Source organism: Vreelandella aquamarina, from assembly GCF_020075495.1.
Classification (GTDB): domain Bacteria; phylum Pseudomonadota; class Gammaproteobacteria; order Pseudomonadales; family Halomonadaceae; genus Vreelandella; species Vreelandella aquamarina_A.
Window position 1 is genome coordinate 345,170 of sequence record NZ_JABYQT010000002.1, and the last position, 57,213, is coordinate 402,382.

At 61.4% G+C, this 57,213-nt stretch carries 52 protein-coding genes (2 of these 52 only partly in view); 36 read left to right on the forward strand and 16 right to left on the reverse strand.

What is annotated here, in order from left to right:
* The 7 genes from HW452_RS04270 to HW452_RS04300 all read left to right on the forward strand — a co-directional run.
* On the forward strand, positions 1-263 hold the 3' portion of the coding sequence (locus HW452_RS04270; RefSeq protein WP_224104855.1) for an NUDIX hydrolase. It extends 154 nt beyond the left edge of the window; only the last 263 of its 417 coding nucleotides appear in the window; its start codon lies off the left edge, out of view; it ends in the stop codon at positions 261-263.
* A 266-nt stretch (positions 264-529) separates the two neighbouring features.
* A complete protein-coding gene (locus HW452_RS04275) occupies positions 530-1,267 on the forward strand; it encodes a DUF3450 family protein (RefSeq protein WP_317986319.1) in 738 nt (245 codons plus the stop codon).
* Positions 1,264-2,622 carry a MotA/TolQ/ExbB proton channel family protein gene (locus HW452_RS04280; protein ID WP_224104857.1) on the forward strand — a complete coding sequence of 453 codons (1,359 nt, stop codon included), beginning with the start codon at positions 1,264-1,266 and terminating at the stop codon, positions 2,620-2,622. Before HW452_RS04275 ends, HW452_RS04280 begins: the two co-directional genes overlap by 4 nt.
* Position 2,623: 1 nt before the next feature.
* Entirely contained in the window at positions 2,624-3,166 is a 543-nt protein-coding gene (locus HW452_RS04285; RefSeq protein WP_224104858.1) for a MotA/TolQ/ExbB proton channel family protein, read from the forward strand.
* Positions 3,159-3,566 carry an ExbD/TolR family protein gene (locus tag HW452_RS04290; protein ID WP_224104859.1) on the forward strand — a complete coding sequence of 136 codons (408 nt, stop codon included), beginning with the start codon at positions 3,159-3,161 and terminating at the stop codon, positions 3,564-3,566. Before HW452_RS04285 ends, HW452_RS04290 begins: the two co-directional genes overlap by 8 nt.
* Positions 3,563-4,318 carry an energy transducer TonB gene (locus HW452_RS04295; RefSeq protein WP_224104860.1) on the forward strand — a complete coding sequence of 252 codons (756 nt, stop codon included), beginning with the start codon at positions 3,563-3,565 and terminating at the stop codon, positions 4,316-4,318. Before HW452_RS04290 ends, HW452_RS04295 begins: the two co-directional genes overlap by 4 nt.
* 4 nt (positions 4,319-4,322) lie before the next feature.
* Entirely contained in the window at positions 4,323-5,387 is a 1,065-nt protein-coding gene (locus tag HW452_RS04300) for a hypothetical protein (protein ID WP_224104861.1), read from the forward strand.
* A gap of 10 nt (positions 5,388-5,397) precedes the next feature.
* On the opposite strand, the gene xthA is transcribed toward HW452_RS04300, so the two are convergent.
* A complete protein-coding gene (gene xthA / locus HW452_RS04305; RefSeq protein WP_224104862.1) occupies positions 5,398-6,231 on the reverse strand; it encodes an exodeoxyribonuclease III in 834 nt (277 codons plus the stop codon).
* A complete protein-coding gene (locus HW452_RS04310) occupies positions 6,231-6,479 on the reverse strand; it encodes a hypothetical protein (protein WP_224104863.1) in 249 nt (82 codons plus the stop codon). The genes xthA and HW452_RS04310 overlap by 1 nt, the downstream gene beginning before the upstream one ends.
* Positions 6,480-6,624: 145 nt before the next feature.
* Between HW452_RS04310 and rhlB the strand changes: the two genes are divergently transcribed.
* A complete protein-coding gene (gene rhlB, locus HW452_RS04315; RefSeq protein WP_224104864.1) occupies positions 6,625-7,899 on the forward strand; it encodes an ATP-dependent RNA helicase RhlB in 1,275 nt (424 codons plus the stop codon).
* A gap of 5 nt (positions 7,900-7,904) precedes the next feature.
* Positions 7,905-10,031: an ATP-dependent DNA helicase DinG gene (gene dinG, locus HW452_RS04320; protein ID WP_224104865.1), complete on the forward strand. Its 2,127-nt coding sequence runs from the start codon at positions 7,905-7,907 to the stop codon at positions 10,029-10,031.
* 38 nt (positions 10,032-10,069) lie between these two features.
* Here dinG and HW452_RS04325 read toward each other — a convergent pair whose 3' ends face one another.
* A complete protein-coding gene (locus HW452_RS04325; protein ID WP_224104866.1) occupies positions 10,070-11,146 on the reverse strand; it encodes a 3-deoxy-7-phosphoheptulonate synthase in 1,077 nt (358 codons plus the stop codon).
* Positions 11,147-11,490: 344 nt separating this feature from the next.
* Between HW452_RS04325 and rpoE the strand changes: the two genes are divergently transcribed.
* The 12 genes from rpoE to acpS all read left to right on the forward strand — a co-directional run bounded on the left by rpoE (position 11,491) and on the right by acpS (position 22,649).
* Complete coding sequence (gene rpoE / locus HW452_RS04330; protein WP_224104867.1) at positions 11,491-12,090, forward strand: RNA polymerase sigma factor RpoE; 600 nt, start codon at positions 11,491-11,493, stop codon at positions 12,088-12,090.
* Between the two features lie 344 nt (positions 12,091-12,434).
* Positions 12,435-13,166, forward strand: a complete 732-nt coding sequence (locus tag HW452_RS04335) for a sigma-E factor negative regulatory protein (protein WP_224104868.1) — start codon at positions 12,435-12,437, stop codon at positions 13,164-13,166.
* Positions 13,167-13,215: 49 nt separating this feature from the next.
* Positions 13,216-14,178, forward strand: a complete 963-nt coding sequence (locus tag HW452_RS04340) for a MucB/RseB C-terminal domain-containing protein (protein ID WP_224104869.1) — start codon at positions 13,216-13,218, stop codon at positions 14,176-14,178.
* Between the two features lie 23 nt (positions 14,179-14,201).
* Entirely contained in the window at positions 14,202-14,681 is a 480-nt protein-coding gene (locus HW452_RS04345; RefSeq protein WP_224104870.1) for a SoxR reducing system RseC family protein, read from the forward strand.
* A gap of 116 nt (positions 14,682-14,797) precedes the next feature.
* Positions 14,798-16,210, forward strand: coding sequence for a DegQ family serine endoprotease (locus HW452_RS04350; RefSeq protein WP_224104871.1), 1,413 nt, complete (start codon positions 14,798-14,800; stop codon positions 16,208-16,210).
* Positions 16,211-16,404: 194 nt separating this feature from the next.
* Complete coding sequence (gene lepA / locus HW452_RS04355; RefSeq protein ID WP_224104872.1) at positions 16,405-18,222, forward strand: translation elongation factor 4; 1,818 nt, start codon at positions 16,405-16,407, stop codon at positions 18,220-18,222.
* 14 nt (positions 18,223-18,236) lie between these two features.
* The gene (gene lepB / locus HW452_RS04360) at positions 18,237-19,040 is read left to right on the forward strand and encodes a signal peptidase I (RefSeq protein WP_224104873.1); all 804 of its coding nucleotides are present in this window, start codon (positions 18,237-18,239) and stop codon (positions 19,038-19,040) included.
* 64 nt (positions 19,041-19,104) lie between these two features.
* Entirely contained in the window at positions 19,105-19,797 is a 693-nt protein-coding gene (gene rnc / locus HW452_RS04365) for a ribonuclease III (protein ID WP_224104874.1), read from the forward strand.
* Positions 19,794-20,693: a GTPase Era gene (era, locus tag HW452_RS04370; protein WP_224104875.1), complete on the forward strand. Its 900-nt coding sequence runs from the start codon at positions 19,794-19,796 to the stop codon at positions 20,691-20,693. The genes rnc and era overlap by 4 nt, the downstream gene beginning before the upstream one ends.
* An 8-nt stretch (positions 20,694-20,701) precedes the next feature.
* On the forward strand, positions 20,702-21,394 hold the full coding sequence (gene recO, locus HW452_RS04375) for a DNA repair protein RecO (protein WP_224104876.1): 693 nt from the start codon (positions 20,702-20,704) through the stop codon (positions 21,392-21,394).
* A gap of 55 nt (positions 21,395-21,449) precedes the next feature.
* Positions 21,450-22,262: a pyridoxine 5'-phosphate synthase gene (gene pdxJ / locus HW452_RS04380; RefSeq protein ID WP_224104877.1), complete on the forward strand. Its 813-nt coding sequence runs from the start codon at positions 21,450-21,452 to the stop codon at positions 22,260-22,262.
* A 3-nt stretch (positions 22,263-22,265) separates the two neighbouring features.
* Entirely contained in the window at positions 22,266-22,649 is a 384-nt protein-coding gene (gene acpS, locus HW452_RS04385; RefSeq protein WP_224104878.1) for a holo-ACP synthase, read from the forward strand.
* On the opposite strand, the gene HW452_RS04390 is transcribed toward acpS, so the two are convergent.
* A complete protein-coding gene (locus HW452_RS04390) occupies positions 22,646-25,366 on the reverse strand; it encodes an ATP-binding protein (protein WP_224104879.1) in 2,721 nt (906 codons plus the stop codon). The genes acpS and HW452_RS04390 overlap by 4 nt on opposite strands.
* Positions 25,367-25,457: 91 nt before the next feature.
* Here HW452_RS04390 and cysM point away from each other — a divergent pair, with 91 nt between their 5' ends.
* The 7 genes from cysM (at position 25,458) to HW452_RS04425 (ending at position 35,209) form a co-directional block, all read left to right on the forward strand.
* Positions 25,458-26,354, forward strand: coding sequence for a cysteine synthase CysM (cysM, locus tag HW452_RS04395; protein WP_224104880.1), 897 nt, complete (start codon positions 25,458-25,460; stop codon positions 26,352-26,354).
* A complete protein-coding gene (locus tag HW452_RS04400) occupies positions 26,355-27,749 on the forward strand; it encodes a methyltransferase domain-containing protein (RefSeq protein WP_224104881.1) in 1,395 nt (464 codons plus the stop codon).
* 66 nt (positions 27,750-27,815) lie between these two features.
* Entirely contained in the window at positions 27,816-30,092 is a 2,277-nt protein-coding gene (relA, locus tag HW452_RS04405) for a GTP diphosphokinase (protein ID WP_224104882.1), read from the forward strand.
* On the forward strand, positions 30,092-30,913 hold the full coding sequence (gene mazG, locus HW452_RS04410; protein WP_224104883.1) for a nucleoside triphosphate pyrophosphohydrolase: 822 nt from the start codon (positions 30,092-30,094) through the stop codon (positions 30,911-30,913). The genes relA and mazG overlap by 1 nt, the downstream gene beginning before the upstream one ends.
* Positions 30,914-30,966: 53 nt before the next feature.
* Positions 30,967-33,615 (forward strand): phosphoenolpyruvate carboxylase, encoded by a 2,649-nt coding sequence (gene ppc / locus HW452_RS04415; RefSeq protein ID WP_224104884.1) that lies wholly within the window; start codon positions 30,967-30,969, stop codon positions 33,613-33,615.
* Between the two features lie 88 nt (positions 33,616-33,703).
* Positions 33,704-34,732, forward strand: coding sequence for a 23S rRNA pseudouridine(2604) synthase RluF (rluF, locus tag HW452_RS04420; RefSeq protein WP_224104885.1), 1,029 nt, complete (start codon positions 33,704-33,706; stop codon positions 34,730-34,732).
* A gap of 165 nt (positions 34,733-34,897) precedes the next feature.
* Positions 34,898-35,209, forward strand: a complete 312-nt coding sequence (locus HW452_RS04425) for a hypothetical protein (protein ID WP_224104886.1) — start codon at positions 34,898-34,900, stop codon at positions 35,207-35,209.
* A 96-nt stretch (positions 35,210-35,305) separates the two neighbouring features.
* On the opposite strand, the gene HW452_RS04430 is transcribed toward HW452_RS04425, so the two are convergent.
* The 3 genes from HW452_RS04430 to HW452_RS04440 are packed head-to-tail and all read right to left on the reverse strand — an operon-like array spanning position 35,306 to position 37,674.
* Positions 35,306-35,968, reverse strand: a complete 663-nt coding sequence (locus tag HW452_RS04430) for an anthranilate synthase component II (RefSeq protein ID WP_224104887.1) — start codon at positions 35,966-35,968, stop codon at positions 35,306-35,308.
* Positions 35,965-37,383 (reverse strand): anthranilate synthase component I family protein, encoded by a 1,419-nt coding sequence (locus HW452_RS04435; protein ID WP_224104888.1) that lies wholly within the window; start codon positions 37,381-37,383, stop codon positions 35,965-35,967. Before HW452_RS04435 ends, HW452_RS04430 begins: the two co-directional genes overlap by 4 nt.
* A 3-nt stretch (positions 37,384-37,386) precedes the next feature.
* A complete protein-coding gene (locus HW452_RS04440) occupies positions 37,387-37,674 on the reverse strand; it encodes a Trp family transcriptional regulator (RefSeq protein ID WP_224104889.1) in 288 nt (95 codons plus the stop codon).
* A gap of 131 nt (positions 37,675-37,805) precedes the next feature.
* On the opposite strand from HW452_RS04440, the gene HW452_RS04445 reads away from it, so the two are divergent.
* The gene (locus HW452_RS04445) at positions 37,806-39,692 is read left to right on the forward strand and encodes a monovalent cation:proton antiporter-2 (CPA2) family protein (RefSeq protein ID WP_224104890.1); all 1,887 of its coding nucleotides are present in this window, start codon (positions 37,806-37,808) and stop codon (positions 39,690-39,692) included.
* 18 nt (positions 39,693-39,710) lie between these two features.
* Here the strand turns inward: HW452_RS04445 and HW452_RS04450 are convergent, their stop codons facing one another.
* The 9 genes from HW452_RS04450 to HW452_RS04490 all read right to left on the reverse strand — a co-directional run bounded on the left by HW452_RS04450 (position 39,711) and on the right by HW452_RS04490 (position 49,986).
* Positions 39,711-40,280, reverse strand: a complete 570-nt coding sequence (locus tag HW452_RS04450) for a hypothetical protein (protein WP_224104891.1) — start codon at positions 40,278-40,280, stop codon at positions 39,711-39,713.
* Positions 40,281-40,322: 42 nt separating this feature from the next.
* Complete coding sequence (locus tag HW452_RS04455) at positions 40,323-41,141, reverse strand: class I SAM-dependent methyltransferase (RefSeq protein WP_224104892.1); 819 nt, start codon at positions 41,139-41,141, stop codon at positions 40,323-40,325.
* On the reverse strand, positions 41,138-42,856 hold the full coding sequence (locus HW452_RS04460; protein ID WP_224104893.1) for an AMP-binding protein: 1,719 nt from the start codon (positions 42,854-42,856) through the stop codon (positions 41,138-41,140). Before HW452_RS04460 ends, HW452_RS04455 begins: the two co-directional genes overlap by 4 nt.
* A 65-nt stretch (positions 42,857-42,921) precedes the next feature.
* The gene (locus HW452_RS04465) at positions 42,922-43,830 is read right to left on the reverse strand and encodes a hydroxymethylglutaryl-CoA lyase (RefSeq protein WP_224104894.1); all 909 of its coding nucleotides are present in this window, start codon (positions 43,828-43,830) and stop codon (positions 42,922-42,924) included.
* Positions 43,827-45,869 carry an acetyl-CoA carboxylase biotin carboxylase subunit gene (locus HW452_RS04470; RefSeq protein WP_224104895.1) on the reverse strand — a complete coding sequence of 681 codons (2,043 nt, stop codon included), beginning with the start codon at positions 45,867-45,869 and terminating at the stop codon, positions 43,827-43,829. Before HW452_RS04470 ends, HW452_RS04465 begins: the two co-directional genes overlap by 4 nt.
* 14 nt (positions 45,870-45,883) lie before the next feature.
* Entirely contained in the window at positions 45,884-46,690 is an 807-nt protein-coding gene (locus tag HW452_RS04475) for an enoyl-CoA hydratase-related protein (protein ID WP_224104896.1), read from the reverse strand.
* Between the two features lie 10 nt (positions 46,691-46,700).
* A complete protein-coding gene (locus HW452_RS04480; protein ID WP_224104897.1) occupies positions 46,701-48,308 on the reverse strand; it encodes a carboxyl transferase domain-containing protein in 1,608 nt (535 codons plus the stop codon).
* 9 nt (positions 48,309-48,317) lie between these two features.
* Complete coding sequence (locus tag HW452_RS04485) at positions 48,318-49,487, reverse strand: isovaleryl-CoA dehydrogenase (RefSeq protein ID WP_224104898.1); 1,170 nt, start codon at positions 49,485-49,487, stop codon at positions 48,318-48,320.
* Positions 49,488-49,557: 70 nt separating this feature from the next.
* Complete coding sequence (locus HW452_RS04490; RefSeq protein WP_106374221.1) at positions 49,558-49,986, reverse strand: MerR family transcriptional regulator; 429 nt, start codon at positions 49,984-49,986, stop codon at positions 49,558-49,560.
* Between the two features lie 361 nt (positions 49,987-50,347).
* On the opposite strand from HW452_RS04490, the gene HW452_RS04495 reads away from it, so the two are divergent.
* The 7 genes from HW452_RS04495 to HW452_RS04525 all read left to right on the forward strand — a co-directional run.
* On the forward strand, positions 50,348-51,151 hold the full coding sequence (locus HW452_RS04495; RefSeq protein ID WP_224104899.1) for an ABC transporter ATP-binding protein: 804 nt from the start codon (positions 50,348-50,350) through the stop codon (positions 51,149-51,151).
* A 32-nt stretch (positions 51,152-51,183) separates the two neighbouring features.
* Entirely contained in the window at positions 51,184-51,906 is a 723-nt protein-coding gene (locus HW452_RS04500) for an ABC transporter ATP-binding protein (protein WP_224104900.1), read from the forward strand.
* A 75-nt stretch (positions 51,907-51,981) separates the two neighbouring features.
* A complete protein-coding gene (locus HW452_RS04505) occupies positions 51,982-53,205 on the forward strand; it encodes an ABC transporter substrate-binding protein (protein WP_224104901.1) in 1,224 nt (407 codons plus the stop codon).
* 73 nt (positions 53,206-53,278) lie between these two features.
* A complete protein-coding gene (locus tag HW452_RS04510; RefSeq protein ID WP_224104902.1) occupies positions 53,279-54,166 on the forward strand; it encodes a branched-chain amino acid ABC transporter permease in 888 nt (295 codons plus the stop codon).
* 2 nt (positions 54,167-54,168) lie between these two features.
* Positions 54,169-55,161, forward strand: coding sequence for a branched-chain amino acid ABC transporter permease (locus tag HW452_RS04515; RefSeq protein ID WP_224104903.1), 993 nt, complete (start codon positions 54,169-54,171; stop codon positions 55,159-55,161).
* 219 nt (positions 55,162-55,380) lie between these two features.
* Positions 55,381-56,535 carry an acyl-CoA dehydrogenase family protein gene (locus HW452_RS04520; protein ID WP_224104904.1) on the forward strand — a complete coding sequence of 385 codons (1,155 nt, stop codon included), beginning with the start codon at positions 55,381-55,383 and terminating at the stop codon, positions 56,533-56,535.
* A 70-nt stretch (positions 56,536-56,605) separates the two neighbouring features.
* Positions 56,606-57,213: the 5' portion of an enoyl-CoA hydratase/isomerase family protein gene (locus tag HW452_RS04525; RefSeq protein ID WP_224104905.1), read on the forward strand. 514 nt of this gene lie beyond the right edge of the window; 608 of the gene's 1,122 nt are visible here — the first part of the coding sequence; its start codon is at positions 56,606-56,608; the stop codon falls past the right edge of the window.

Below are 57,213 nucleotides of genomic sequence, written 5' to 3' on the forward strand. Positions count from 1 at the left end.
CTTTGTGTCGGGAGCTCAAGGAAGAGCTTGGTCTGCAGGTGGCTCAGGACCTGCTCCTGCCGCTGGGTGTGCAGACAGCACCGGCGGCCAATGAGCCTGGCATGACCATCGAAGCACATCTTTATGCGCTGGTGATTGATGAGCCCGTAGAAGCGGCGGCTGAAATTGCCGAGGCGGTATGGGTAAGCCGGGAGGAGGCCAGCCAGCTGCGCCTGGCGCCCCTGACGCGAGATTACGTCATGCTGCGGGTCGGCGAATATTGACACCCTGGACAAGCATCGAAAACCTGAAAGGCGCCTGCGGGCGCCTTTTTTTGTGTCTGTCCTCTGGATAAACGGCCTTGATGTTAATGATAAATATTGTCATTTATTGTGACAGTGGTAGGCTATGGCCAGTTTAAATTAAACGCAAATCGTTCTTATACCTAATTAGTTTCTGGCGCTGCCGTTCGTGGCGCGCCGGGTAGTAACGGAGAGTCGACGTGCTGAACAGGCCTTACGTTGTGTTGCGCGGATGCTGCCTAGCCGGTGTGCTAGTCAGCGGTACGCTAATGGCAAGCGAAGAAACAGCGGGTCAGGCGGCCCAGAGTGTAGACGCCCAGCAAGCCCAGGCGGCCCTTCAGCAGCAGATCGATGCCGCCGACGACGACACGCGTGAGGCCCTTGAGGAGCTGCGCCGCCTGGAGCGCGAGACCCGGCAGATGGAAGCTTCCAACGCCGCCTTGAGTGCGCGCCTGGCTGAAGAGGCCGAGCGCCAGCAGCAGCTGGGAACGGCGCTGGATACCCTGGAGGAAACCCGCGCCGCGTTGCCGCTGATCGAGCAGGACATGACCGCGCAGCTGACTCGCTGGATCGAGCAGGATCTACCGTTTCTACGCGACGAGCGTCTGGCTCGGGTGGTCCAGTCCGATGCCCAGGCCGGTGCCGACAGCATCGAGCGCATCAACGGCCTGCTGGAAACCTGGCGTGTCGAGCTGGACTATGGCCGCGAAATCGATCACTGGCGTGGCCGGTTGCAAGATGCAGAAGGCAGCACGCGCGAGGTCGACTACCTGCGCGTCGGGCGCATTGGTTACTACTACCTGACGCCAGATGAGCGGGAAGGAGGCGTGTGGGACGCCGAGGGTAGTGAATGGTTGCCGCTTGATGAGCGGGCGCGCCGCGAGGTACGCAACGCCCTGCGCATCGCCGACGATCAGCGCACCCCGGACCTGCTGAAACTGCCGCTTTCGATTACTGCCATCAACCAGCAGGGAGGCCAGCCATGAGCCTGAAACGTTTACCTCGCCTTGGCGGCGTTTGTCTGCTGTTGGGAATGATCGCTGTGAACCCTTCTGTTTTCGCACAGAGCGACAGCGTTTCATCGCTGCGCGAAGCGCGTCAGGCCGCCGAAGCGCGCGACCAGCAGCGCCTGGAAAGTTTTCTAAGCGACCAGCAGGCCCTGAACGAGGCGTTGGATGAAGCCCGCGCCGAGCATCAGGCAATTGAAGAGCAGCGCGAGGCGCTACAGGCGCAGCAACAGGCCCAGTCCGAGCAGGCAGGTGAACTTGCCGAGCGCCAGAGCGAACAGGGGGAAGCGCTCACTCAGCTATTAAGTAACCTCGCTCGCCACAGCAGCGAAGTGCGTAACGCGCTGGGGGAAGATAGCTGGCTGACCCTGCATGACGATGCACTGCCGCCACGCCTGGAAAATGCAGAAGTACTCGAGCGAAGCCAGCTTGAAGACGTGGTGGACAGTCTGGCCGCCTTGACCGCGCAGACCGCTCGGGCCGAACGATTGACGCTGCCCGTGGCGGACACCAGTGGAAGCATCGAGCCGCGGGAGATAATTCGCCTGGGTGATTTTGCAGCGTTTACCGATTCGGCACTGCTGCGCCAGGACGAAGGAGGTGGCCAACTGGCCGAGATGCCGCGTACGCCGGCAGAGATTCAGAATGTCCTGCAGGCGTATCATCAAGGAGAGAGCCGTGAGTTCGTCATCGACCCCACCCAGGGCCGCGTTCTTCAGGCACTGGCGCAGCGCCCCAGCCTCTGGGAGCGTTTCGAGCAGGGCGGATACGTCGGTTACGTGATCGTGGCGCTGGGCGTGCTGGGGCTGCTGGTGGCGCTGGTTCAGTATGGCTACCTGAGCGTGGTCAGTGCACGTGTGCGTCGACAGCGTCGGTCGCCGGACCAACTGCATACCAATAACCCGCTGGGCCGTGTATTGCTGCGTTTCAAGGACATGGACAAGCATCAGACGCCGGAAGCGCTCGAAGCCCGGCTGGACGAAGCCGTACTCGCGGAACTGCCGCGAATCGAGCGTGGCCAGCCGATCGTCAAGCTGCTGGCAGCCATTGCGCCACTTCTTGGCCTGCTGGGTACGGTAACCGGCATGATCGTCACCTTCCAGGCGATTACCGTATTTGGTACCGGTGATCCGCAACTGATGGCGGGCGGTATCAGCCAGGCATTGGTGACCACCGTGCTGGGGCTTATCACCGCCGTGCCGCTGCTGTTTGCCCAGACGCTGCTGTCCAGCCAGAGCCGCCACTTGAGTCAGGTCATCGAAGGCGAGGCAAGTGCCACGCTGGCCGATCATCTCGAGGCACAATCCACGGCCCATGCGGCAACGGTGAGCTGATATGCCCACGCTACCTTTCTGGCTAGAGCCGGTCGAACGGCTGGTGGAGGCCGGTGGCGCGGTACTGGTAGTGCTGGCGCTGGTGGCCGTGCTGGTGTTCGGTATGGCCATCGAGCGCTGGTGGTACTACCGCATTACCTGGCGTCAGGCCCGCCGACAGCTGGTTCGCCGCTGGGCAGAGCGCCCGGACCACCGCAGCTGGAGCGCGCGTACCCTGCGCCATGTCTGGAGCGAGGCATTGGTGGCCAGACTGCGCCGTCCACTGCCCTGGCTGAAGTTGCTGGTCGCGCTCTGCCCGCTGCTTGGGCTGCTGGGCACCGTGACCGGCATGATTACCGTCTTTGACAGCCTCTCGATGAGTGAAACGCATCAGGCCCGTGCCATGGCCGACGGCGTGGCGCGGGCTACGCTGCCGACCTTGACCGGTATGGCGATTGCTGTCGTGGGACTTTTGTTTATCAGTCGTTTAGAGCACGTGATTCGTCGCGAAGATCAACGCTTGCACGATCGCCTGGCGCGTGCCTTGGAGGAGAATGATGCGTAGACGCCGTTCGATGGACGCAAGTGCCGACGCCAACGAGGTCAACCTGACGCCGATGCTGGATGTGGTGTTCATCATGCTGATCTTCTTTATCGTCACGACCAGTTTTATCAAGGAGAGCGGTATCGAGATCGAGCGCCCGGAGTCGAGCGCGGCGAGCCCGCGTCCGGAGGCGCAGGTGCTGGTGGCGATCACGCCTGAAGGCGCGATCTGGGTGGATGGCAAGCCGGTGGATGTCCATCAGGTAGGTCAGGAGGTTGCCGGCATGCTGACCGAGCAGGGCTCGGCAGTTATTCAGGCCGACCGTGATTCCACCACGGGGCTTTTGATCGAAGTCATGGATCGTCTCAAGCAGGCCGGCGTGGAACAGGTCGCCGTAGCGGCGAACCGGAGTGCGCCATGATGCGTCATGCGCTGTCGCTGCTGGTAGGTGCCACGCTTGCGGTAGGTCTGTTCTGGCTGCTGGCGCTACTGGTGGCACCGCCTGAGCGGGAGCCTGACGTGCCGGAAATGACCATGACCATGAGCATGGTCGAGGCGCCCGCCGTGGCGCCGGAGCCAGAGGTGGCAACGCCGCCTCCCGCCGAGGCGATGCCGCAGCAGGCGCCACCGCCCATGCCAACCCCCGAACCGCCGCCGGTTACCGATAGCGCCATCAGCCTGCCCGAGGTCGAGTTGCCTGATGCACCCATCGAGCCGGTAGAGATGGATAGCGAACTGCCAGAGCTCACGGAAATCAGGCCGGAGCCGACGCCAGTACCTGCACCGCCCGCGCCTGCTCCACCGTCAGCTCCCGAGCCATCTCCTCAGCAGGCTCCTGTGGAAACGCCTGCCCCGGCAGAGCAATCGGCCGCGCCGGTGGCCGAAGCGCCGCCTTCCAACGAGCCAGTCAGCGTCGGCCAGCTGGCGCCGGCCAACCGGGTCGATCCGACGTATCCCCCGCGTGCTCAGCGCCGGGGCATGGAAGGCTACGTCGAGGTGGAGTTCATCGTTCGTCGAGATGGCAGCGTCGATCGCTCCTCCATACGAGTGATCAATGCCCAGCCACGGCGCGTGTTTGAAAGTGCCGCTGAAGAAGCCATCGCGAAATGGCAGTTTTCCGGTAGCCAGCAGGTGCGCCTGGTCACGCAGCGCATCGAGTTTCAGTTGAGGTAGCGGTATGCAGCGTCTAGGAGGAGTTTTACTGTTCAGCCTGTGGGCCTCGCTGGCGCACGCCAATGCGCCGCTGCCCGGTGATATCATCGAGGACCTGAGAGGCCTGCAGGCGCAGTTGGCTGAAGGCGACTTTGATAGCGTGGCCGAGCGCGGCGCTGTCCAGGCCGAACGGCTGGCGAGCGGTAATGCATCGGACCGCTGGGCAAGTGCCCTCTATCACCAGCTGGCTGCCGGGGCGCTTGCCCGAATGGAACAGCCAGCCAGGGCGGCAGACCATCTTGCCGAAGCGCGCCAGACCCGCGGTGTGGAAGCCGAGCAGGCAGCCCGCTGGCTCAGAGAAGAGGCATCGCTGCGCCATGCGGCGGGGCAGGATGATCAATCCATCCGTTTGTTGAGTGAATGGCTGGATAGCGAGCAGGACGCCGCTGCGCTATGGCAGCTGGTGCGACTGATGGCCCAGGAGGCGCAGTGGGAGGCGGCGGCCGAGCGCCTGGAGCAGGCCATCGCGCAGACTGATCGCCTCGATGAGGATCAGCAGGCCCTGGCACTTGCTGTGCTGCGCCGAACGGGGCAGGGAGGGCAGGCGCTTAGCTGGCTGGTGGAAGGTCTGGACCTGGACAGTGATGCTGACGCCTGGCGTCAGGCCGCGGGTCTTGCCCAGCAGGCGGGACAGCCAGGGATGGCCGCTGGCCTGTGGGATACGGCCTGGCAGCTTGGCAAGTTGGACGAGGCGGAAGACTTCTGGCTGCTGATCGAGTTGCACCGGGCCGGCGGTACGCCTGCCAGGGCCGCCGAGCGCCTGGAGCAGGCGCTCGAGCGTGGCGATATCGAGCGCGATGAGCGCACGCTTCGGCTTCTGGCTACCTCCTGGCAGCAGGCGCGGGATATACGTCACGCGTTAAGCGCCTGGAAGGCGCTGGCTGACGAGACGCAAAAGGCCACCGACTGGCGTCAGTATGGGCAACTTGCCTACGCCTGGGGAGAAGAGCACCAGGCGGAGGCGGCGCTTGCCGAGGCGGCGCGGCTTGGCGACGAGCAAGCCAGCCAGTGGCTGGCGCGTTTCGATTGAGTGAAACCCGTTATGCGGAGGCCTCGAGCGTCAGCTCGAAGTCGCTCCAGGTAGGAGCGTGGTCGGAAGGCCGCTCCATGCCGCGCAGGTCATAATCGATGCCCGCCGCCGTCACGCATTGCGCAAGCGGTTGGGTAACCAGAATATAGTCGATGCGCAGCCCGCGTTTGGGGTCGCGGTCAAAGCCTTTCGAGCGGTAGTCGAACCAGCTGAACCACTCGCTGTTGTCCGGGTGGCAAAGGCGGTAGCTGTCGCTCAGCCCCCAGGCCTTGATGCCGGCAAGCCACTCGCGCTCGATCGGCTGAAAACTTGCCTTGCCTTCGCGCAGCCAGCGCTTACGGCTCGGCTCGCCAATGCCGATATCCTGATCTTCGGGAGAAATATTGAAATCTCCCATGACCGCCAGACGTTCATCGGGCCGGTGCTGCTGCTCAAGCAGGCTCTGCAGTTGGCGGTAGAAGCATGCCTTGTGCGGAAACTTGGTCGGGTGCTCGACGTTGTCGCCCTGGGGAAAGTAGCCGTTCCAGATGGTCACGAGTTCGCCGTCATCGGCGAGCAGGCGCACGCCGATCATGCGACGCTGGGCATCGTCAGTGTCATCCGGAAAACCGTAGAAGACTTCCCGAGGCGCCTGGCGACACATCAGCGCCACGCCGTAATGGCCTTTCTGGCCGTGGTAGTAGACGTGATAGCCCATGGCTTCCACGTCGGCTACGGGAAACTCGCTGTCTTGTACCTTGGTCTCCTGCAGGCCGATCACATCTGGCTGCTGAGTGTCGATCAAGGCCTGCAACTGGTGAAGCCTTGCACGGATGCCGTTGATGTTGAAAGACACCAGACGCATCAGGACTGACCTTCCGGCGGTCGATCAGACGTCTTGTCCGGGTGGATGGTGATGGTCTGTCCGCTTTGCTGGCGGGCGAGCTTCTTGACTGCCTGCAATTTACGCTGCTGCTGCTTTTTTGCTACAAAGCGGCGTGACGGGGCTACCTGGTCGGGGTTATCGTGGCGCCACTTTTTGTAATCCTTGCGCCGTCCGGTGCGAATCGTCACCTTGTCGGCCAGCGAACGTGTCTTTTTCTTACGCGTCATGTCGCGCTCCTCGTGTCGAATTAAGCCACATTCTAACAGGCTCTGGCACTGCTTCGACAGCAAGACGCGCTCTTGGCGCCAAGCCCTGATACAATGCGCACTTCGTGATGCCTACTATTCACAGCAATGGACAGATACATAGCCTATGAGCGAGTCGGAACAGACCACAGCATCGGCCCAGAACCGCAAGCCGAAACGCCGTCGCCGGAAACCGCGGCGTCGTCAGTCAAACTGGGATCTTCGTCAGTTTCAGGTGCCCGCCGTGGCCGGCAAATGGCGCTTTCATGACTTTGATCTGCCGCTGCCGCTGATGCGCGCCATTCATGCCCTGGGGTTTGAATACTGCACGCCTATCCAGGCCGAGGCGCTGCGCCATACCCTGCTGGGAGGCGATATCGTCGGCAAGGCACAGACGGGGACGGGTAAAACCGCTGCCTTCTTGATCTCGGTACTGGCCTACTTCATGGAGGAGCCGGCGCCTGACGGTCAAAAGCCCGGCGCGCCGCGTGCGCTGATCATCGCGCCTACGCGGGAACTCGCCCTGCAGATCGAAAAGGATGCCAAGGCGCTTGCCCGTTTCACGCAGCTCAATGTAGCCAGCGTGGTTGGCGGCATGGACTATCAGAAGCAGCGTGAAAGCCTGAGCAAGAAGATCGATATACTGGTGGCAACCCCAGGGCGCCTTCTGGATTTCCACCAGAAGCGCGATATCGATCTGGCCGAAGTAGAGGTGCTGGTTCTCGACGAGGCCGATCGCATGCTGTCGATGGGCTTCATTCCCGATGTGAAGCGCATCATTCGCTACACGCCGAAAAAAGAGGAGCGCCAGACGTTCCTGTTCTCGGCTACCTTCACCGACGATATCCTCAACCTGGCCAGTCAATGGACGCTGAATCCGGCTCATGTCGAGATCGAGGTCACCGTCGAGAATCAGGCCGATATCGACCAGCGGGTCTACCTGGTATCCGATGATGACAAGCAGCGCCTGCTGGTCAATCTTCTGGAGCAGGAGAGCTTTGAACGGGTCATGGTATTCGGTAATCGTCGTGATCTGGTGCGCAAGCTCGATGAGGTGCTCAGAAAAGCCGGTATCAACGCGGCCATGCTGTCCGGTGATGTACCTCAGGGCCAGCGAATCACCACGCTTGAGCGTTTCCGTGAAGGCGAGATCCAGGTGCTGGTGGCAACCGATGTCGCCGGGCGCGGCATTCACATCGAAGATGTCAGCCACGTGATCAACTACACCCTGCCGGAAGACCCCGAGGATTACGTTCATCGCATCGGGCGTACCGGTCGCGCCGGCGCCAAGGGCGTATCGATCAGCTTCGTGGGTGAAGAGGATGCCTTCTCGCTGCCCGAGATCGAGCGCTATATCAATGACAAGCTGCCCTGCGAGCATCCGCCGGAAGGCATGCTGTAAAGCACATGCTCGATACTGCCCTGAAAAGCGAGATACAGGACGCCTACCGTCGCGTGGTGGAAGGCCTTGAGCTTACCCCACGTTACGGTCAACGCCTGATGATTGCCGAAATTGCCCGCACTCTGGGCGATATCGAAAGCGATAGTGAAGGCAAGCGCACCAGTGACAGCCATGTGTGCGTACTGGAAGCGGGCACCGGGACAGGAAAGACCCTGGCTTACCTGATTGCCGCGCTGCCGATTGCCAAGGCGCGTGGCAAGCGGTTGGTGATCTCGACCGCCACGGTGGCGCTTCAGGAGCAAGTGCTCAACCAGGACCTGCCGGCGCTTGCCAAGCATAGCGGTATCGCTTTTCGCTACGCGCTGGCCAAGGGGCGCGGGCGCTACGTGTGCGTGTCCAAGCTGGACCAGGTACTGGAAGGCGCCGAACCCAATCCCACGCTTTCACTGTTCGAGCAGTCGCTGCAGACCCAAAGCAGCGACTTCAACGTGCTGGCCACGGACATGGCCGAGGCCTATGGGCAGGGCGAGTGGCAGGGCGACCGCGACAACTGGCCCGTGTCGATCGACGATGCCCACTGGCGAAGGCTGACCGTGGACCATCGCCAGTGCACCGGCCGTCGCTGTGGTCACTTTGGCGCCTGCGCTTTCTTTCGTTCGCGCCGCGAGCTTGAAAACGCTGACGTGATCGTCGCCAACCATGACCTGGTACTGGCGGACCTGGCGCTCGGCGGCGGCGCTATCCTGCCCGACCCGGCCGACTGCATCTTCGTATTCGATGAGGGCCATCATCTACCGGACAAGGCGCTTTCTCACTTCGCTCATCGCTTTGCCGTGCATGGCTGCCTGCGTTGGCTCAAGACGCTCAAGACTAGTCTGACGGACCTGCATCAGGCGCTTGCGGTTCAGCCGACCATCGCGCGGCTGCTGGCTGGCCTGCCCGAGGTCATTCAGACACTGGAGCCGGCGCTGGGGGATGTGTTCAGCGTGGGTCATCAGATCGCCGGGCGGCCAAACGGCCTGGGTGATGAAGAGAGCACGCTGCAGTCACGCTTCGAGAAGGGCGAGATATCCGATGCGCTGCGCGAACAGGCCCAGCAGTTGCTGGTCATGTTCGCGACGCTGTCGCGCTGCTTGGAAAGCATCAGCGATATCCTGCGTGAAAGCCTGGACCCGGATAAACAGACAGGGCTCGATCGTGAGCAGGTTGAAACCTGGTTGCCACTGGTAGCACTGTTGCATGGGCGGGCGCTGGAGGCCCATGCGCTGTGGCAGGCCTTCAGCGAACAGAACGCCGCCAACGCCCCCCCCAGCGCGCGCTGGATAACACTCAGCCGGGTGGGCGGCGAGCCTGAAGTCGAGTTCTCGGCAAGCCCGGTGTCGGCTGCGCATACCCTGGCCAAGCACTTGTGGGGACGCTGCCATGGGGCGGTGGTGACGTCGGCTACGCTGACGGCTCTTGGCCGCTTCGAGCGTATCCAGGAGCGTGCAGGGCTTGCCAACCGCTACCGCTATCAGGCGCTGCCCAGCCCGTTCGATTACGCCAACGCCGTGCTGCGCGTACCTCGCGAAGCCACGGACCCGAGCGACCGCGACGCTCATGAAAGTGCGATTGCCCGCTTCGTGGCTCAATTGACCGATAAAGAGGCTGCCCTGGTGCTGTTCTCCTCGCGCACGCAGCTTCGCGCGGTGGAAAAAAGCCTGCCTGAAGCAATCAAGGCACGGGTGCTGGCCCAGGACGCGCTACCCAAGCGCGAGCTGATCGAGCGCCACCGCGCCGCAGTAGACCGGGGAGAGGGCAGCATCATTTTCGGGCTGGCAAGTTTTGCCGAAGGCATCGATCTGCCCGGCGACTACCTGACGCATGTAGTGATTACCCGGCTGCCGTTCGCGGTGCCCGACGACCCGGTAGGTGCCACGCTTGCCGAATGGATCGAAAGCCAGGGCGGGAACTCCTTCATGCGCATCAGCGTGCCCGATGCTTCCATCAAGCTGGTGCAGGCCTGCGGACGGTTGATTCGCAAGGAGAGTGATCGAGGGACGATCACGCTACTGGATAGGCGCGTGATCACGCGGCGCTACGGTCAGGCGCTGCTGGATGCGTTGCCTCCGTTTCGTCGGGAGATTCAGTAAATCACTCCCCACGGCCAGAAAGCCGTGGGGAGTTTCATCTAGCGAGCGATACGCTTGGCCAGCGTACTTGCCAGCTTGTCGTTCATGCGTGTGAAGGCCTCCACCGTGGTGTCCCAGTCGATACATGCATCGGTAATGGAGACGCCGTACTGAAGCTCGCTTAGGTCCGCCGGCACCTTCTGGCTACCCCAGCCAATGTTGGATTCCACCATCAGCCCGATGATGGACGTGTTGCCCTCCAGAATCTGGTTGGTCACGTTCTCGAGCACCAGTGGTTGAAGCGCCGGGTCCTTGTTGGAGTTGGCGTGAGAGCAGTCGATCATGATGTTGGCGGAGAGATTGGCCTTCTTGAGCTCTTTCTCGGCCAGAGTGACGCTGACGCTGTCGTAGTTGGGCTTGCCGTTGCCGCCGCGCAGCACCACATGGCCGTAAGCGTTACCGCGGGTACGGATGATGGCAACCTGGCCCGCCTGGTTGATGCCCAGGAAATTGTGCGGGTTGGCAACGGACTGAAGGGCGTTGATGGCCACGTCCAGGCTGCCGTCGGTACCGTTCTTGAAGCCGACCGGCGAGGAGAGACCCGAGGCCATCTCGCGGTGGGTCTGGGATTCGGTCGTCCGCGCGCCGATGGCTGACCAGCTGATGCAGTCCTGAATGTACTGCGGAGATATGGGGTCAAGCGCTTCGGTGGCCAGCGGCAGGCCGAGTTCTGCCAGATCGACCAGCAGCTTGCGGGCAATGTGCAGGCCTTCGTCGATCTCGAAAGAGTCGTTGAGGTGCGGGTCGTTGATGAGGCCCTTCCAGCCGACGGTGGTGCGCGGTTTCTCGAAGTAGACGCGCATCACGATATACAGGCTGTCGCTGACCTGGTCCGCCAGGGTGCGCAGGCGGCGGGCGTAGTCTAGCGCGGCGTCTACGTCGTGAATGGAGCAGGGACCCACGACCACCAGAAGGCGCGGGTCCTTGCCATCCAGAATATTCTGGATGGTCTGGCGCCCCTCGATCACCGTGCGCTCAGCGGCGTCGGTGAGTGGCACCGCCTGTTTCAGGGCGTCAGGCGTGGTAAGGACATCCTGAGCGAGGACGTTGAGATTGTTAACCTGCTGTTCTGACATCTTGCTACCTATGTGTGCGCGATAAGCGAAAACTGGGGCCTACTATGGCGTGACCCGACACTAAAAATCAATTGTTGAGGAACTTGGCAGCGTTGAACAGTGTCAGCCTCTGGATTTTGCAAGGCAGCGTTTTCACGTGCATGGTAAGCGCTTGATGCGCCGCGCAGAACGCGTAACACTTAGCGTTATGAATTCTTGAACGGGGCGGCCTGTTTGCCGCCTCTTTCATCACCATCACCAATGAATGCCCAAGGGACGCTATGCTGCTTGCTGTGAAGGCCCGCTTGAAAGGGCTAAAAGGAATAGGGCTCGACGCTGGGCGTTCGAGCTGGAGGAGCGTGTGAATGGGCACTCGGGAAACGGACCAACAGTTAGTCGAACGTGCCCAGAAAGGCGATACGCGCGCTTTTGATCTACTGGTAAAAAAATATCAGCACAAGATTATCGGACTGATCGGTCGCTATGTTCATGACCACTCCGAGGTTCAGGACGTAGCCCAGGAGGCGTTTATCAAGGCCTATCGTGCCCTAGGCAAGTTTCGTGCCGAAAGCGCTTTCTACACTTGGATGTACCGAATCGCGATCAACACCGCCAAGAACCACCTGGTTTCCCGCGGGCGTCGCCCACCGGGGAGCGACCTGGATATTGTCGATGCCGAGATCGTCGATCAGAGTGGCCGTCTGGCCGATTCCGAATCACCGGAGGCTGCCATTGCTCGCGATCAGCTCGAGGCCGCCGTGTTTGAAGCCATCGAAAAGTTGCCTGATGACCTTCGCACGGCCATTACCCTGCGTGAGCTTGATGGACTCGCCTATGAAGACATTGCCCAGGTAATGCAGTGTCCGGTAGGTACCGTGCGCTCGCGGATTTTTCGTGCCCGGGAAGCAGTGGATGAATACATTCGTCCGCTGGTGACCACGGCCAGGAACAGTCGCGACGAGTAACGGTCAATTGTCCTGGTCGATGCAGTCTGTTCTACAGCAGTACCTGACCAGCTGGTCACAAAACATTACCTTTTTGCATTTTTTGTGAACTGTCTGACCAGTGAGGCGTCATACAGCCTGAGTGCTTCCGGTAGGTGGAAGCGAGTTGGCAGCCGTGGCGCAATGAACAATCCGGCAAGATACAAGACGCGCAACCAGACGCTGGCCGTCGATCAGTGTTTTGTCGCTGGAGTTGTTATCAGGTCGTTGTCATCAGGTCTTAGCCTGTGAAGGATTACGCTAGTGGCTGCTTGTTTGCCGTACTGCGGTAGGACTTCATTTAACACAGTGTGAGGGTGTGAAGTATGAGTCAAGACACACGGGAATCGCTTTCAGCTCTAATGGATAGCGAAAGCAATGAGCTGGAATTACGCCGAGTGTTGAAGGCACTACCAGATGACGCTGACGCGGCAGACAGGTGGCGACGTTATCACTTGGCACGCAGCATGATGCAGCGTGAGCGCAGCGTGGATGTTAGCGTGGATCTCTCTGCTGGTATCCTCGCGCGTTTGCAGGATGAGCCTGCGCCGGTGGCGTTTGATAATGAGAAGTCTGCCTCGCCGCGTACTCACTCTATCTCCTTTGCCCGCGGGGCCGGTGTGGCGGCAGCAGTATCGTTGATGGTCATCACTGGTGTGCAGTTTTTCGGTAACAATGGCTCCACGACCCAGCCTGGAAACAGCATCACGACCGCTTCAACCGGCAATGCGTCGGTAGGGCAGGTGCAGCCTGTCAGCCTGGCGGCCCAGCCTGCATCTGTAGGCTCTGCCGGCATGCCGATGTTCGAGCCCACTCCCTTCAAGCTCAACGGCCAGTCGCAAGGCGGCTTGATGAACGTCAGCGAGTCAAATTTTTCTTCGGCGGCAGTGCCGCAAAGCGCTACCATGCAGCAAGGTAACCCCATTGATGCTGACCAGATCCGGCTTCTACAGTCGTACCTGGAGCAGCACTCTCAAGGAGCGGCCTATGGTAGCGGCGATAGCTGGATGCCTCTGATGCGTTCTTCCACCATCGCTGAACCGCTTGGCCAGCGCTAAACCTGGCCACTGATTCGAGCGGTCAACGTATTGTGAAGGAATGACCTGGATGATGGTGTCAAGTCGAAGCCGGCTGCTGGCGCTGGGTATCATGATCAGCGCCAGTCTTGTATCTTTTAACACATACGCACAAGCGCCAAGCCAGAACCTGTGCCGTGAAGACACGCAGGCCGATTCGTCCGAGAGCCCGATACGGTGGTTGGAGCGTAGCCTGCAGGCCAGCCACTGTTATACGTTTCAGGCTCGCGCCGTGGCTATCAATTCCATTGATGTGCGCACCTTGGCGCTCTCCCATCGTATTCAGGATGGCGTGCGCCAACAGGTCGTTCAGCAGCTTGATGGTCCTTCCGTCAGCGTTGAACGCCGCTCTCGGGTTGGTCAGCTTGCGTGGGTAACTCCAAATGCGCAGGGGGAGGCATTTCCTTCCCTTCAAAGCTGGGTCGAGCACACCACTCAATATTATGACGTTGGCCTTGAAAATGGAGCGCGCGTGGCTGGGCGCGATGCCGTTAAGCTGCGGTTCGAGCCCAAGGATCATGAACGCTATACCCATGAGTGGTGGCTGGATGATGCTACCGGTCTTTTACTCAAGCACGTGCTGAGCGACCCGACCGGACGTATTCTCGAAACGTTCCAGGTCACCCAGCTTCATGAGCCTGAACGCTATACCGGCGACATCACGGTCACCTCCGTTCAAGAAGCGCCGGAGCCGGCTTGGCATCCGGCCTGGTTGCCCAAGGGTTTTGTTGCTCAGCCGGTCGCTTTTGCAGATGGTGAACCCCACCAACGTCTATATAGCGACGGACTGGCTACTATCAGCCTGTTTGCAGAGCCGCAAGATGAGGCCCAGCAGCCTCGGCAAGGGCTAAACAGCGGCGTTCACCAGATTGGCGTCTCATCGGTTGTCATCGAAGAGCATGCTCAGGGTGACCAGCGCTGGCAACTGGTGGGAGTTGGCGAGCTACCGCCTTCTCTGCTGCAGCGCGTTGTCCACTCTGTCGAGTTTGATTAAGTACTTCAAGCAAGATGCCTGAAATGAGCCGACTACCCCCCGTTGATTCTTTCTCCACGCTGCCCGGCTGCGATACGTTGAAACGTTCTGGCCGGGTCGTTGGCTATACCGCGCGCGGTTTGCTGGTCGATGTTTCCATTCGTGAAGCCTGCCAGCAGTGTGCAAAGGGGCAGGGGTGCGGTATGGGAGTGCTGGCGCGTCGTTCGCATCAGCAAATCGAGGTGATGGTATCTTGCGCTGTTGACCAGCTTGCCGTGCGCTACCCCGTGGGCGACCGCGTGGCGCTGAGTCTGGAGCGCGCAGATATCACGCTGCTGGCCTTTCTGATCTACGCCTTGCCCTTGCTGCTGGCGCTACTGATTTCAGGGGGTGTCGCCGCGCTCGACCAGGTCGTCTGGGCAGCGCCGGTCAGTTTTTTCGTTTCGCTGGTGGCGGGTTTGATTGGTTTACGCTGTTTGCTTAGCGGACGAACGGAACGCTTTCGCCCGCGTTTGGTCAGTTGATTGCTTGGCAGCCCGCTGGACTGCACCTGTTTCGTTGGCTGTCTGCTTGTTGGATTGTTAAAAGCTATGTCAAAGGCTGTTGTCAAAAATCGTGTTCTTAAACTAGGAGCTTTCGCATGAAGCGTTTGGTTCTTCCCTCTGCGCGCTGGCTGTGCTTGGCGATACTACTACTGGTAGGCCATGCCGCCTACGCCTACGACCTACCCGACTTTACCGAGCTGGTTGAAGACGCGGCCCCTGGGGTTGTCAATATTTCCACCAGTCAGACCATCCAGCGCGGAAGTAACCCGTCCATGAGGGGCTTTGGCGGCCAGGAAATTCCAGAAATCTTTCGCCACTTCTTCGGTGACAGCTTTCCAGCGCCTCCCGGAGGCGGACAGGGGCGCAGCCAGGAGCGCCAGTCGCTGGGGTCCGGCTTTGTCATCAGTGAAGATGGTTACATCATGACCAATGCGCACGTGGTACAGGATGCCGATGAAATTCTGGTGCGCCTGAATGATCGTCGCGAGCTGCCCGCCGAGCTTGTCGGCAGCGACGCTCAGACCGATATTGCACTGTTGAAGATCGATGCCAGCGAACTGCCGGTCCTGAATCTGGGCAATTCCGACGAGCTGAAAGTAGGCGAGTGGGTAGCCGCCATCGGCTCACCGTTCGGCTTTGATCACTCGGTCACCGCGGGCATCGTGAGCGCCATCAACCGCACACTGCCCCGCGACGCCTACGTACCGTTCATTCAAACGGATGTGGCGATCAACCCGGGTAATTCCGGTGGCCCGCTCTTCAACCTCGAAGGCGAGGTGATCGGCATCAACTCGCAGATATTTACCCGCAGTGGCGGATTCATGGGGCTTTCCTTTGCCATTCCGATCAATGTGGCCATGGACGTTGCCGACCAGTTGCGTGACGCAGGCCATGTCGACCGTGGCTGGCTGGGGGTGATGATCCAGCCCGTGTCGCGTGATCTGGCCGAATCCTTCGGCATGGAGAACGCCAGCGGCGCCCTGATTGCAGACCTCGACCCGGACGGTCCGGCGGCCCAGGGCGGCCTGCGTGCAGGGGATGTCATCATCAATGTCAACGGTGACGAGGTGGACCGTTCAAGCACGCTGCCGCGCCTGATTGGTCGCGTGGCGCCGGGTAGCGATGTAGAGCTTACCCTGATGCGTGATGGCGAGCAGGTCACTGAAACCGTCGAACTTGGCCACTGGCCGGATGCCGAGGGCGCTCAGCCGAGCGGCAATACCAATAGTCAGGTACGCCTGGGTATCTCGGTGGCGGAGCTTGACGAGGCGGTTCGCGAGCGCCTGAATATCGACGGTGGCGTGGCCGTACGTCAGGTCGAGCCTGGTAGCGTGGCTGCCGAAGCTGGCCTGCGCCCGGGAGATGTGCTGGTGAGTATCGATCATCGCGGCGTCTCGTCGGCGGATGAGTTGCTGTCCATCGTTGAAGATCTGCCTACTGACCGAGCCATTCCGCTGCGTATCTACCGCGACGGCCGTTCGCTTTTCGTGGCGCTGCGCCTCGAATAAGTTTCCCTTCTGTCTGTCCAGTCCGGCGGTTCTCGCCGGACTGCTGTTCCTATCCCCCGCATATCGCTACAATAGCGCGTAACTTTTTATGAAAATAGCCAACGCGGCCAACGGGTCTGCTGTTATCGGGCTGTAAACTCTCGAGGCGGCCAGGTTGAAAGCCGCTTGCGTACCACTAAGGCAGAACACTCTCAATGTCCCACGACGTTTCTAGCAGCAAGCTGAAAAACATAAGAAACTTCTCGATCATCGCGCACATTGACCACGGCAAATCAACGCTCTCCGATCGTTTGATCCAGACCTGCGGTGGCCTGACCCAGCGCGAGCTCAAAGAGCAGGTGCTCGACTCCATGGACATTGAGCGCGAACGAGGCATTACCATCAAGGCACAGTCGGTGACGCTGGATTACACCGCCGCCGATGGTGAGGTGTACCAGCTCAACTTCATCGATACGCCAGGGCACGTGGACTTTTCCTACGAAGTATCACGCTCGCTGTATGCCTGTGAAGGTGCGCTGCTGGTCGTGGATGCAGCGCAAGGGGTCGAGGCCCAGTCGGTGGCGAACTGCTATACCGCCATCGAGCAGGGCCTTGAAGTCCTGCCTGTACTCAACAAGATCGATCTGCCCCAGGCCGACCCGGACAAGGTGGCTCAGGAGATCGAAGAGATCATCGGCCTCGATGCCACGGACGCCTGCCAGGTTTCTGCCAAAAGCGGTATCGGCATCGATGCGCTGCTCGAGCGACTGGTGCGCGATATTCCACCGCCCAAGGGCGACCGGGATGCCCCGCTGCAAGCGCTGATCATTGATTCCTGGTTTGACAACTACCTGGGCGTCGTTTCCCTGGTGCGGCTGTTCGACGGTACGCTTCGCAAGGGTGACAAGATCCGCATCAAGTCGACCGGACGCGACTGGAACACCACTGAAGTGGGAATCTTTACGCCACTACGTAAAGAGACCAACATCCTGCGGGCCGGCGAGGTCGGTTTTATCGTCGCGGGTATCAAGGAAATTCACGGTGCGCCGGTGGGTGATACCATCACCCACACCAAGACCCCTGAGGTTGCACGCCTGCCCGGTTTCCAGAAGGTCAAGCCGCAGGTGTATGCCGGCATGTTCCCGGTCAGCGCCGATGATTACGAAGACTTTCGGGACGCTCTGGAAAAACTCGCGCTCAACGACGCCTCGCTTGAGTACGAGCCGGAAAACTCCGACGCCCTGGGTTTTGGCTTCCGCGTGGGGTTCTTGGGCACGCTGCACATGGAAATCATCCAGGAGCGGCTCGAGCGCGAATACGATATCGATCTGATTACCACCGCGCCCACCGTGGTATACGAGCTCGCCATGAAAAATGGTGACGTCAACTACGTCTCCAATCCCTCCAAGCTGCCGGACATGGCCGATGTGGACGAAATGCGCGAGCCCATCGTGCGCGCCAGTATCCTGGTGCCGCAGGAGTTCGTGGGTAACGTGATCACCGAGTGTGAGCAGCGCCGTGGCACCCAGAAGGACATGCAGTTTCTGGGCAACCAGATTCAGCTGACCTACGAGCTGCCGATGTCGGAAGTGGTCATGGACTTCTTCGACCGCCTGAAATCCATCTCTCGCGGCTATGCGTCGCTCGAGTACAATTTCGAGCGTTTCGAAGCGGCCAAGCTGGTGCGCCTGGATGTGCTGATCAACGGTGAAAAGGTAGACGCGCTTGCCGTGATCATTCACCGCGACCATGCGCACAGCCGTGGCCGGCTCCTGGTCGAGAAGATGAAAGAGCTGATCCCGCGCCAGATGTTCGACGTTGCCATCCAGGCGGCCATTGGTGGTCAGGTCGTGGCGCGTTCCACGGTGAAGGCGCTGCGCAAGAACGTGACCGCGAAGTGTTACGGCGGTGACGTAAGCCGCAAGAAGAAACTGCTCGAGAAACAGAAGGCCGGTAAGAAACGGATGAAGCAGGTGGGGCGTGTCGAAATTCCCCAGGATGCCTTCCTTGCTGTGCTCAAGGTCAACGACTAGGGAAGACGACCTCCATGGATTTTTCATTACTGCTGGTACTGGCCGTTGTCATTTCAGGGGTCATCTATCTGATCGATGTGGTCTTTCTGCGTCGCAAGCGGCGCGAACGCCTGGCCAAGGCGGAAGCAGCAACGACCGACGGCGTGGATGCGCCTACCCGGGAAAAACTGCTCAAGGAGCCGTGGCCCGTCGACTACGCCCGCTCCTTCTTCCCGGTGCTGCTGGTGGTGCTGGTAGTGCGCAGCTTCATCGTCGAGCCGTTCCAGATCCCATCGGGCTCGATGCGTCCCACTCTCGAAGTGGGCGACTTCATTCTGGTGAACAAGTTTGCCTATGGACTGCGCCTGCCCGTGGTGCATGAGCGCATTCTGGAAGTTGACGACCCCGAACGCGGCGATGTCATGGTGTTCCGCTTTCCCGATGAGCCCTCGGTCAACTTCATCAAGCGCGTGGTAGGCCTGCCGGGAGATCGCATTCGCTATGAAGACAAGCAGCTCTTCATCAACGGCGAGCCTGTTGCCAAGACGCTGATCGAAGAGGGACCCGCAAGCGCGCCTCAAGAGCTATTATTGCAAGAGCGCCTGGGCCGTGCGAGCCACGCAATTTACAACAACCCGCGTGCGCCCGGCCCGCAGATGGGAGAGGTCGAAGTTCCGGAAGGTCACTATTTCATGATGGGTGATAACCGCGATCACTCCAACGACAGCCGCTATTGGGGCTTTGTGCCGGAAGAGAATATCGTTGGCCGCGCCTTCGCTGTCTGGATGCACTGGGATGGTGGGCTGCCGAGCTTTACCAGCGTGCGCCGCATCGAATGAAAGAGTACCGGTCAGTTATGGTTAGTCATGTCACTTTAGTCAACGTCAATGACGTAGGAGCCCTGTGAGTAATTCCTTGAACGCTTTTTGCCGACGAATCGGCCACACCTTTGGCGACGAATCGCTCTTGGAACTGGCCATGACGCACCGGAGTTACGGTGGTCGTAACAATGAGCGCCTGGAATTTCTGGGTGACTCGATTGTTAACTTCGTGATTGCAGAAGCCCTGTTTCAGCGTTTTCCCCAGGCCCGGGAAGGCCAGCTGTCACGCCTTCGCGCACGGCTGGTAAAAGGTCAGACGCTGGCCGAGCTGGCGCGCGAGATGACCTTTGGCGAATGCCTGCGCCTGGGGTCTGGGGAGATGAAAAGCGGTGGCCACCGCCGCGAATCGATTCTTGCCGACGCGGTGGAGGCCATTATCGGCGCCATCTATCTCGATGCCGGCATGGACGTGGTGCGCGAGCGAGTGCTTGCCTGGTACGCCGAACGACTGGAAAACATCTCCCTGCAGGATACCCAAAAAGATCCCAAGACACGCCTGCAGGAGTTCCTGCAGTCACGTCAGGCGGCGCTGCCGCGCTACGAAGTGGTCTCTGTAAAGGGGGAGGCGCATGCCCAGACCTTTACCGTGGAGTGCTACATTGACCTTTTGAGCGAGCATACCACCGGTAAGGGCCCTAGCCGTCGCCATGCAGAACAGCAGGCGGCTGAAGAAGCGCTTTCGTACCTCGAGAAAAAACCAGGAGACCTATCATGAGCCAATCCTGCGGATTCGTGGCCATCGTCGGGCGGCCGAACGTAGGCAAATCTACCCTCATGAACCGGATTCTGGGGCAGAAGATCTCGATCACCTCGCGCCGTCCCCAGACCACCCGCCATCAGGTCATGGGCATCAAGACGGTCGATGATACGCAGTTCATCTACGTCGATACGCCCGGCATGCACATCATGTCGAAGGATCGTAACAAGGCGATCAATCGCTTCATGAACCAGGCGGCCACTCAGGCGCTGCGCGACGTGGATTGTGTGGTCTTCATCATCGACCGTACTCGCTGGACCGATGAAGACCAGGCCGTTCTCAAGCGCCTGGAGCACGTCAAGGCGCCGGTAATTCTTGCGGTCAACAAGGTGGATCGCCTGCAGGACAAGAATGACCTGCTGCCCTGGCTTGCCGAGGTTGGCGCGCGACGCGATTTTGCTGCCGTCGTGCCCATTTCGGCCAAGCACGGCACCCAGGTGGAGGCGCTGGAAGAGGAAGTGGCCAAGTACCTGCCGGAAAGTATTCACTTCTTTCCTGAAGATCAGATTACCGACAAGAGCCTGCGCTTTATGGCCGCCGAGCTTGTCCGTGAAAAGGTCATGCGCCAGCTCGGCGATGAACTGCCGTACCAGATGACGGTGGAAATCGAGGAATTCCGGGAGACCGGGCGGGTCACCCATATCAGCGCGCTGATTCTGGTCGAGCGCCAGGGCCAGAAAGTGATCCTGATCGGCGAGAATGGTGATCGAATCAAGAGCATTGGCCGCGAGGCGCGCCTGGACATGGAGCGCGCACTGGGCACAAAGGTCATGCTCAATTTGTGGGTAAAGGTAAAGCGTGGCTGGTCCGATGACGAGCGCGCCCTGAAAAGCCTGGGCTACGATCTCGATTGAGCACGGCCATGAACGCAGAGCCCGCGTTTTTGCTGCATCGCAAGGCCTACCGGGAAACCAGCGCGCTGGTGGACCTCTTGACCCTCAACCACGGCCGCATTCGCGCCGTTGCCCACGGCGGGCAGCGGCCAGGCTCCAAGTCGCGTCAGCGCCTGCAACCGTTCACGCCCCTGTTCATCAGCTGGCGCGGCGAGCGTGAACTGAAACGGCTGACGCTCATGGAGTCGCGGGGTCAGACCGCGCTGCTGGCTGGCGAAGGGCTTTTGTGCGGGCTCTATGCCAACGAAATTGCCACCCGCCTGCTGCCGCTTGAGTTACCTGCCGCCGATGTCTTTGCCTTCTATACGGCACTTCTGGAGGCACTGCCGGCGCCTTCAGCCCGTGCGCTTGCCCTGCGCCGCTACGAGTGGGCGCTGCTAGAGGCGCTGGACGCCGTGCCGCGTTTCTGCACGCCGGATAACCATCGGCTAGACCCCCAGGCTCGCTACCGGTTTGACCCACAAAGCTATGCTTTCATACCTTCTACGCAAGGGTTTGAAGGGCGTATGCTGCGTTATATCGAGCAGGGCGACTGGGAGCACGATGGTTTGGCCAGCGGCTTGAAGTCCGTCATGCGCGCGGCTTTGGCGCCTCACCTGGGATCTACCGCACTGCGCTCGCGCGAGCTCATGCTGGAGCTGGCCCGGCGCCGCCAGCCCTAGGCTGGCAACAAGCCATCTGATAACTGCTTACGACTTTTGGGAAAGGACGACTGCTATGCATCCTCCACGCATTCTACTCGGCGTCAATATCGACCACATAGCCACCTTGCGCCAGGCGCGTGGCACGCGCTACCCGGACCCGGTGCAGGCCGCGCTCGTTGCCGAAGAAGCGGGCGCCGACGGCATTACCGTGCATCTGCGCGAGGATCGTCGGCATATCCAGCCGCGCGACGTGCGCATCCTGGCGGACATGCTCAATACCCGCATGAACCTTGAAATGGCGGTTACCGAGGAGATGCTGGCCCTGGCGGAAGAGATTCGCCCGGCCCATGTCTGCCTTGTGCCCGAAAAGCGTGAGGAGCTGACCACCGAGGGCGGCCTGGATGTCGTCGGCAGCTTTGAAGAGATTGCCCGCGCCTGTGAGCGGCTTAAAGACGCCGGCTGCGATGTCTCCTTGTTCATCGACCCGGACGATGCCCAGATCGAGGCAGCCAAACGCGCCGGCGCTCCCACCATCGAGCTTCACACGGGGGCTTACGCTGAAGCCCGGCCGGGTAGCGATGCGGCCAACGCCGAGTATGAGCGTCTGACGGCGGCGGCCACTCAAGCGGTGTCCCTTGGTCTGGTGGTCAACGCCGGCCACGGGTTGCACTACCACAACGTGGAAGCCATTGCCGCATTGCCCGGGATCAACGAGCTGAACATTGGCCATGCCATCATCGCCCGCGCGCTGTTTGTCGGCCTGAAAGAAGCGGTTCAGGAGATGAAGCGGTTGATCATTGCCGGCCAGGAAGCGGGTCTGATGGCGGCGCTGGATGCGCATGATCATGACCACGAGCATGGTCACCATGAATGCTGTGGCCACTGACCGATGATCGTGGGTATTGGCTCGGATATCGCGCGAGTGGCACGCTTCAGCCAGGCGATCGAGCGTCACGGCCCGCGTTTTGCCAAGCGCATTCTCGGGGCAGATGAGTACATCGCCTGGCAGCACAAGGGCGAGCCCGTGGCCTATCTGGCCAAGCGGTTTGCCGCCAAGGAGGCATTCGTCAAGGCCCTGGGGCTTGGCCTGCGCGGTGGCATGCAGTGGGGGGATATCCAGGTACTCAACGATAGCCTGGGAAAACCCCGCCTGCAGTTGAGTCGCGCCGCCGAACAGCTCATGCAGGCCTCCGGGGCGACGGCCAGCCATATCACGCTAAGCGACGAAGCCGAGTACGCCGTGGCCTTCGTGGTGCTTGAGCGCTCGGTCTAACGCGTTTGCTCCAGCTCGTTCACTAGCCGGCTGCGTTCGGCGCGCAGCCGCTGTATGGCATCGTAGAGCTTTTCGAGCAGCTCATCGGCGTGGCTCAGGCCGCTGGTGCGCAGGCGGGTTTCCAGGGTTTCCACCAACAGGGCAAGCTCCGGCGCGCCGCAGTAGCGGCTGGCGCCATTCAGCCCATGCACCTCGTCAAGCAGGGTATCAAGATCCTTTCGTGCATAGGCGTCGGCGACCGTCTGCTGGGTGGCTTCCAGACTGTCGATCAGGCGCAGCAACTGCTCGAAAGCGATGCGCCTCTTGCCGCCTGCCAGCCGAGTGCCCAGGGCCAGGTCGATGGCGGGCAAGGTTTCCGCGGCGGGCAGATGGGTGAGTGGCGCCGTGGTTCGATCCGCCGTGGCCGCGGCATGAGCATCCGGATAGGTCGCTACGCCGAGAAAGCGCTGCAGCAACTGCTGTAGCTGGGTTTCATCAATCGGCTTGATCAGTACGTCATCCAGGCCCGCTGCTAGCCACTGCTGACGCTCGCTGCTCAGGGCATGGGCAGTGACCGCAATGATCGGGCAGCGCGACCAGCGATTGTTGATGCGCCGCAGCGCCTGGCTGGTCTGCACGCCGTCCATATCCGGCATGCGGATATCCATCAACACCATGTCCGCCGTATGAGTCAGCGCGTAGGCCAGCGCCTCCTGGCCGCTGCCTGCCAGGGTGATGCGTAGCTGCTCGGTTTCCAGCATGGCTTTCAAGAGTTCGCGGTTGGAGGTGTTGTCATCGACGATCAGAATGTCGATGACCGATGCCGCGCCGGGAGTTGGTAGGGCGGGCTCCACAATGGTCAGCGCTTTTTGCGTGGGCTGAAAAAGATGGCGCAGCGCGGTGGCTAGTTGAACTCGAGTGAAGGGCTTGCACAGCATCTCGCCACCGTGGGGCAGCGTCCAGGGCGGCAGCTCGAAGCTTGCCACGTTGGCCAGGATCAGCACCGGGCAGCCAGCCTGTTCGATCAGCCGCTGCCAGTAAGGGCTTTGCTGCTCGCCAAGCTCATCCTGGTCAAGGCCCAGTATCAGCAGCTCCTCCTGGCCGTGCGTATTGAAGCCAACCGGTGTGGCTCCCCAACGCTCCAGCAGGTATTCAAGTGCATGCCGGGTAGGGACATGCTGCTCGTAAAGGCGGACCACCGGACCATCCAGATGCAGCTCCGGGGGGCGCTCGCTGCTCTGACTTGCCAGTAGCGGCAGGGTAAACGAGAACGTCGACCCCACTCCAAGCTCGCTTTCGACCTCGATCTCTCCGCCCATTCGCTCGATCAACTGACGGCAGATGGTAAGCCCCAGGCCGCTGCCTCCGAACTGGCGTGAATGGCTGGGCTCGGCCTGAGTAAAAGCACTGAACAGTTTTTTCTGTTGTTCATCGCTCAGCCCGATTCCCGTATCGCTTACGCTGGTGCGCAGCACGACGTGCTGGCCTTCCTGGGTGTCCAGCATTACCCGTACGATGACCTCACCCGTTTGGGTGAATTTCAACGCATTGCCCACCAGGTTACTGAGCACCTGATGAATGCGCAGCGGGTCACCGGTCAGCGGTGTGGGCACGTCATCGTATACCATGGCAATCAGGTGCAGGCGTTTTCGCTGGGCCTCCGGCGCGTGCAGGCCAATCACTTCATCGAGCAGCGAGATGATGTCGATATCCACTTCCTCGAGGGTCAGGCGATTGGCCTCGAGTTTGGAGAAATCGAGCACGTCGTTGACCAGCATCAGCAGGTTGTCGCAGGCGCGATGAACGTGCTCCAGCCACTCCTGCTGGCGGGCATCCAGGGTCGAGCGTCCCAGCAGACGGCAAAACCCGATGATGCCATTGAGCGGTGTGCGAATCTCGTGGCTCATGTTGGCGAGAAACTCGGATTTGACGGCGTTGGCCCGCAGTGCACTGCGGTGGGCCAGGTCCAGCTTGATGTTCTGCTCCTCGATGGTTTCCATCGATTCCTGCAGCTCGCTGGTGGCCTGCTCGATCTGGTTTTGCATGTCGCGCTGCGCCTGCTGGAAATGCTCTGCCAGGCTATTGACGTGAAGGGCCAGCTGGCGAAGCTCTGCAGGCCGGGCAGGCGTCAGGTGAAGGCGGTAGTCACCGCGGGAAAGCCGATACAGCGCCTGATTGGCATCTTCGATGGGCCGTGAGATATAGCGGCTGACCGCAAAGGCACCCAGAAACAGCAGCAGACCGAGCAGCATGCCGCCAAGGCTGAGGCTGGCCAGCAGCTTGTAGCGCTCGAGCGCCATTTGCCGGGTGTCGACTTCAGCTTCCAGCCAGCCGCTGCCGACGGTTTCACGCAGCCTGCCGTTGAGCGGCACCACCAGGCGCCACAGGTTCTCCTCCTGGATTACCCGGGTGGTTGCCGGAGCGACCACGCGTGGCGACGCCGGTACTGCGCGCCCCAGCGTCAGCAGGCGGTTGCCCTGCTCATCGAAGAGGCTGACCGCATTCAGGCCATGGTGATCGAGCAGCTCTCGGGCCAGGCGCTCCAGGCGTTGCGGGTTGGCATCGGCCATGGCGATCTGAAGGCTTGGCGCCAGCAGTTGACCGGCGTCCTCGAGACGCTCCTTCAGGGCGTCCCGCTCGGCTGACGCACTTTGAACCATCAACAAAATGGCCATCATGGCATAGACCAGAAGCGGAAAACCGAGTAGCGCAAAAAGCAGGCGCGTATGTAAAGACATGAAAGAAGCTCGCTGATTCAATGAGGTTGCCTGTCAAGCACGGGGCAGCACCGATATAATGCAGCATAACGGCTATGATAAGGAACGGACCATGAATTATCCCGTATTGGAGGATGTGGTAGGCAACACGCCACTTGTACGCCTGAAGCGTATTACGGCCGGGCGCAACAATACGCTGCTCGCCAAGCTTGAAGGCAACAACCCGGCAGGCTCGGTCAAGGACCGCCCGGCGCTTTCCATGCTGAGCGAAGCCGAAGTACGCGGCGAAATCGCCCCGGGTGACACGCTGATCGAGGCCACTTCGGGCAACACCGGCATTGCTCTTGCCATGGCTGCCGCCATCAAGGGGTACAAGATGGTGCTGGTGATGCCGGAAAACGCCTCGGAAGAGCGCAAGCAGGCCATGGCGGCCTACGGCGCGCGGTTGATTCCCGCCAGCAAGGCCGGCGGTATGGAGGAAGCCCGCGACATTGCCGATGCCATGATCGCCAGAGGCGAAGGCAAGCCTCTGAACCAGTTTGCCAACCCGGACAACCCGCTGGCGCACTACCGTACCACCGGGCCTGAAGTGTGGCATCAGACCCAGGGCGAAGTGACCCACTTTGTCAGCTCCATGGGCACGACGGGTACCATCATGGGCGTTTCCCGCTATCTCAAGGAGCAGAATGCCGACATTCAGATCGTCGGCCTGCAGCCCGCTGATGGTGCCAGTATTCCAGGTATCCGCCGCTGGCCCCAGGAGTACCTGCCGGCCATCTTCGAAGCACCGCGGGTGGATACCACGCTGGATATCAGCCAGCAGGAAGCCGAAGAGAACATGCGCCGTCTGGCGCGTGAAGAGGGCATCCTGGCTGGCGTATCCTCGGGCGGGAGCCTCGCCGGTGCGCTGCGGATCGCCGAGCAGGTCGAAAATGCAGTGATCGTGTTTATCGTCTGCGACCGAGGCGATCGCTATCTCTCCACTGGTTTGTTCGCTCCGGAGCTATAGATGGCCATGCTGGGTAAGCGGCGTCCTGCGCGCGCGGCATCAAACAAGTCGGGGCTTTCACGCAAGCCGTCGGCCAGGCCGGTGCCGGTCGCCGAAAACGGTGATGTGCTGGTCATCGAGCGGCTGGCCCACGATGGCCGGGGAGTGGCCCACGACGCGGCAGGCAAGACGGTCTTCGTCGATCGGGCACTTCCCGAGGAGCGCGTCGAGGTCGCCGTGCATGTCAACCGCAAGCGCTTCGACGAAGCGCATGTCAAGGCGCTGTTGAGTCGTTCGGCCCAGCGTGTCGAGCCACCCTGCGCCTACTTTGGCCAGTGTGGCGGCTGCCAGCTGCAGCATATGGCCATCGACGCGCAGCGGGCCCACAAAAAGGACGTGCTGCGCGAGCTGTTTGCACGCCAGGGCATGACCCTGCCGTCCGTCGGGCTGCTGGCCGGCAGCAGCGAGCACTACCGCCGCCGGGCCCGCCTGGGAGTCAAGGTCGATGGCCAGGGGAGCGTGTTGCTGGGCTTTCGCGCGGCCCATAGCCATCGGCTTGTTGATATTGATCAGTGTCACGTGCTGGTCGAGCCGTTACAGTCGCTGATGCCGGCTCTACGGGCGCTGATGGGCAATCTTGAAGCTCCCAGGCTTGTCGGCCATATCGAACTGCTGACCACCGATACCGAATGCGTGGTGCTGGTGCGTCAACTCAAGGAGCATGCAGGGGATGCACGGCGCTGGCAGACGTTTGCCGAGCAGCAGGCAGTGGCGCTGGGCGCCTGGGTCGGGCGCGAATCGGTCGAGTTTCACTGGTGGGGGACGCCGCCCGTGCTGCAGGAGGTGCTGCACATCCCGAACCAGCCGCCGCTGACGCTGGGCTTGCTGCCTGGCGATTTTCTGCAGGTGAACGCAGACGTCAATCAGCAGATGGTCACGCGCGTCGTCGAGTGGCTGGCGCCCAAGGCCGGGCAGCGCATCATGGATTTGTTCGCCGGCATGGGTAACTTCAGCCTGCCGCTTGCCGCCAGTGGTGCCCGGGTACACGCCGTCGAGGGCAGTGTGACCATGGTAGCGCGCATCAAGGACAACGCCGCCCGAAACGGCCTGGATATCAGTGCCCAGCAGGCCGATCTGAGCACGGCTGAAACGGCCAGGATGCTTTTAAAAGCCCACGCCGGGCTGGATACTGTCGTGCTCGACCCGCCCCGAAGCGGGGCAGAAGCGGTCTGTCAGGTGCTGGGTCGGCATGAAGTGCCAAGGGTTGCCTACGTGTCCTGTGATCCGGCAACGCTTGCCCGCGATGCGGCACACCTGGTGCGCGCTGGGTACCGTATCACGCAAGTGGCGGTGGCTGACATGTTCCTGCACACTGCCCACATGGAAACGCTGATGCTGTTCGAGTACGAGGGCTAGCCTGCCCATCGCATCAAGCCACGGTGTTGGCTCGGCGCCAACACCTTGAATGGATGAGTCATAGTCATGGTGAAAGTGCGTGAAGACCAACCGCTGATGGACGGCGGCGAGGTAGACATACAACAATGGTTGACGCGCTTGCAGGAAAACGTGCATCTGCGCGACTCCGAGCGTCTTGTCGAGGCCTGCGAGCTTGCCAGAAAGCTGGAGCTCGAGGCGCCTCGAACCCATCGTGTATGGCTGTCGCCAGGTTCGAGCTTTCGCATGGGGCTCGAGATGGCGGATATCCTGGCCGATCTGAAACTGGATCAAGCCACGCTGGAAGCGGCGGTGCTGTATCGCGCCGTACGCGAAGAGCTGCTCAGCCTGGACGCCGTGGGCAAACGCTTCGGTGCTGAAGTCGCCAATCTGATCGATGGTGTGCTGCAGATGGCGGCGATCAGCTATCCGCTGGCGCCCAATCATGGCATGGGGCAGCACAATCAGCAGGAAAACCTGCGCAAGATGCTGGTCAACATGGTCGGTGACGTTCGCGTGGCGCTGATCAAGATTGCCGAGCGCACCTGCGCGCTGCGCCAGGTCAAGGATGCCCCTCTGGAAAAATGCCATCAGGTCGCACGCGAGGTCGCCGATATCTACGCACCGCTTGCCCATCGTCTGGGCATCGGCCAGATCAAGTGGGAACTCGAAGACCTGTCGTTTCGCTATCTTCATGAAGACGAATACAAGGCCATTGCCAAGCTGCTGGCAGAAAAGCGTCTGGACCGCGAGCGCTACATTCACGATGTGGTAGAAACGCTCAAGACGCTGATGGAAGCCCAGCACATCACCCAGCATGACGTGAGCGGCCGGGCCAAGCACATCTACTCGATCTGGCGCAAGATGAAGCGCAAGGGCATCGACTTCTCCGACGTTCACGATGTCCGTGCGGTGCGTATCCTGGTGCCGGAAGTCACCGACTGTTACACCGTCCTGGGGATCGTGCACTCGCGCTGGCACCACGTGCCGGACGAGTTTGACGACTATATCGCCAATCCCAAGAAAAACGGCTATCAGTCGCTGCACACGGCAGTGGTCGGCCCCGAGAACAAGGTGCTCGAAATCCAGATCCGTACCTTCGCCATGCACGACGATGCCGAGCTTGGCGTCTGTGCGCACTGGCGTTACAAGGGGCACGATACCAACGCCAAGAGCCGCAGCTACGAAGAGAAGATTGCCTGGCTCAGGCAAGTGCTCGAGTGGCAGGACGAAGTGGGCGGCTTTGGCGATCTGCGCGAGGGGCTTGCTAGCGACGTGGCGCCGGATCGCAACTACGTGTTTACCCCGGACGGTCACGTCATCGACCTCCCTCGTATCGCCACGCCGATCGATTTTGCTTACCGCGTGCATACGGAGATCGGCCATCGTTGCCGGGGCGCCAAGATCGACGGGCGCATCGTACCGCTGACCTATCAGCTCAAAACCGGCCAGCAGGTGGAAATACTGACCGCCACCAAGGGCGGCCCCAGCCGTGACTGGCTGAATCCGAGCCTTGGCTATGTACGTACTTCACGCGCGCGGGCCAAGATCCAGGCATGGTTCAAGCATCAGGCGCGGGACCAGAACCTGGAAGAGGGGCGCACGCTTTTCGAGCGCGAAATGCGCAGGCTCGATGTCGATGGTCTGGACCTGCCCAAGCTCGCCGCCGCGGTCAATTATCAGAACGCCGACGACATGTATGCGGCCATCGGTGCGGGGGATCTACGTATTGGCCAGGTGCTCCACCAGGCGCAGCAGCTGTTCGGTGAAACCGATGACCAGGAGCAGCTGGACCGGCTGCTGGCCAAGCCTCGGCGGTTGCCCAGCAAGACCCCGAAAAGCGATATTACCGTACTTGGCGTGGGCAACCTGAAAACCAGCATGGCCAACTGCTGCCGCCCGGTACCCGGCGAGCCGATTGTCGGCTTTATCACCCAGGGGCGGGGCGTGACCGTGCACCGCCAGGATTGCAGCAATATTCTTCAACTGCGCATGGAAGAGCCCCAGCGCATCATCGAAGTGGAGTGGGGCGAGCGGGCATACACCCGCTACCCGGTGACCATCGAGATTCAGGCCTGGGACCGTTCGGGGCTTCTGCGCGATGTCACGGGACTCCTGGGCAACGAAAAGGTGAACGTGCTTGCAGTGAACACTCTGACCGATACCAGCGAGAGCATTGCCCGGCTGCGTATTACCCTTGAGGTAGATGGCCTTGAATCACTGGGGCGGCTCTTTTCGCGTATCCAGCAATTGCCCAATGTGACCGAAGTGCGCCGCCTGCGTAACACGGACCCTGAAAAAGATACCGGCCGCGGAGGCGCCTGATGCGTTATCAGCTGGACGACCTGTTAACCTTGATGCAAGTGCTGCGCGACCCCGAGCAGGGCTGCCCGTGGGATATCGGGCAGGGCTGGGACACCATCGTGCCGCACACCCTGGAAGAGGCCTATGAGGTTGCCGATGCCATCGAGCGGCGCGCCTTCGACGAGCTGCCGGGCGAACTTGGCGATCTGCTTTTCCAGGTGGTGTACTACGCCCAGTTCGGCGCGGAAGAAGCGCGGTTTGATTTCCACGATATCGTGCATACCCTGACCGCCAAGATGCTGCGCCGTCATCCGCACGTGTTTCCGGACGGCACGCTTGAGTCCCGCCGCCCGCCAGGAGTTAGCGCCGAAGCCCTGCAGACCCGCCAGGTGAACAGCCGCTGGGAAGCGCTCAAGGCCGATGAGCGCGCGGAACGTGCCGCCAAGGCTCCTTCGGTGCTGGATGACGTGCCCGCCAACCTGCCGGCGCTCAGCCGGGCTGCCAAGCTCTCCAAACGTGCAGCACGGGTGGGTTTTGACTGGCCCGATGCGAAAGGCGTTGTCGCCAAGATTCGTGAAGAGCTTGCCGAAGTAGAGCAGGCCCTGGCCGCCGGCGATACGCGCCATGCCCAGGAAGAAGTGGGCGATCTGCTGTTTGCCGTCACCAATCTGGCCCGCACGCTGGGTGCCGACCCGGAGCAGTGTCTGCGCGGCACCAATGCCAAGTTCGAACGGCGCTTTCGCTACGTGGAGCAGGCGCTGAGTGCTGCCGAGCGTGCGCCGGACAAGGCCACGCTCGAGGAGATGGAATTTCACTGGCAGGCAGCCAAACTTCAAGAATAAGATAGTCCATACATCAACTTAATAACGAGCGACCCCGCCAGGAGGCCTTGCCAATGAGTCACGATCTACACGAATCGCTGCGCGATAATGTCCGTATTCTGGGCGACAGCCTGGGCCGCACCATTGCAGACGATCTAGGCCAGGCGTTTGTCGACAAGATCGAGACGATTCGCGCGCATGCCAAGCGGGGCCGCCAAGGAGATTCACTGCAGCAGCGCGAGCTGATCGAGTACCTGCGCAAGCTGCCCGAGCGTGACCTGCTGCCCGTTACCCGCGCCTTCAACCAGTTTCTGAACCTGGCCAATATTGCCGAACAGCACTACCGGGCGCGCTTTCGGCGCGTCGAAGATTACAAGCCCGGCTCGCAGCCGGCACTGGGCGAGCTTCTTGAGCGCGCCCAGCAGGCAGGCAACTCCCCGCGCAAGCTGGTCGAGACGCTGTCGAAGATGCGCGTCGAGCTCGTGCTCACTGCACACCCCACGGAGGTCATCCGCCGTACGCTGATTCAGAAATACGACGCCATCGACGAATGCCTGACCGCCATTGAAGGCGCCAGCGACTACCCCGAACGGGGCGCGCGTGCCCAGGGGCGGCTCGAGGAGCTGATCAGCCAGGCCTGGCATACCGATGAAATCCGTCATGAGCGGCCAACGCCGGTGGATGAAGCCAAGTGGGGGTTTGCGGTCATTGAAAACTCGCTGTGGCAGGCGGTGCCCGATTTTCATCGCGACCTGGATAACCTGCTGCTGGAAACCGCCGGCGAGCGCCTGCCCCTGGACGCCGCGCCGATTCGTTACGCCTCCTGGATGGGTGGTGATCGTGACGGCAACCCTAACGTCACCGCCAAGGTGACGCGCGAGGTGCTGCTTCTGGGCCGCTGGATGGCAGCGGACCTGTACCTGCGTGATCTCGAGCAGCTCAAGACCGAACTTTCCATGTGGAAGGCCAACAGCGCCTTGAAAGCCGAAGTAGGTGACGTTGCCGAACCCTACCGCGAACTGCTCAAGCGGCTGTTGATCAAGGTCGAAACCACCCGCGACTGGGCCAAGGCGGCGCTTGAAGGGCGCAATTTCGATGGCGGGCCGATCGTGGAAACCCGCGACCAGCTCTACGCGCCGCTGCTGGCCTGTTACCGCTCCTTGTGCGATGTAGGGCTGGATACCATCGCCAACGGCTCGCTACTGGATACGCTGCGCCGGGTAGCGGTATTCGGCGTCACCCTGACCAAGCTGGACCTGCGCCAGGAAGCCAGCCGCCACGCTCAGGTGATCGAAGAGCTGACCGATGCGCTGGGCATTGGCCATTACCAGGAGTGGGATGAAGCCAAGCGGCAGGCGTTTCTGCTTGAAGAGCTTGCCTCGCACCGACCGCTCATTCCACGCCGCTGGGAGTGCTCCGCTGAATCCCGCGAGGTGCTGGATACCTTCAAGGTGATTGCCCAGGAGCACGCGGAGGCGCTGGGTACCTATATCATTTCCATGGCCGGTGAACCTTCGGACGTATTGACCGTGGCGCTGCTGATGAAGGAGGTGGGCGGCCAGGCTACGCTGCCCATCGCGCCGCTGTTTGAAACACTCAACGACCTGGATCACGCCGGCAGCGTTATCGAGCAGCTGCTTTCACTGCCGGGCTATCGGGCGCTGATTCATGACCGCCAGGAAGTCATGATCGGCTACTCGGATTCTGCCAAGGATGCCGGCCAGCTGGCCGCCGCCTGGGCGCAGTACCGCGCCCAGGAAGCGCTGGTAGATGTATGCGAGCGCCACGGTGTCGACCTGACCCTGTTCCACGGCCGAGGTGGCACTGTAGGCCGTGGCGGCGGTCCGGCCCACGCCGCGATTCTTTCTCAGCCGCCAGGCTCGGTGAATGGCAGCCTGCGAGTGACCGAGCAGGGGGAGATGATTCGCTTCAAGTTCGGCCAGCCGGATATCGCCCTGCGCTCCATGGAGATCTACGCCTGTGCCGTGCTGGAAGCCACGCTCCTACCACCGCCTGCCCCGGAACCCCGCTGGCGCGAGGAGATGGATAATCTCGCCAGCATTGCGCACGCCGGCTATGTGGGCGTGGTGCGTGAAAATCCTGATTTCGTACCCTATTTCCGCGCGGTAACGCCCGAAGGGGCGCTTGGGCGGCTGCCGCTGGGCTCACGGCCTGCCAAGCGGCGCCAGGATGGCGGCGTGGAAACACTGCGCGCCATCCCCTGGATCTTCGCCTGGACGCAGATCCGCCTGATGCTGCCGGCGTGGCTGGGAAGCGGTGAAGCCTTCGTCCGCCGTCTGCAGGAGCCGGGTGGCCTGGAAGTGCTTAAGGAGATGCGCAACCGCTGGCCGTTTTTCGGCACCTATCTTGATATGCTCGAGATGCTGCTGGCCAAGGCGGATACCGCCATTGCTGCCTATTACGAGCACCGCTTGGTGGACGAGCCGTCGCTCAAGGCGCTGGGCAAGGAGCTGCGCGAGCGCTTTGCGCGTCTGGAAAACGTGCTGCTGGACATCCTTCAACAGGAGAAGCTTCTGGAGAACACGCCGCTGATTCGCCAGGCCATCGATGTGCGCAACCCCTACATCGACCCGCTGCATGGGCTGCAGGCCGAGCTCTTGCAACGTAACCGCGATGCCGACGGAGCGATCAGCGCCGATCTTTCCCGCGCACTCATGGTGACCATGGCCGGGATCGCGGCCGGGCTGCGCAACACCGGCTAAACGAACATCGCGGGATAAAGAGGCCGCTCGGAAAGTGGGCGGCCTCTTTTGACACTGTCTTTACTCACTTTCAGCCTTACGGCGAGTTATGTCATTAAGAAAATCGACCCGAATCAACAAGTACATCAGCGAAAGCGGCCTCTGCTCGCGCCGCGAGGCGGACCGCTTTGTCGAGCAGGGCAACGTCTGGATCAATGGCCGTCGGGCGACCACGGGTGATCAGGTGGTTGCCGGTGATCGGGTAAAGGTGAACGGCCAGGAGATTGAGCCTCAGGAAGAAGAGGATCTGGTGCTGATTGCGCTCAACAAGCCGGTCGGCATCGTGAGTACCACAGAATCCAGCGAAAAGGACAACATCGTCGAGTTCGTGAAGCATGGTGCGCGTATTTTTCCCATCGGACGGCTGGACAAGGACTCCCAGGGGCTGATCTTTTTGACCAACAACGGTGATCTGGTCAACAAGATTCTGCGTGCCAACAATAATCACGAAAAAGAGTATCAGGTGACGGTGAACAAGCCGATCACCGACGAATTTGTAGAAGGCATGCAAAAGGGCGTGCCGATTCTTGGTCAGGTCACCAAGAAGTGCAAGGTAGAGAAGGCTTCCACCTTCGTGTTCATGATTACCCTGGTGCAGGGGCTCAACCGCCAGATTCGCCGCATGTGCGAATACTTCGGCTATGAGGTCACTCAGCTGGTGCGCACCCGCATCATGAACGTAAGCCTGAAGGGCTTGGCGCTGGGCGATTGGCGAGATCTGACGCCTAAAGAGATCGACACCATCGTGGCGCTGACCGAAAGCTCCGAGGCGGCCCCGGCGCCTCAGACGTCCGCCAAACCAAAGGCCAAGCCGCGCGCGCAGAGTGGCCCGAACCCGCGCAAGCCAAAGCCGGCGGGTGGCAAGCCGGGTGGTTCGGGCAGGGCGGCCAATGGCAAACCGCGCTCGAGCGCCAAGGGCAAGTTCTCAGCGGTGGGCAAGGCGCATCCGAAGGCCAAGGCAGGGAGCAAACCAGCTTCCCAGGGCAAGCGGGCAGGCAAGCCCGCTGGCAAGGGAAGGACAGGTACCAGCAAGCCTGGCACGCGCGGCGGTCAATCCAGGGGCAAGCCAAAACGCTAGGTTTTCCACGGCGTTAGGATACGAGCGCTGCTTTTCTGAGCATTATGTAAATTATACTTTATAATCACGGTGTTGCGATAAGGTAAAGTTGTCTGAATTACCTTGCCCAACTTGCGTGGGGCCAACTAAGGTATTGATACTTGTCTATCAATGGAGGACCTTGAGATGGCACAAAGTGAGCTTCAAGATGCCACTATCTACACCCAGGATGGGAGCACGCTAGGCACCGTTTCAGATGCAAGTGCTGAAACGAAGATCGAAGTAGTCAAGACCGATGGGAGCCGCATCTGGCTGGAAAGGCACGATCTCAAGGAGGTCGACGGTCAGTGGCAGGTCGCTGAGGGATATACGGTCTATTCAGCGGATCGCGTCAGCGGTGACTATACGGAAAGCGATGTGGATGACATGGTCGATGATACCTTCCCGGCCAGCGATCCGCCCTCGTTCACGTTAGGCGATAAGGGCAAGGGGCGCTGACGCCGGCAAAAGCCTGAACACTGCGCAAACAGATATGCAAAAGCTGGATACCGCTCACTGTGGTATCCAGCTTTTTAGCTTTTATCACGCGTCTCATCAGGTAGCCAAAAGGAAATTGGCAATCAGCTCCTTGCCGCCCTCGGTGGCAAATGACTCGGGATGAAACTGGATGCCGTGAATCGGGTAGTCGCGATGCTTGACGCCCATCAGCTCGAACTCACCGGCATTCTTCCAGTGGCTGCGCTGCTCGAAATCTTCGGCTCTCAGGCTGCCCACGGTAGCCGTGACCTGCAGGCACTCCGGCAGCGAATCCGCATGCGCGATCAGCGAGTGGTAGCGCATCACCTCAAGCTGGTCCGGCACGCCCTGGAACACCGACTGCTGAGCATGGTTCACCGGGCTGATCTTGCCGTGCATGGGCAAAGGCGCCTTGACGACCTGACCGCCAAATACATGCACGATGCCCTGCATGCCCAGGCAAACGCCGAGAAGGGGCGTGGTCTTGCCAAGCTCCTTGATCACTTCAGCACACACGCCAAAATAGCGCGGGTCATCCGGCGAGCCGGGGCCGGGGGAGATGATGATGCGGTCCGGCGCCATGGCCACGATATCGGCAAAGGTGATCTGGTCGTTGCGTTTGACCAGAATATCGAAAGCATCCAGCGCACCTCGATTCTTCTCGGTGGTCAGAATCTCGCCAATGAACTGATAGAGGTTGTAGGTAAACGAATCGTAGTTATCGATGATCAACACGTTCATGCCGGGCTCTCCGAATTCATGAAGGGGGCCAGCGCCTTGCGCGTGCCGGCGAACTTGCGGCGGATCTCTTCGTATTCATCCTCGGCGTTACTGTCATAGACATTGCCGCCGCAGGTCTGCACGTAGGCGCGCTCGCCGTTGACGAACACCGTGCGGATGGGGATGGCAAAGGTGCAGTCACCGTTGAACGAGAACTGACCCACAGCGCCGCCATAAGGGCCTCGGCCATCGGTTTCGAGTTCATCGATGATCTTCATCGCCTCGATCTTGGGCGCACCGGTCAGCGTGCCGGCGGGGAAGTTGCTGGCAAGTGCGGTGAACATGTCCTCTCCCTCGGCGATGATACCGACAATTTCGCTCGAGATATGCTGCACGTGGCTGAAACGCTTGATATCCATGAGGCTGCGCACCTTCACCGTGCCGAACCGGGCAACCCGGCCGATATCGTTACGGTGCAGGTCCACGATCATGTTGTGCTCGGCGATCTCCTTGGGGTCGTTCAAGAGCTGGCGGGCGAGCTGGGTATCTTCCGTGGCATCCCGGCCGCGGGTGGTGGTGCCGGCAAGCGGGAAGGTTTCCATTTCGCCCTGACGCAGGCGGAACAGCAGCTCGGGGCTTGCGCCAATCAGTTTCTGCTCGCCAAACTTCATGAAGTACATCTGTGGCGAGGGGTTGATGGTACGCAGCTGATCGTAAAGGGCCACGGTATCACCCTCGATGCGAAAGCGCTTCTTGAACCCCACCTCGCACTGGAACACCTTGCCGTCGATGATATCCTGCTTGACCTTGGCCACGGCCACGGCGTGTTCGGCCTGGCTCATGGTATCGCCCAGAGCAGTGATATTCAGCGCGCCGCTGGGCTCGTCCTCGGCATCGATCAGCGACTGCAGAAACTCGAAACGGCTGTGTTCGTAATGAAAATAGGTCACCTCGCCGGTCATCTTGTCGAGGATCAGGCCATCCTTGTAAAGCCCGAAACGAAAGGTGTCGAAGTCGTCGCTGGCCTTGAGCGAAAGCGTGGGCTCGAAATACTGCATGGCGTCATAGCCCAGGTAACCTGCCAGGCCCCCGGCGTACTTGCGCGAGATGATGTTCTGGGGAATCAGACTGCGCAGCAGTTCATAGGGGTTTTCACTTGGGTAGTGCTCGGTGTTGCCTTCCCGGCCCTCGATGCTCAGCGTCTTTCCATTGGCGTAGAGCGTGTATTCCGGGTCAAAGCCGATGATCGAGTGGCGAGCCATGTGGCTGTCTTCGCCCAGCGACTCCAGCATGTAGCAGGTATCGAACTGCTTCTCGATCTTCTTGAATAGCGCAAAGAAGTCGCAGTCGGCAGCCAGGGTCACGTAGTGGGGCTTGCGCGGCAGGGTGAACGGGCGTGGGCCGGTGCCTGATGGGGGCGTTGCGTAAGTCGTCATGATTCAGCGGTCCAGTGTCGAGTGGGAGGTACCTAGCGCGCGGGAGCCGCGGGAAACGGTGGCAATGCCAACGCCCAGCATCTGGGCGATCTGGCGATGGGGTACGCCGTCACGCAGCAGATTGAAGATTTGCAGCCGTTTGCTGATCTCCTGATACTCCGCCGGGGTCAGCAGGCGCTCAAGCGCCTCGTTCATGGCCGCGGGGTCATCCACGCTCAAGAGATAGTCGATCAAGGCGTCCCGGTATTCATCCGAAGACGTTGGTGGTTGTGAAACGGGCGTTCCAGGCATGCGGCACCGGTATCCTTATGTATGTACTAGCGTACTAGTACGATATATGGATTGGCCGGGAAGTCAAGCAAAGGGTTATCCAAGCAAGCTAATCGATTACTATACCGCAACGTTGATTCAAGGAGCGCGTCATGACGGCCTATTTCATTCAAGCATTCATCTACCTTGTGGCGGCCGTCATTGCGGTGCCGCTGGCCAAGCGCTTTGGACTTGGGTCGGTGCTGGGGTATCTGGTGGCCGGCGTGGCCATCGGCCCGGTATTTGGCCTGGTCGGTCAGGAAACCAACACCATTCAGCACTTTGCCGAGTTTGGCGTGGTGATGATGCTGTTTCTGGTAGGCATGGAGCTTGACCCCAAGAGCCTCTGGGCGATGCGAGTACGCTTGGTAGGGCTGGGGGGCTTACAGGTGGCGATTACCGCTGCGGCGGGCTTTGCCATCGCACTCTGGCTTGGTCTGGTATGGCAGACGGCGCTGGCGGTCGGGCTGATCTTTGCGCTCTCGTCAACGGCCATCGTGCTGCAGACGCTCAACGAGAAAGGGCTTGCCAAGACCGAAGGCGGACGCAGCGCGTTTTCAGTACTCCTGTTTCAGGACATCGCCGTCATTCCCATGCTGGCGCTGATTCCGCTGCTGGCGCTGCCCGAGCTGATGGGGGCAGCAGGCGGGGGGGATGACCATAGCGGCTTCAACCTGGTCGCTCATCTGCCCGGTTGGGCGCATGCGCTGGTGGTCATCGCTGCCATTGCCGCCGTGATCGCCGGGGGCTACTATCTTGGCCCGCCGCTTTTCCGCTACGTGGCAGGCGCCGGGCTTCGCGAAGTCTTCACCGCTACCGCGCTGATGGTAGTGATCGGTATTGCCGCACTCATGAGTCTGGTCAATCTGTCGCCCGCGCTTGGGGCATTTCTGGCTGGGGTAGTGCTTGCCAACAGTGAGTTCAAGCACGAGCTGGAAGCCAATATCGAGCCCTTCAAGGGGCTGTTGCTCGGGCTTTTCTTTATTACCGTGGGTGCGGGCATCAACTTTGGCGTATTCGCTGCCGAGTGGGCTACCGTGATTGGCCTGGCCCTGGGCGTTATCGCCATCAAGGCCGTGGTGCTTCTGGCTCTGGCCTTGCTGTTCAAGATCAAGGAGAGCAACTTCTGGCTGTTTGCCCTGAGCCTGGCCCAGGCGGGGGAGTTCGGCTTCGTGCTGTTGACCTACAGCGTACAGAACAGCGTCATCCCCTCGGATACCGCACAGATACTCTCGCTGGTGGTCGCGCTTTCCATGTTCCTGACGCCGCTTCTGTTCATCGCCTACGACCGCCTGGTACTGCCGCGCTATCAAAGTGGCCAGGATGAGCGCGACGCTGACACCATCGAGGAGCAGGCGCCGGTCATCGTGGCCGGGGCAGGGCGCTTTGGGCAGATCATCTGCCGCCTGCTGCGGGCCAACAACATGCCCATGGTCGTGCTTGATCTCGAACTCGAGCAGATCGAAAACTCCCGCCGCATCCATATCAAGAGCTACTTTGGCGATGCCAGCCGCGCGGACCTGCTGGAGCGGGCGGGAATCGAGAATGCGCGCCTGCTGGTGGTAGCCATCGACGACCGCGAGCGCGCCGTGCAGATGGTCCGCCACGTCAAGCACTACTTCCCCAACGTGTGGGTGCTGGCGCGTGCCTTCGACCGCGGCCACGGCTACCAGCTGCGCGAAGCCGGCGCTGATGACGTGGTCAGCGAGACTTACCACTCGGCGCTGGAATTGGGCGGCCATGCGCTGACCGCCATGGGCGTACACCCCATGCGCGCCAAGCAGATGACCTGGTCCTTCCTGCAGAACGAACAGGCCCACGAAGATGAGCTGTTTGACGCCTGGAAGGAGATAGAAGGGGGCATCAGCTTCAGCCCACGCTACGGCGAGCTGTTCATGAAGCTCGAGGAGTCGCTCAATACCGCCATGAACCAAGAGTGGCACGAACCCAGGCGGGAAGATGTGCCGGTGTGGACGGCGCCAGAGGAGGATACGCGTTGAACTGCTAGGTTCAAGCCATTAAAACGGCAGATGCAGCGATGCACTCAAATGATTGAGGTGACTCAAGGTGGGTGCGTCGACGCGTTCGTACTCGAGGCGGGTGATCAGGCGGTTGATGGTCAGGGTGGCGCCGAATCCCTGCAGCCAGGTGGTGCCGCCTTCATCGCCTTGGGGCAGGTTGGTTTCACCGCGCCACTCGGTCAGGCCGGATTTGGCATACATGCTGACAGCGCCCATGCGAATGCCGGCAACGAGGGCACCGCCGAGGCTTAGGGTATCCATGATCAAGGGCGTCATACTGGAGGCGATAGGGACTTCGTCGCTTTCGCGATAGGCAATTTCGGCGCCGATATCCAGGCGGGGAAGCTGCCAGGGGCTGAAGCCTGCCGTGAACCGAAAACCTGAGGTATAGGTATCCAGGCTGCTCAGATCGCTGCCTTCAAGCACCACGCCATTGTCCAGCTGCATCAATTCGCTGGTGGGCGTGGCGTAGGCGATGGCCGGAAGCGTATCATCAGCCGCAGCAGTCAATATTGGTAGGGTAGAGCCGATAACGCCGTAGAGTATAACGCCAGCCAAGCGTTTCATTGGGGGGTTCCTCGTCCTTGGCCTGTTATTATCCTGACCAGCTTAGCAACTGGCCCTTATTTCTACCACGTTAATTGCGCCTGCCTTGAGGTTGAACAGCAGGTTTTCCCCCATCTTCATGAAGCGCTCGCCGAATACCCACTGTGGCGAAAGCGCCGGTGCCTGGCCTGTTTGCTCCTTGCCGCGCTGGCGCTCGCGCCATTCAAGGGCTGGGCGACTCCAGTCCAGGTCGTGCTCCAAGGTAAAGTTGGCCTCGATGAGCATTTTCTTCAAGGTTGAATGTTCGAGGAGGTGCGAATGTTCAGCGGTGAGCGCCCAGGGCACCGGGAAGCGCAGTTGGGATACCTCTGGCCCGCTCACTACTTCATGCATGACCAGCTTGCCGCCGGGGCGCAGCACTCGGCGGCTCTCTTTGAACACCTGGGCCGCATCGGGCATGTTCATGAGGCTATGCTGGAAGAGAAGGGCATCGAAGCTTGCCTCGGCAAAGGGGAGGGCGCAGGCGTCGCCGGTTATCCAGCGAAGTGGTGGCCCGGCCGGAGAGGCAAGCGCCGTCAGCGCCTGGTTGAGTCGCGTGAAGCGATGGGTAATATCCAGTCCGGTCATATGAAACCCGAGCGCTGCGCCCTGGCGCATCAGCCCGCCCAGGCCCGCGCCCATATCCAGCACGCGCGGGTGGATGGCGGGGTCGAGCAGGCCAAGTAGACGTCTTGACGCACTCACGCCGCCAATGTGCAGCTGATCCAGCGGGGCGAGCTGGTGAAGTGTGGGGCCTGCCGGGTAGTGGTGCTGAATCTGGGCTAGCACTTCGGCGTCGCGCAATGCCTGGTGGTAGTGCGCCGCGAGTCCCCTCGAACTCACCGGCGTGTCTCCTGGTTCAGGCCCAGCTCGTTCATCGAGATCTCGCGCATCCTGAATTTCTGGATCTTGCCGGTCACGGTCATGGGAAATTCATCGACGAACTTGAAGTAGCGGGGGATCTTGAAGTGGGTGATCTTGCCCTGGCAGAACTCGCGAAGATCTTCGCCGGTGATCTCGCCTGCGGTGTCATTCAACTTGACCCAGGCAACCAGCTCTTCGCCGTACTTCTCATCGGGCACGCCGGTGACCTGTACATCGAGCACTGCCGGGTGAGTATACAGAAACTCCTCGATCTCCTTGGGATAGACGTTCTCGCCGCCGCGAATCACCATGTCCTTGATGCGTCCGACAATCTGCACGTAGCCCTCGTCATCCATGGTGGCCAGGTCACCGGTGTGCATCCAGCCCGCTTCATCGATGGCCTCACCTGTGGCCTGCTGGTTGTTCCAGTACCGGAGCATCACGCTGTAGCCCCGGGTGCACAGCTCGCCGATTTCGCCGCGGGGCAGAATGCCGCCGTTGCCGGGATCGATGATCTTGCTCTCCAGATGCGGCTGGGTACGGCCCACAGTGGAAACACGCTTTTCGATCGGGTCATCGGCGCCGGTCTGGGTGGACACGGGGCTGGTTTCGGTCATGCCGTAGGCGATCTGCACGCCTTTCATGTTCATCTTGTTGATCACCTGCTTCATGATCTCCGCCGGGCAGATCGAGCCCGCCATGATGCCGGTACGCAGCGTGGAGAGGTCGGTGGCGGCAAACTCGGGGTGGCCGAGCTCGGCGATGAACATGGTGGGTACACCGTAAAGCGCGGTGGCGCGCTGCTCGTGTACCGCCTTGAGCACCTTGCCGGGGTCGAAGCCCTCATCCGGGTAGATCATCGCCGCGCCATGGGTCATGCAGCCAAGGTTTCCCATTACCATGCCAAAGCAGTGATAGAGCGGCACCGGAATCACCAGGCGATCTTCACTGGTAAAGCCCATGCTTTCGGCCACGAAAAAGCCGTTGTTGAGAATGTTGTGGTGGGAAAGCGTGGCCCCCTTGGGAAAGCCGGTGGTGCCCGAGGTGTACTGGATATTGATCGGGTCATCGAACTGCAGCGTTGCCTGAAGCTCGTTGACCTCGGCCTGGCTGACCCGGCTGGCCTCCTGCACGAAATCGCTCCAGCGCCACATGCCCGCATGCTGCTCAGCGCTCAAGTTGATCACGCACTCGAGCTGCGGCAGCTTCAGCGATTTGAGCTTGCCGCCGGTGCTGCTCTGGAGCTCCGGGGCCAGCTCATACAGCATGCCGCGGTAATCGGAGCTCTTGAAACGGTCAGCACAGACCAGAAAGCGTGCGCCGGACTGGTTCAAGGCATACTCGAGCTCGTGGGTACGGTAGGCCGGGTTGATATTGACCAGAATGGCGCCGATTTTGGCGGTAGCGAACTGGGTCAGGGTCCACTCGGCACAGTTGGGCGCCCACATGCCCACCCGGTCGCCGCGCTTGACGCCAATGGCCAGCAACGCCCGGGCGCAGCGGTTCACTTGCTCGTGAAGCTCGCGGTAGCGCCAGTGAATATGCTGATGCAGCACGATCAGCGCATCGTTATCCGGGTACTCGGCGGCGATCTGGTCGAACTTTTCGCCAATGGTCATGCCCAGAAGCGGCTTGGCCGCGGTGCTGCTGGTGTAGCTGGGCAGGATCGGTGGTGTCAGTGTTTGTGATGCCATGATGTCTCTCCGAATGTTGTTCTTGTCTGTTCGAATGGACGCTGCTGTTGGCGTCGATGCGGCAACTATACTGAACGCGTACCTCTAGCCAGGGCGACCTTCGAGCCGGGGCGGCGGCCCAGCGCCCGTGTGATCCAGACGCCTGTCTCGATCACGGCCTGAAGATCGATGCCGGTGTCAATGCCCAGCCCTTCGAGCAGGTAGAGCACGTCTTCGGTGGCCACGTTGCCGGAAGCACCCTTGGCGTAAGGGCAGCCCCCGAGGCCGCCGGTGGCCGCATCGATCACGCTGATGCCTTCTTCCATGACCGCATACAGATTGGCGATTGCCATGCCGTAGGTGTCGTGGAAGTGGGCGGCCAGCCGCTCGATGGGGACCTCCTGGCTTACCGTATTGATCATCCTTTTCGCGGCAAGCGGCGTGCCCACGCCGATGGTATCGCCCAGTGAAATCTCGTAGCAGCCCATGTCAAGAAGCGCGCGGGCGACCGTTGCCACCCGCGCCGGTTCGATGGCGCCTTCATAAGGGCAGCCCAGCACGCAGGAGACATACCCGCGCACGCGCACGCCGGCGCCCTGGGCGCGCTCCAGCACCGGTGCGAAGCGCGTAAGCGACTCGGTAATCGAGCAGTTGATATTCTTCTGCGAGAAGGCTTCCGATGCAGCGCCAAACACGGCAACTTCTTCAACCCCCGCCTCAAGAGCGTTTTCCAGCCCCTTGAGATTGGGGGTCAGCGCCGAGTACACCACGCCAGGCATTCGGGTGATGCCGCGCATGACGTCACCGGCATCGCCCATTTGCGGCACCCACCGGGGCGAGACGAAGCTTGCCGCCTCGATATGGCGAATACCGGCACTGGCCAGCCGCTCGATCAGCTCGATCTTGGTAGCGGTAGGCACCATGGCGCCGGGTTCGTTCTGCAGGCCGTCCCGGGGGGCCATTTCGAACAGGCGCACGCGTTGGGGCAGGGTCATGACGAGACTCCCTGGTCAGCGGCGGCGAAGTCGAGCAGCACGTCGCCCTGGCTTACGGTATCGCCAGGCTGGAAGTGAAAGCTTGCCACGCTGCCATTCAGTGGTGCGGTCATGGCGTGCTCCATCTTCATGGCCTCCATCACCATCAGCGGCATGCCCTTTTCGACGCTGACGCCGGGGTCGACCAGCAGCGCCACCACGGTGCCGTGCATAGGCGCGGTAAAGCTTGACTGCACCTCGTGGGCGGCGTGGTTGGCGGCATCGAGGCGCTGCCACACAAGCCGTGTTTCGCCCTCGGGGCTTGCCAGCACCAGCACGTTGCCGTCGCGCTGGGCCTGCAGGCGGCGGCGATGGCCGTCCAGGGTGATGGCCACCGCATTGCCGGCAAGAGGGGCCAGGCTTGCGGTAAAGGTCTGGCCGCTGACCGCGAGGCGCCAGTGGGCATCGCCCGGCTGGCGCGTGCCTTCCACCGTGACCACCGGCTCGTCGCCGCCAGTGGCGGCTGGCGCTTGCAGCGCAATGCGCACCCTGCGGGGCGCGTTCAGGCGAAAACCGTCATGGCGCTGCCAGGGCGAGGCACCTTGCTGTTCGCCGGCAAGCTGGTGCAGGGCCACCAGCGCGGCGCTGGCGTAATCCTCGTTTGCGTCGCTGCGCGGGGCGAACAGCGTTGCCTCGTGGCGTTCGATGAAGCGGGTATCCAGCTCCAGGTTCTTGAACGCTGGATGGGTAGCCAGACGCTGGAGAAAGGCACGGTTGGTGACCACGCCCTGCACATCAAGAGCCGCCAGCGCCCGGTTGAGCGTGGCAAGGGCGGCGTCGCGGTCCACGCCGTGAACGATCAGCTTGGCGAGCATCGGGTCGTAGTGCATCGAGACCACGTCTCCGCTCTCCACGCCGCTATCCAGGCGCACCTGCGCGCCATTCAGGCCTGCGCCTTCCAGGTCCAGCGCAAAGCGGGTGAGGGTGCCGGTGGCGGGCAGAAAATCCTGCTCCGGGTCTTCGGCGTACAGGCGCGCCTCGAAGCTGTGCCCGGTGATGGTCAGCGCCTCCTGGGTGCAGGGCAGCGGTTCACCCATGGCCACGCGCAGCTGCCACTCGACCAGGTCCTGGCCGGTGATCATTTCGGTGACCGGGTGCTCGACCTGCAGGCGGGTGTTCATCTCCATGAAGTAGAATGCGCCATCTGCATCGAGCAGAAACTCCACGGTGCCCGCGCCCACATAGCCAATCTCGCGTGCGGCGCGCACGGCCGCACTTCCCATCGCCTCGCGCAGCGCGGGGGGCATGCCTGGGGCGGGCGCCTCTTCGAGCACCTTCTGATGGCGGCGCTGCACGCTGCAGTCGCGCTCGAACAGATAAACACCCTGGCCCTGACGGTCGCAGAACACCTGGACTTCCACATGGCGGGGCTGGACCAGATACTTCTCGATCAGCATGCGCTCGTCACCGAAGGCCGCGCTGGATTCGCGCCGGCAGCCGTCGAGGGCGGCCTGAAAGGCATCACCGCTTTCCACCACGCGCATGCCCTTGCCGCCGCCGCCGGCGCTGGCCTTGAGCATCACCGGGTAGCCGATCTTGTCGGCCTCGGAGCGCAGCAGCGCATCATCCTGGTCATCGCCGTGATAGCCCGGCACCAGCGGCACCTTGGCGTTCGCCATGCGCGCCTTGGCTGCTGATTTATCGCCCATGGCGGCAATCGCCGAGGCGGGCGGGCCGACGAAGGTAATACCCGCCTCTTCAAGCGCGGTCACGAATCGGCCGTTTTCGGAGAGAAAGCCGTAGCCGGGATGCACCGCCCCCGCACCTGTGCGCCGGGCAGCACTGATCACTGCGTCGATATCGAGATAGCTTTCCCGCGCGGCGGCGGGGCCGATGCGAATCGCCGCGTCGGCTTCGCGCACGTGGCGGGCGTTGGCGTCGGCATCCGAGTAGACGGCGACCGTCTTGAGGCCCATCTGGCGGGCGGTGCGCATCACCCGGCAGGCAATCTCGCCGCGGTTGGCCACCAGCAGGGTGTCGAACGGGGTTGTTCTTGTCATGGCGGGCTCCAGCGTCATGGTTGTGAACCGGGTGCCTGAACCCAGGCCGGGCGGCGTTTCTCGAAAAAGCTGGTGAGGCCCTCCTGGCCTTCGGCGCTGACGCGCAGCCGGGCGATCACCTGGCAGGTCTGTTCGCGAGTGGCGGTCGCCTCCGTTGATTCGCTCACCGCGGCCAGCAGCGCCTTGGTGGCCCGCTGCGCCTGAGGCGAACCTGCCAGCAGCGCCTTTAGCATCGCGTCCACGCTGCTATCCAGCGCCTCGCTCTCGACCACCTGATGGGCCAGACCCAGAGACAGCGCGGTATCGGCATCCATCATTTCGCCGGTAAGCGCATAGCGACGCATCTGGCGGGGGCCAAGTGCGCGCTGAACGTAAGGGCTGATGACCGCGGGTGACAGGCCAATCTTGACTTCCGAAAGGCAGAACTTGGCCTCGCGCGTGGCAATGACGATATCGCAGCAGGCGGCCAGGCCCACAGCCCCGCCAAACGCCGCACCCTGCACGCGGCAGAGGGTGGGGCAAGGCAGGGTATCCAGACGGTGCATCAGCTCGGCAAGCTTGCGCGAATCGGCAAGGTTGTCGTCCAGGTCGTAATCGACCATGCGCTTCATCCAGTGAAGGTCCGCCCCGGCGGAAAAGCTCTTGCCCTGGGAGCCCAGCACCACGGCGCGCACGTCACCCGCTTCTGCACGTTTTTCAAGTTCGGCCAGATGCGCATTCAGCTCGGCAATCAGGCTGTCGTCGAAGGCGTTGTGCACCTCCGGGCGGTCGAGCGACAGACGCGCCACGCCGTCTTGTATCGTCAATGTTGAATAAGCCATTGGCCCACCTCTACATCCGAAACACGCCAAAGCGCGTCTTTTCGATTTCGGCATTCATCGCTGCGGCAAGCGCTAGCCCCAGCACGTCGCGGGTCTGAAGGGGGTCGATCACGCCGTCATCCCAAAGCCGTGCGCTTGCATAGTTCGGGTGGCCCTGGTGCTCGTACTGCTCGCGGGTAGGCGCCTTGAAGGCCTCTTCGTCCTGTCGAGTCCACTCCCGGCCTTCGCGCTCGAATTGCTCGCGCTTGACCTGAGCGAGCACGCCGGCGGCCTGTTCACCGCCCATCACCGAAATGCGCGCGTTGGGCCACATGAACAGAAGGTTGGGCTCGAACGCGCGCCCGCACATGCCGTAGTTGCCGGCGCCGAAGCTGCCGCCGATCAGCACGGTGAACTTGGGCACCTTGGCACACGCCACGGCGGTCACGAGCTTCGCGCCATGCTTGGCGATGCCTTCGTGCTCGTAGGTTGAGCCGACCATGAAGCCGGTGATGTTCTGCAGAAATATCAGCGGAATCTTGCGCTGGGCGCACAGCTCGATAAAGTGCGCGCCTTTTACCGCCGACTCTGAAAACAGCACGCCGTTGTTGGCGATGATGCCTACTGGGTGGCCGTGAATATGCGCAAAGCCGGTGACCAGCGTATCGCCGTAGTAGCGCTTGAACTCGTCAAAGTTGGACGCATCCACGATCCGCCCGATCACTTCACGAACGTCAAAGGGCTTTTTCAGATCGGTACCCACGATGCCGTAAAGCTCCGTCGGGTCGAGCGTCGGTGGCTCGGGTGCCTGCATGGCAAGTTTGCCGCGCTTTTGCCAGTTGAGCCTGGAGACGCAGGCGCGGGCGATCTGCAGGGCGTGCAAATCGTTTTCGGCATAGTGGTCTGCCACGCCGCTGATCTTGGCGTGTACATCGGCACCGCCCAGGGCTTCCGCGCTGATGGTTTCGCCGGTGGCGGCCTTCACCAGCGGCGGGCCACCCAGAAAGATCGTGCCCTGCTCACGCACGATGATCGACTCGTCCGCCATGGCGGGCACGTAGGCGCCGCCAGCGGTGCAGGAGCCCATGACCACGGCGATCTGCGGGATACCTTCCGCCGACATCGTCGCCTGGTTATAGAAGATGCGCCCGAAGTGGTCGCGGTCCGGGAATACATCATCCTGGCGGGGCAGAAAGGCGCCGCCGGAATCCACCAGGTAGAGGCACGGCAAGCGGTGCTTTCGGGCGATCTCCTGGGCGCGCAGGTGCTTTTTCACGGTGAGCGGGAAGTAGGTGCCGCCCTTGACCGTGGCGTCGTTGGCCACGATCACGCACTCCACCCCGGATACCCGCCCGATGCCGGTGATCACGCCTGCTGCGGGCACATCGGTTTCATAGACCTGATAGGCGGCCAGCGCCGAGAATTCCAGAAACGGCGAACCTTCATCCAGCAGATGGTCGATGCGGTCGCGGGCGAACAGCTTACCGCGGCTCTCGTGGCGCTCGCGCGCCTGGGTGCCACCGCCCTGGGCGATGGCCGCGTTAAGCTCATAAAGCTTATCTACCTCGGCGCGCATGGCGGCGGCGTTGGCTTGGAAAAGCTCGCTTCTGGGATTGACCTGGGTAGTGATCCTGCTCATGGCGTGCCCCTACTGGCTTTCGGTAAACAGTTCACGGCCAATCAGCATGCGCCGAATCTCGCTGGTGCCTGCGCCGATCTCGTAGAGCTTGGCATCGCGCAGAAGCCGCCCGGTGGGGTACTCGTTGATATAGCCGTTGCCGCCCAGCAGCTGAATGGCGTCCAGCGCGGTTTGCGTGGCCTTCTCGGCGCAGTAGAGAATCACCCCGGCGGCATCCTTGCGCGAGGTCTGGCCCCGGTCGCAGGCGGCCGCCACGGCGTAGAGATACGCCCGGCAGGCGTTGAGCGTGGTGTACATGTCCGCCACCTTGCCCTGTACCAGCTGGAACTCGCCGATCGACTGGTTGAACTGGCGGCGCTCGTGAATATAGGGCACGACCACATCCATGGCGGCCTGCATGATACCCACAGGCCCCGCGGCCAGCACGGTGCGTTCAAAATCCAGCCCGCTCATCAGGACGTTGACGCCCTTGCCGACCTCACCCATGACGTTTTCGGCAGGCACCTCGCACTCCTGAAACACCAGCTCGCAGGTGTTGGAGCCGCGCATGCCCAGCTTGTCGAGCTTCTGCGCCGTGGAGAATCCGGGCATGCCCTTTTCGATCAAGAAGGTGGTGATGCCTCTGGAGCCTGCATCCGGGTCGGTCTTGGCGTAGACCACCAGCACGTCCGCATCCGGGCCGTTGGTGATCCACATCTTGTTGCCGTTGAGGATGTAACGGTCGCCGCGCTTCTCGGCGCGCAGCTGCATGGAGACGACATCCGAGCCGGCGCCCGGCTCGGACATGGCAAGTGCGCCCACGTGCTCGCCGCTCATCAGCCTGGGCAGGTACTTCTCCTTTTGCATGGGAGAGGCGTTGCGCTTGATCTGGTTCACGCACAGGTTGGAGTGGGCGCCATAGGAAAGCGCGACTGAGGCGCTGGCCCGGGAAATCTCTTCCATGGCGATACAGTGGGCCAGATACCCCATGCCGCTGCCGCCATCCTCTTCTGAAACGGTAATGCCCAGAAGCCCCATGTCGCCGAATTTCTGCCACAGATCGTTGGGGAACTCATTGTTGCGGTCGATTTGTGCGGCACGCGGGGCGATCTCGCTGGCAGCGAAGGCGTTGACCTGCTCGCGCAGCATGTTCATTTCATCGTCGAGGCCGAAATTGAGTTCCGAGTAGAGGGAGTGCATGGTCGATCACCTGTTGAATATTGTTAGATAGGTAATGCTGGATAGGTAATGCGCTGGCAGGCCCATGTCGTCAGGAAGCGGACGATGAAGCCTTGACGCGCACGTCGTCGCTGCGTTTCTCGCTGAGCTCCTCGAGCGCCTGGCGGCAGCGGATCTCGGCGCTTTCAAGCTCCAGCTGCACCATGGTGATGTCTTTCATCTGCTGTTCGAGCGCCGCCCGGCGCTCGGTAATCTTTTCGAGCATCAGGTGAAGCTGCTTTTCGCTGCCGCTGCGGGTCTCGTCCCACAGCTCGAAGAGCTCGCGAATCTCGGCAAGTGACAGGCCCAGGCGCTTGCCGCGCAGGGTGAGCTTCAGGCGTACCCGGTCCTTGCTGCTGTAGATGCGCGTCTGGCCGCGGCGTGCCGGGCGCAGCAGCTCCTGGTCTTCATAAAACCGGATGCTGCGGGTGGTCACATCAAACTCGTTGGCCAGTTCGCTGATCGAGTAGGTTCTGCTCATTGTTCAAGATTCTCGTCGAAAGGGTCTGTTCCCATGGAACACTGCCATTGAGGCTAAAACAAGTTGACGTTAACGTAAAGCAGTCATTGGGCGTGTGCAGAGACGCCCTGTATGCGGTAAGCCGTTGTCAAATAGCAGGTTGTTGTTTTATAGAACGCTAATTTGAATAGCGGTAGACCAAAGTTGTAATTGTCATGGCCTACCCGAGGTTGCTAGTTTGAAACTGCACTTTACGTTCAGGTAAAGATGCACAGCCCGCTAACAAAAATAACTGCCGGGCAGACGCTCGATAACCGATACCTCGCCTTCGTATCAAGCTCGCACCCGATACGACACAAGAACAGCAGAGGACTGGCACACCATGAGTGCAACCGCTACTTCGCCCGCTTCTGCAGCGGTGCTTGAAACGCGTGGCCTGACCAAGAGCTTTCGCGGCTTCACGGCAGTGGATGACGTCAACCTGAGTGTGCAGGAAGGCCATGTTCACGCCCTGATCGGCCCCAACGGCGCCGGCAAGACCACGGTCTTCAACCTGCTCACCAAGTTTTTGCCACCCACCCGGGGCGAGATTCTGTACCGGGGCAAGCCCATCACCTCGCTCAAGGCCAACCAGATCGCCCGGCTGGGGCTGGTGCGCTCGTTCCAGATATCGGCGGTGTTCGCCCACATGACCGCGCTCGAAAACGTTCGCGTGGCGCTTCAACTACGCCTGGGCACCTCGTTTCACTTCTGGAAATCGGAAAAAACCCTGGATCACTTGAACGAGCGCGCCATGGCGCTGCTTGACGAGGTGGGCCTGGGCGAATACGCCGATACCCTGACTGTCGAGATGCCCTACGGGCGCAAGCGGGCGCTTGAAGTGGCCACCACGCTTGCACTCGACCCGGTCATGCTGCTGCTCGACGAGCCCACCCAGGGCATGGGCGCGGAAGATGTGGATCGCATCGTGGCGCTGATCAAGCGGGTTTCGAAAGGGCGCACGGTACTGATGGTGGAGCACAACCTGAGCGTGGTCAGCCGGCTTTGTGACCGCATCACGGTGCTGGCCCGGGGGGCGGTGCTGGCCGAAGGCGACTACGCCAGCGTGTCGAACGACCCGCGGGTGCGCGAGGCCTACATGGGAAGCGCCGACAACGACGCCGAGAAAGCGAGAGCCAGCGCATGATGCACAGTACGATAAACTCAGCCCCGGCGACTATGCCCACCGCTAACCACTCCGCCCGGGAAATGATTCGGGTGAAGGACCTGCACGCCTTCTACGGCGAGTCGCATATTCTTCACGGGGTCAGTTTCGACGTGAAGCAGGGCGAGCTGGTCACGCTCCTGGGCCGCAACGGCGCCGGACGCAGTACCACCCTGAAAGCCATGATGAACATGGTCGGGCGGCGTACCGGCTCCATCGTGGTCAGCGGCCAGCAGACGCTTTCCATGAAGCCGCACCATATCCCGCGCCTGGGCATCGGCTACTGCCCCGAAGAGCGCGGCATCTTTGCAAGCCTGGATGTCCACGAAAACCTGCTGCTGCCGCCCACGGTCAGCTCCGGCGGCATGAGCCTGGATGATATCTACATCATGTTCCCCAACCTTTTCGAGCGGCGCAGAAGCCAGGGCACCCGGCTTTCCGGCGGCGAGCAGCAGATGCTGGCCATGGCGCGCATCCTGCGTACCGGGGCGCGCATTCTGCTGCTCGACGAAATTACCGAAGGCCTGGCCCCGGTCATCGTGCAGAAACTCGGCGAAGTGCTGGTGCAGCTGAAAGCACGCGGCATGACCATCGTGCTGGTCGAGCAGAACTTTCGCTTTGCTGCCCCCTTGGCCGACCGCCACTTCGTGATGGACCACGGCCAGATCGTCGAGGAGATCACCGCTTCTGAGCTGCCCGCGCGGCGCGAGCATCTCAACACGATGCTTGGCGTGTAAAGCGAAACACCCTGAAGCGTCACACCAGAACAGCGCCACATGACAACAACAATGGCCAGAGGCCAGGAGACGAACATGACGTTAATCAAGAAGCGACTCGCTGCAAGCATCGCCATGGCTGCCGCGACCGCGGTGGTGGCCACCACCGCTCAGGCCGAGATAAGCGATGACGAGGTGCGCATCGGCTACCTGGCGGATATGTCCGGCACCTATCGTGACCTTGCCGGCCCCGGCGGGCTGACCGCGCTCGAGATGGCGGTGGCGGACTTCGGCGGCAGCGTCAACGGCGCGCCCATCGTGGTGTTCAGCGCCGATGACCGCAACAGCGCCGACGTGGGCGCCAACACCGTGCGCGAGTGGATCGACCAGCGCAACGTCGATATGGTCGCGGGCTTGGTGGCGTCTTCGGTCACCATCGCAGTCACCAAGGTGCTGGCGGAAAACGACCGTCTGGGGCTGGTGTCTGGCTCCGCGGCTTCCAGCGTGACCAACGAGCACTGCACGCCGAACCATATTCACTGGGTCTACGATACCTATCCGCTGGCCAACGGTACCGCCAAGGCGGTGGTGGAGCAGGGCGGCGATACCTGGTTTCTGCTCACCGCGGACTACGCCTTCGGCCACGCACTGGAAGCGGATGTGACCCGCGTGGTGGAAGCCAACGGCGGCGAGATCGTCGGTGGCGTGCGTCACCCGTTCCCGACCAGCGACTTCTCCTCCTACATTCTTCAGGCCCAGGGGTCCGGTGCGAAGATCGTGGGGCTTGCCAACGCCGGGGCGGATACGGTCAATGCGATCACCACTGCCAGTCAGTTCGGTATCACCCAGTCCGGCCAGCAGCTGGCAGGGCTTCTGATCTTTCTGAACGACGTGCATGCCCTGGGCCTGGAGGCGACCCAAAATCTACTGCTGACCACCGGCTGGTACTGGGACATGGACGAGCAGTCCTGGGAGTGGGCGCAGCGCTATTTTGACGAGGTAGGCCGCATGCCCACCATGGTGCAGGCAGGTATCTACTCCAGCACCATGCACTACCTCAAGGCCGTGGAAGCGGCGGGCACCGACGAGGCCCAGGCCGTGCGCGAGCAGATGGCATCCGAGCCCATCAACGACTTCTTTGCCCGCAACGGGCGCATCCGTGAAGACGGCCGCATGGTGCACGACATGTATCTGGCCCAGGTGAAAACCCCGGAAGCGTCCACCGGCGAGTGGGACCTTTACGAAATTCTCAGCACCATTCCTGCTGAAGAGGCCTATCGTCCGCTCTCGGAAAGCCAGTGCAGCCTGGTGCAGAACTGAGCCGATAACCGTTGAGCACTTCCCTGCGGGCAGCCGGTAAAACGCCTGCCCGCAGGGGCGAGGAGGGTCGTACATGACGATGATATTCGGTGTGCCCATGGCGGTGTTCATGGGTCAGCTGACGCTGGGGCTGGTGAACGGCGCCTTCTATGCGCTTCTGAGCCTGGGTCTGGCGGTCATCTTCGGGCTGTTGAAGATCGTCAACTTCGCCCACGGCGCCCAGTACATGCTGGGAGCGTTTGCTGCGCTTCTCGGCTTTCGCTACCTGGGCATCAACTACTGGCTGGCGCTCGTTCTGGTGCCATTGGTGATCGGCGGGCTTGGCATGCTGCTCGAGCGCTTTCTGCTGCGCCGCATCGCCCACCTGGACCATCTTTACGGGCTTCTATTGACCTTTGGCCTGGCGCTGATTATCGAGGGCACATTGGTCAATCTGTTCGGGGTTTCCGGGGCGCGCTACGCCACGCCGGAGATTCTACAGGGCGGGCTCAATCTGGGGTTCATGTTCCTGCCCACCTACCGGGCCTGGGTGCTGGTGGCTGCCCTTGCCATGTGCCTGTTCACCTGGTTCATGATCGAGCGCACTCGCCTGGGCGCCTACCTGCGTGCAGGCACTGAAAACTCCCAACTGATGCAGGCCTTCGGGGTGAACGTGCCGCTGTTGATCACCCTGACCTACGGATTCGGCGTGGGCCTTGCCGCCTTTGCCGGCGTGCTTGCTGCACCGCTTTACCCGGTATCGCCCACCATGGGGTCGAGTCTTTTGATCGTGGTATTCGCGGTGGTGGTAATTGGGGGTATGGGCTCGATCCTGGGCGCGATTCTTACCGGGCTTGGCATGGGCATCATCGAAGGACTGACCAAGGTGTACTACCCGGAAGCCGCCAACACGGTGATCTTTCTGGTCATGATCCTGGTTCTCATGCTGCGCCCGGCCGGGCTGTTCGGAAAGGAGGCATAGCCATGCCCGCATCAACCCTGCTCAAGGCGCCAACCGCCGTGGCCCAACGCCAGCGCCGGGCGAACCTGCGCCGTAATGCCTTCTATATCGCGCTGATCGGGGTGGGGCTGGTCGCGCCCTTTATCGCCTACCCCGTGTTTTTGATGAAGATACTCTGCTTTGCGCTGTTCGCCTGCGCCTTCAACCTGCTGCTGGGCTATGCCGGGCTCTTGTCCTTTGGCCACGCCGCGTTTCTGGCCACCGGCGGCTACGCCACGGGCTATCTGCTGGCAAGCTACCCGGGGCTTACGCCGGAGCTGGGCATTCTGGCCGGTACGCTGATGGCCACCCTTTTAGGCGTGCTGTTTGGCGTGCTCTCCATTCGCCGCCAGGGCATCTATTTTGCCATGGTGACGCTGGCGCTGGCGCAGCTGATGTTCTTCGTGTTCATCCAGGCGCCGTTCACCGGCGGGGAGGACGGGCTGCACGGCGTGCCCCGGGGCGAGCTGTTCGGGGTGATCAGCCTGCGCAGCAACCTGGCGATGTACTACTTCGTGTTCGTGATCTTTCTGCTCGGCTACGCGCTGATTCAGCGCACCGTGCATTCCCCCTTCGGTCAGGTGCTGAAAGCCATTCGCGAAAACGAGCCGCGGGCGATTTCGCTTGGCTACAACGTCGACGCCTACAAGCTGGTGGCCTTCGTGATCTCGGCGGGGCTTGCAGGGCTTGCGGGCTCCACCAAGACCGTGGTGTTCCAGCTGGCATCCTTGACGGACGCGCACTGGCACATGTCCGGCGAGGTGATCCTGATGACGCTGCTGGGCGGGGTGGGCACGCTGCTGGGCCCGTTGATGGGCGCGGGGCTGGTGGTCAGCCTTCAGCATCTGCTGGCACAGTCGCCGCTGGGCAACTGGGTCAGCGTGATTCTTGGCGCCATCTTCGTGGTGTGTGTCTTGAGCTTTCGAAGCGGCATCATCGGCGAGCTGGGGGCCATCTACCGCAAGAACTTCAAGTAAGCCGCCTGTTTCGGTGTTGGGCGCCTCAGGGCGCCTTTTTTATGTCGACGGCCTACGCCTACGCCCAAGGTAGAGGGGGTACGCCGTTGCGCGGTAACGCTTTAGGCGATAAGTTAACGTAAACGTCAATTAGCCTTGACCCTTCAATAATGACAACACAAAAGCCTCGCGCCTCTCGTCAGCCAGCGGCACAGCGACGGCTTTGGATGGAGATTCGCCATGAACTTCGAGCTGAGTGAAGACCAGGTCGCCTACGCCGATATGGCCAGAGCATTCGCCCAGAACGAGCTTGCACCCCACGCTGCCCGATGGGATGCCGAGGCCATCTTCCCGGTGGACGTGATCAAGAGGGCAGGCGAACTGGGATTCTGCTCGCTCTACGCCCCGGAGAGCGTGGGCGGGCTGGGGCTATCGCGGTTGGATGCCAGCATCATCTTCGAGCAGCTCTCCATGGGCTGCACCTCCACGACGGCGTACCTCACCATTCACAACATGGTGACCTGGATGCTCGCGGATTTCGGCACCCCAGAAGCCGTCGAGCAGTGGGGCGCCCGGCTTGCGACCGGCGAGCTGTTGGGTTCCTACTGCCTGACCGAACCCGGCGCGGGCTCGGATGCCGCCTCATTGAAAACCACCGCCAAGCGCGACGGTGACGACTACCTGCTCAACGGCAGTAAGATGTTCATTTCAGGCGCGGGCAGCACCGATTTTCTGGTGGTGATGGCGCGCACCGGCGGCGAGGGTGCAGGCGGCGTCTCGGCGTTTGCCGTGGATGCGAAGGCGGAAGGCATCAGCTATGGGCGCAAGGAGGAGAAGATGGGCTGGAACAGCCAGCCCACGCGCATGGTGACCTTTGAAGACGTGCGCGTTCCCGAAAGCCACCTGCTGGGCAAGGAGGGCGACGGCTTCAAGATCGCCATGAAAGGCCTCGACGGCGGGCGCATCAATATCGCCACCTGCTCCATCGGCACCGCCCAACAGGCGATCAACAAGGCCTGTGAGTACATGCAGGAGCGCAAGCAGTTCGGCAAGCGCCTGGCGGAGTTTCAGGCGCTGCAGTTCCGCCTGGCGGATATGGTCACGGAGCTGGTCGCCGCCCGCCAACTGGTGCGCATGGCCGCCACCAAGCTGGACGCCGGCCATGCGGACGCCACCACCTACTGCGCCATGGCCAAGCGCTTCGCCACCGATGTCGGCTTCAAGGTGTGCGACGAAGCGCTGCAGCTTTACGGCGGCAACGGCTATATCAAGGAGTACCCCATGGAGCGCTACGTGCGTGATACCCGAGTGCACCGTATTCTGGAAGGTACCAACGAGATCATGCGCCTGATCATCTCCCGCCGGGTGTTGGCCGAAGGCGCCGGCGAGCTATAGTGAACGCAGCGCTTTAGAAAACGAGCACTGGACTCTTCTTGCCAGATTTTTCTATCACAAGGATGCCTGCATGAGTAGCGTACTGTTCAACGAGCACGCCACCGGCGACGGCCACACCATCGGCGAAATCGTCCTCAACGCCGAGCGTTCGCTCAACGCCCTGACGCTTGCAATGATCGATGCGATTCGCCCACAGTTAAAGGCGTGGCAGGAGGATACGCGCATCGTGGCCGTGGTGCTGGACAGTGCCGGTGAAAAGGCCTTCTGCGCCGGCGGCGACGTGGTCAGCCTGTATAAATCGATCACCGGTGAACAAAACGACCCGGATTTCCCCGAGCGCTTCTTCACTCACGAGTACCGTCTGGATTTCGAGCTGCACACCTACTCCAAGCCCATCATCTGCTGGGGCAGCGGCATCGTGATGGGCGGCGGCATGGGGCTGCTCAGCGCCTGCAGCCACCGCGTGGTGACGGAAACCTCGCGCCTGGCCATGCCGGAGGTCACCATCGGCCTCTATCCGGATGTAGGCGCCAGCTGGTTTCTGAACCGTCTGCCCGTGGGCACCGGGCGTTTTCTGGCCATGACCGGCAGCCCGGTGAACGCGCTGGATGCGGTGCACCTGGGTCTGGCAGACCGCTGCATCGAAAGCAGCCAGCGTGAGGCGTTGATGCACTCGCT

What these genes read in the sequence shown, in the direction of transcription:
- HW452_RS04440 (WP_224104889.1), bottom strand. Translation starts at nt 37,674, where the DNA reads ATGCCTGGAACGCCCGTTTCACAACCACCAACGTCTTCGGATGAATAC.
- mazG (WP_224104883.1), top strand. Translation starts at nt 30,092, where the DNA reads ATGCGTTATCAGCTGGACGACCTGTTAACCTTGATGCAAGTGCTGCGC.
- HW452_RS04335 (WP_224104868.1), top strand. Translation starts at nt 12,435, where the DNA reads ATGAGTCAAGACACACGGGAATCGCTTTCAGCTCTAATGGATAGCGAA.
- HW452_RS04425 (WP_224104886.1), top strand. Translation starts at nt 34,898, where the DNA reads ATGGCACAAAGTGAGCTTCAAGATGCCACTATCTACACCCAGGATGGG.
- lepB (WP_224104873.1), top strand. Translation starts at nt 18,237, where the DNA reads ATGGATTTTTCATTACTGCTGGTACTGGCCGTTGTCATTTCAGGGGTC.
- HW452_RS04350 (WP_224104871.1), top strand. Translation starts at nt 14,798, where the DNA reads ATGAAGCGTTTGGTTCTTCCCTCTGCGCGCTGGCTGTGCTTGGCGATA.
- HW452_RS04340 (WP_224104869.1), top strand. Translation starts at nt 13,216, where the DNA reads ATGATGGTGTCAAGTCGAAGCCGGCTGCTGGCGCTGGGTATCATGATC.
- HW452_RS04505 (WP_224104901.1), top strand. Translation starts at nt 51,982, where the DNA reads ATGACGTTAATCAAGAAGCGACTCGCTGCAAGCATCGCCATGGCTGCC.
- HW452_RS04500 (WP_224104900.1), top strand. Translation starts at nt 51,184, where the DNA reads ATGCCCACCGCTAACCACTCCGCCCGGGAAATGATTCGGGTGAAGGAC.
- HW452_RS04280 (WP_224104857.1), top strand. Translation starts at nt 1,264, where the DNA reads ATGAGCCTGAAACGTTTACCTCGCCTTGGCGGCGTTTGTCTGCTGTTG.
- rpoE (WP_224104867.1), top strand. Translation starts at nt 11,491, where the DNA reads ATGGGCACTCGGGAAACGGACCAACAGTTAGTCGAACGTGCCCAGAAA.
- relA (WP_224104882.1), top strand. Translation starts at nt 27,816, where the DNA reads ATGGTGAAAGTGCGTGAAGACCAACCGCTGATGGACGGCGGCGAGGTA.
- HW452_RS04400 (WP_224104881.1), top strand. Translation starts at nt 26,355, where the DNA reads ATGGCCATGCTGGGTAAGCGGCGTCCTGCGCGCGCGGCATCAAACAAG.
- rluF (WP_224104885.1), top strand. Translation starts at nt 33,704, where the DNA reads ATGTCATTAAGAAAATCGACCCGAATCAACAAGTACATCAGCGAAAGC.
- HW452_RS04325 (WP_224104866.1), bottom strand. Translation starts at nt 11,146, where the DNA reads ATGTCAGAACAGCAGGTTAACAATCTCAACGTCCTCGCTCAGGATGTC.
- ppc (WP_224104884.1), top strand. Translation starts at nt 30,967, where the DNA reads ATGAGTCACGATCTACACGAATCGCTGCGCGATAATGTCCGTATTCTG.
- HW452_RS04475 (WP_224104896.1), bottom strand. Translation starts at nt 46,690, where the DNA reads ATGGCTTATTCAACATTGACGATACAAGACGGCGTGGCGCGTCTGTCG.
- HW452_RS04290 (WP_224104859.1), top strand. Translation starts at nt 3,159, where the DNA reads ATGCGTAGACGCCGTTCGATGGACGCAAGTGCCGACGCCAACGAGGTC.
- HW452_RS04300 (WP_224104861.1), top strand. Translation starts at nt 4,323, where the DNA reads ATGCAGCGTCTAGGAGGAGTTTTACTGTTCAGCCTGTGGGCCTCGCTG.
- HW452_RS04460 (WP_224104893.1), bottom strand. Translation starts at nt 42,856, where the DNA reads ATGGCATCACAAACACTGACACCACCGATCCTGCCCAGCTACACCAGC.
- HW452_RS04295 (WP_224104860.1), top strand. Translation starts at nt 3,563, where the DNA reads ATGATGCGTCATGCGCTGTCGCTGCTGGTAGGTGCCACGCTTGCGGTA.
- xthA (WP_224104862.1), bottom strand. Translation starts at nt 6,231, where the DNA reads ATGCGTCTGGTGTCTTTCAACATCAACGGCATCCGTGCAAGGCTTCAC.
- recO (WP_224104876.1), top strand. Translation starts at nt 20,702, where the DNA reads ATGAACGCAGAGCCCGCGTTTTTGCTGCATCGCAAGGCCTACCGGGAA.
- HW452_RS04490 (WP_106374221.1), bottom strand. Translation starts at nt 49,986, where the DNA reads ATGAGCAGAACCTACTCGATCAGCGAACTGGCCAACGAGTTTGATGTG.
- HW452_RS04390 (WP_224104879.1), bottom strand. Translation starts at nt 25,366, where the DNA reads ATGTCTTTACATACGCGCCTGCTTTTTGCGCTACTCGGTTTTCCGCTT.
- dinG (WP_224104865.1), top strand. Translation starts at nt 7,905, where the DNA reads ATGCTCGATACTGCCCTGAAAAGCGAGATACAGGACGCCTACCGTCGC.
- HW452_RS04285 (WP_224104858.1), top strand. Translation starts at nt 2,624, where the DNA reads ATGCCCACGCTACCTTTCTGGCTAGAGCCGGTCGAACGGCTGGTGGAG.
- HW452_RS04485 (WP_224104898.1), bottom strand. Translation starts at nt 49,487, where the DNA reads ATGCACTCCCTCTACTCGGAACTCAATTTCGGCCTCGACGATGAAATG.
- HW452_RS04445 (WP_224104890.1), top strand. Translation starts at nt 37,806, where the DNA reads ATGACGGCCTATTTCATTCAAGCATTCATCTACCTTGTGGCGGCCGTC.
- HW452_RS04430 (WP_224104887.1), bottom strand. Translation starts at nt 35,968, where the DNA reads ATGAACGTGTTGATCATCGATAACTACGATTCGTTTACCTACAACCTC.
- cysM (WP_224104880.1), top strand. Translation starts at nt 25,458, where the DNA reads ATGAATTATCCCGTATTGGAGGATGTGGTAGGCAACACGCCACTTGTA.
- HW452_RS04435 (WP_224104888.1), bottom strand. Translation starts at nt 37,383, where the DNA reads ATGACGACTTACGCAACGCCCCCATCAGGCACCGGCCCACGCCCGTTC.
- era (WP_224104875.1), top strand. Translation starts at nt 19,794, where the DNA reads ATGAGCCAATCCTGCGGATTCGTGGCCATCGTCGGGCGGCCGAACGTA.
- HW452_RS04480 (WP_224104897.1), bottom strand. Translation starts at nt 48,308, where the DNA reads ATGAGCAGGATCACTACCCAGGTCAATCCCAGAAGCGAGCTTTTCCAA.
- HW452_RS04310 (WP_224104863.1), bottom strand. Translation starts at nt 6,479, where the DNA reads ATGACGCGTAAGAAAAAGACACGTTCGCTGGCCGACAAGGTGACGATT.
- rhlB (WP_224104864.1), top strand. Translation starts at nt 6,625, where the DNA reads ATGAGCGAGTCGGAACAGACCACAGCATCGGCCCAGAACCGCAAGCCG.
- acpS (WP_224104878.1), top strand. Translation starts at nt 22,266, where the DNA reads ATGATCGTGGGTATTGGCTCGGATATCGCGCGAGTGGCACGCTTCAGC.
- HW452_RS04465 (WP_224104894.1), bottom strand. Translation starts at nt 43,830, where the DNA reads ATGACCCTGCCCCAACGCGTGCGCCTGTTCGAAATGGCCCCCCGGGAC.
- lepA (WP_224104872.1), top strand. Translation starts at nt 16,405, where the DNA reads ATGTCCCACGACGTTTCTAGCAGCAAGCTGAAAAACATAAGAAACTTC.
- HW452_RS04450 (WP_224104891.1), bottom strand. Translation starts at nt 40,280, where the DNA reads ATGAAACGCTTGGCTGGCGTTATACTCTACGGCGTTATCGGCTCTACC.
- HW452_RS04495 (WP_224104899.1), top strand. Translation starts at nt 50,348, where the DNA reads ATGAGTGCAACCGCTACTTCGCCCGCTTCTGCAGCGGTGCTTGAAACG.
- HW452_RS04470 (WP_224104895.1), bottom strand. Translation starts at nt 45,869, where the DNA reads ATGACAAGAACAACCCCGTTCGACACCCTGCTGGTGGCCAACCGCGGC.
- HW452_RS04515 (WP_224104903.1), top strand. Translation starts at nt 54,169, where the DNA reads ATGCCCGCATCAACCCTGCTCAAGGCGCCAACCGCCGTGGCCCAACGC.
- HW452_RS04345 (WP_224104870.1), top strand. Translation starts at nt 14,202, where the DNA reads ATGAGCCGACTACCCCCCGTTGATTCTTTCTCCACGCTGCCCGGCTGC.
- HW452_RS04510 (WP_224104902.1), top strand. Translation starts at nt 53,279, where the DNA reads ATGACGATGATATTCGGTGTGCCCATGGCGGTGTTCATGGGTCAGCTG.
- HW452_RS04520 (WP_224104904.1), top strand. Translation starts at nt 55,381, where the DNA reads ATGAACTTCGAGCTGAGTGAAGACCAGGTCGCCTACGCCGATATGGCC.
- pdxJ (WP_224104877.1), top strand. Translation starts at nt 21,450, where the DNA reads ATGCATCCTCCACGCATTCTACTCGGCGTCAATATCGACCACATAGCC.